Origin of the sequence: Methanohalobium sp. (assembly GCF_046546175.1) — an archaeon.
Classification (GTDB): Archaea; Halobacteriota; Methanosarcinia; order Methanosarcinales; family Methanosarcinaceae; genus Methanohalobium.
The window spans coordinates 1-46,733 of the sequence record NZ_JBKGYF010000003.1 but is presented as its reverse complement, the minus strand read 5'-3'; the positions used below and the strand labels follow the sequence as shown (position 1 = coordinate 46,733).

Annotated in this window: 52 protein-coding genes, 1 tRNA gene and 2 pseudogenes; 27 read left to right on the top strand and 28 right to left on the bottom strand. The window is 37.9% G+C overall.

The window, feature by feature from the left end; all coding sequences use genetic code 11:
- The first annotated feature begins 239 nt into the window (after nt 1–239).
- The 5 genes from ACLFMM_RS00810 to ACLFMM_RS00790 all read left to right on the top strand — a co-directional run bounded on the left by ACLFMM_RS00810 (nt 240) and on the right by ACLFMM_RS00790 (nt 3,826).
- Nucleotides 240–1,115, top strand: a complete 876-nt coding sequence (locus tag ACLFMM_RS00810; protein WP_410806818.1) for a hypothetical protein — start codon at nt 240–242, stop codon at nt 1,113–1,115.
- Nucleotides 1,116–1,201: 86 nt separating this feature from the next.
- Nucleotides 1,202–1,339 carry a hypothetical protein gene (locus ACLFMM_RS00805; RefSeq protein ID WP_410806817.1) on the top strand — a complete coding sequence of 46 codons (138 nt, stop codon included), beginning with the start codon at nt 1,202–1,204 and terminating at the stop codon, nt 1,337–1,339.
- Nucleotides 1,340–1,427: 88 nt separating this feature from the next.
- Nucleotides 1,428–1,817 carry a hypothetical protein gene (locus ACLFMM_RS00800; protein ID WP_410806816.1) on the top strand — a complete coding sequence of 130 codons (390 nt, stop codon included), beginning with the start codon at nt 1,428–1,430 and terminating at the stop codon, nt 1,815–1,817.
- A gap of 233 nt (nt 1,818–2,050) precedes the next feature.
- Nucleotides 2,051–3,472, top strand: a complete 1,422-nt coding sequence (locus ACLFMM_RS00795; protein ID WP_410806815.1) for an ammonium transporter — start codon at nt 2,051–2,053, stop codon at nt 3,470–3,472.
- A gap of 15 nt (nt 3,473–3,487) precedes the next feature.
- Nucleotides 3,488–3,826 carry a P-II family nitrogen regulator gene (locus tag ACLFMM_RS00790; protein WP_410806814.1) on the top strand — a complete coding sequence of 113 codons (339 nt, stop codon included), beginning with the start codon at nt 3,488–3,490 and terminating at the stop codon, nt 3,824–3,826.
- Nucleotides 3,827–4,075: 249 nt separating this feature from the next.
- Here ACLFMM_RS00790 and ACLFMM_RS00785 read toward each other — a convergent pair whose 3' ends face one another.
- The 3 genes and pseudogenes from ACLFMM_RS00785 to ACLFMM_RS00775 all read right to left on the bottom strand — a co-directional run bounded on the left by ACLFMM_RS00785 (nt 4,076) and on the right by ACLFMM_RS00775 (nt 7,018).
- Nucleotides 4,076–4,609 carry a metalloregulator ArsR/SmtB family transcription factor gene (locus ACLFMM_RS00785; RefSeq protein WP_410806813.1) on the bottom strand — a complete coding sequence of 178 codons (534 nt, stop codon included), beginning with the start codon at nt 4,607–4,609 and terminating at the stop codon, nt 4,076–4,078.
- A gap of 487 nt (nt 4,610–5,096) precedes the next feature.
- A pseudogene (locus ACLFMM_RS00780) lies at nt 5,097–6,161 on the bottom strand (RNA-guided endonuclease TnpB family protein).
- A gap of 173 nt (nt 6,162–6,334) precedes the next feature.
- Entirely contained in the window at nt 6,335–7,018 is a 684-nt protein-coding gene (locus ACLFMM_RS00775; RefSeq protein ID WP_410806812.1) for a DUF434 domain-containing protein, read from the bottom strand.
- A gap of 73 nt (nt 7,019–7,091) precedes the next feature.
- On the opposite strand from ACLFMM_RS00775, the gene ala reads away from it, so the two are divergent.
- Nucleotides 7,092–8,063 carry an alanine dehydrogenase gene (gene ala / locus ACLFMM_RS00770; RefSeq protein ID WP_410806811.1) on the top strand — a complete coding sequence of 324 codons (972 nt, stop codon included), beginning with the start codon at nt 7,092–7,094 and terminating at the stop codon, nt 8,061–8,063.
- 26 nt (nt 8,064–8,089) lie between these two features.
- On the opposite strand, the gene ACLFMM_RS00765 is transcribed toward ala, so the two are convergent.
- Entirely contained in the window at nt 8,090–8,305 is a 216-nt protein-coding gene (locus ACLFMM_RS00765; protein ID WP_410806810.1) for a hypothetical protein, read from the bottom strand.
- Between the two features lie 703 nt (nt 8,306–9,008).
- Between ACLFMM_RS00765 and ACLFMM_RS00760 the strand changes: the two genes are divergently transcribed.
- The 5 genes from ACLFMM_RS00760 (at nt 9,009) to truD (ending at nt 12,355) form a co-directional block, all read left to right on the top strand.
- Nucleotides 9,009–9,290: a hypothetical protein gene (locus ACLFMM_RS00760; RefSeq protein WP_410806809.1), complete on the top strand. Its 282-nt coding sequence runs from the start codon at nt 9,009–9,011 to the stop codon at nt 9,288–9,290.
- A 96-nt stretch (nt 9,291–9,386) separates the two neighbouring features.
- Complete coding sequence (locus ACLFMM_RS00755; RefSeq protein WP_410806808.1) at nt 9,387–9,656, top strand: hypothetical protein; 270 nt, start codon at nt 9,387–9,389, stop codon at nt 9,654–9,656.
- A 60-nt stretch (nt 9,657–9,716) separates the two neighbouring features.
- Nucleotides 9,717–10,631: a tetrahydromethanopterin:alpha-L-glutamate ligase gene (mptN, locus tag ACLFMM_RS00750; RefSeq protein WP_410806807.1), complete on the top strand. Its 915-nt coding sequence runs from the start codon at nt 9,717–9,719 to the stop codon at nt 10,629–10,631.
- A gap of 2 nt (nt 10,632–10,633) precedes the next feature.
- Nucleotides 10,634–10,981: a peptidyl-tRNA hydrolase Pth2 gene (pth2, locus tag ACLFMM_RS00745; RefSeq protein ID WP_410806806.1), complete on the top strand. Its 348-nt coding sequence runs from the start codon at nt 10,634–10,636 to the stop codon at nt 10,979–10,981.
- Nucleotides 10,982–11,038: 57 nt separating this feature from the next.
- A complete protein-coding gene (gene truD, locus ACLFMM_RS00740) occupies nt 11,039–12,355 on the top strand; it encodes a tRNA pseudouridine(13) synthase TruD (protein ID WP_410806805.1) in 1,317 nt (438 codons plus the stop codon).
- Nucleotides 12,356–12,370: 15 nt separating this feature from the next.
- Here the strand turns inward: truD and pyrG are convergent, their stop codons facing one another.
- The 3 genes from pyrG to ACLFMM_RS00725 are packed head-to-tail and all read right to left on the bottom strand — an operon-like array spanning nt 12,371 to nt 14,863.
- Nucleotides 12,371–13,960 (bottom strand): glutamine hydrolyzing CTP synthase, encoded by a 1,590-nt coding sequence (gene pyrG / locus ACLFMM_RS00735; protein ID WP_410806804.1) that lies wholly within the window; start codon nt 13,958–13,960, stop codon nt 12,371–12,373.
- Between the two features lie 20 nt (nt 13,961–13,980).
- Nucleotides 13,981–14,652 (bottom strand): hypothetical protein, encoded by a 672-nt coding sequence (locus ACLFMM_RS00730; RefSeq protein WP_410806803.1) that lies wholly within the window; start codon nt 14,650–14,652, stop codon nt 13,981–13,983.
- A gap of 31 nt (nt 14,653–14,683) precedes the next feature.
- Entirely contained in the window at nt 14,684–14,863 is a 180-nt protein-coding gene (locus tag ACLFMM_RS00725; protein ID WP_410806802.1) for a methytransferase partner Trm112, read from the bottom strand.
- A gap of 199 nt (nt 14,864–15,062) precedes the next feature.
- On the opposite strand from ACLFMM_RS00725, the pseudogene fbp reads away from it, so the two are divergent.
- Both fbp and ACLFMM_RS00715 read left to right on the top strand, forming a co-directional pair.
- A pseudogene (gene fbp / locus ACLFMM_RS00720) lies at nt 15,063–16,175 on the top strand (fructose-1,6-bisphosphate aldolase/phosphatase).
- A 71-nt stretch (nt 16,176–16,246) separates the two neighbouring features.
- Entirely contained in the window at nt 16,247–17,194 is a 948-nt protein-coding gene (locus ACLFMM_RS00715; RefSeq protein WP_410806801.1) for a nucleoside recognition domain-containing protein, read from the top strand.
- 43 nt (nt 17,195–17,237) lie between these two features.
- Here the strand turns inward: ACLFMM_RS00715 and ACLFMM_RS00710 are convergent, their stop codons facing one another.
- The 15 genes from ACLFMM_RS00710 to ACLFMM_RS00640 form a co-directional block, all read right to left on the bottom strand.
- Entirely contained in the window at nt 17,238–17,591 is a 354-nt protein-coding gene (locus tag ACLFMM_RS00710; RefSeq protein ID WP_410806800.1) for a F420H2 dehydrogenase subunit FpoO, read from the bottom strand.
- A gap of 13 nt (nt 17,592–17,604) precedes the next feature.
- A complete protein-coding gene (locus ACLFMM_RS00705; protein WP_410806799.1) occupies nt 17,605–19,053 on the bottom strand; it encodes an NADH-quinone oxidoreductase subunit N in 1,449 nt (482 codons plus the stop codon).
- 2 nt (nt 19,054–19,055) lie between these two features.
- The gene (gene fpoM / locus ACLFMM_RS00700; protein WP_410806798.1) at nt 19,056–20,543 is read right to left on the bottom strand and encodes a F(420)H(2) dehydrogenase subunit M; all 1,488 of its coding nucleotides are present in this window, start codon (nt 20,541–20,543) and stop codon (nt 19,056–19,058) included.
- Complete coding sequence (fpoL, locus tag ACLFMM_RS00695; RefSeq protein ID WP_410806797.1) at nt 20,543–22,543, bottom strand: F420H2 dehydrogenase subunit FpoL; 2,001 nt, start codon at nt 22,541–22,543, stop codon at nt 20,543–20,545. The genes fpoM and fpoL overlap by 1 nt, the downstream gene beginning before the upstream one ends.
- A 4-nt stretch (nt 22,544–22,547) precedes the next feature.
- On the bottom strand, nt 22,548–22,862 hold the full coding sequence (gene fpoK, locus ACLFMM_RS00690; protein ID WP_410806796.1) for a F420H2 dehydrogenase subunit FpoK: 315 nt from the start codon (nt 22,860–22,862) through the stop codon (nt 22,548–22,550).
- A complete protein-coding gene (fpoJ, locus tag ACLFMM_RS00685; RefSeq protein WP_410806795.1) occupies nt 22,859–23,119 on the bottom strand; it encodes a F420H2 dehydrogenase subunit FpoJ in 261 nt (86 codons plus the stop codon). Before fpoJ ends, fpoK begins: the two co-directional genes overlap by 4 nt.
- Nucleotides 23,109–23,426: an NADH-quinone oxidoreductase subunit J gene (locus ACLFMM_RS00680; RefSeq protein WP_410806794.1), complete on the bottom strand. Its 318-nt coding sequence runs from the start codon at nt 23,424–23,426 to the stop codon at nt 23,109–23,111. Before ACLFMM_RS00680 ends, fpoJ begins: the two co-directional genes overlap by 11 nt.
- A gap of 26 nt (nt 23,427–23,452) precedes the next feature.
- The gene (gene fpoI / locus ACLFMM_RS00675; RefSeq protein WP_410806793.1) at nt 23,453–23,881 is read right to left on the bottom strand and encodes a F420H2 dehydrogenase subunit FpoI; all 429 of its coding nucleotides are present in this window, start codon (nt 23,879–23,881) and stop codon (nt 23,453–23,455) included.
- A gap of 6 nt (nt 23,882–23,887) precedes the next feature.
- On the bottom strand, nt 23,888–24,949 hold the full coding sequence (fpoH, locus tag ACLFMM_RS00670) for a F420H2 dehydrogenase subunit FpoH (protein ID WP_410806792.1): 1,062 nt from the start codon (nt 24,947–24,949) through the stop codon (nt 23,888–23,890).
- Nucleotides 24,950–24,955: 6 nt separating this feature from the next.
- Complete coding sequence (gene fpoD, locus ACLFMM_RS00665; RefSeq protein ID WP_410806791.1) at nt 24,956–26,089, bottom strand: F420H2 dehydrogenase subunit FpoD; 1,134 nt, start codon at nt 26,087–26,089, stop codon at nt 24,956–24,958.
- Between the two features lie 9 nt (nt 26,090–26,098).
- Nucleotides 26,099–26,575: a F420H2 dehydrogenase subunit FpoC gene (fpoC, locus tag ACLFMM_RS00660; protein ID WP_410806790.1), complete on the bottom strand. Its 477-nt coding sequence runs from the start codon at nt 26,573–26,575 to the stop codon at nt 26,099–26,101.
- Between the two features lie 3 nt (nt 26,576–26,578).
- Nucleotides 26,579–27,148 carry a F(420)H(2) dehydrogenase subunit B gene (gene fpoB / locus ACLFMM_RS00655; RefSeq protein WP_410806789.1) on the bottom strand — a complete coding sequence of 190 codons (570 nt, stop codon included), beginning with the start codon at nt 27,146–27,148 and terminating at the stop codon, nt 26,579–26,581.
- Nucleotides 27,133–27,528 (bottom strand): F420H2 dehydrogenase subunit FpoA, encoded by a 396-nt coding sequence (gene fpoA / locus ACLFMM_RS00650; protein ID WP_410806788.1) that lies wholly within the window; start codon nt 27,526–27,528, stop codon nt 27,133–27,135. The genes fpoB and fpoA overlap by 16 nt, the downstream gene beginning before the upstream one ends.
- A 263-nt stretch (nt 27,529–27,791) precedes the next feature.
- Nucleotides 27,792–28,295, bottom strand: coding sequence for a hypothetical protein (locus tag ACLFMM_RS00645; protein WP_410806787.1), 504 nt, complete (start codon nt 28,293–28,295; stop codon nt 27,792–27,794).
- A 14-nt stretch (nt 28,296–28,309) separates the two neighbouring features.
- A complete protein-coding gene (locus ACLFMM_RS00640) occupies nt 28,310–28,729 on the bottom strand; it encodes a DUF22 domain-containing protein (protein WP_410806786.1) in 420 nt (139 codons plus the stop codon).
- A 215-nt stretch (nt 28,730–28,944) separates the two neighbouring features.
- Between ACLFMM_RS00640 and ACLFMM_RS00635 the strand changes: the two genes are divergently transcribed.
- From ACLFMM_RS00635 to ACLFMM_RS00605, 7 genes are all read left to right on the top strand, one after another.
- Nucleotides 28,945–29,106: an ATP-binding protein gene (locus ACLFMM_RS00635; RefSeq protein WP_410806785.1), complete on the top strand. Its 162-nt coding sequence runs from the start codon at nt 28,945–28,947 to the stop codon at nt 29,104–29,106.
- Complete coding sequence (locus tag ACLFMM_RS00630; protein ID WP_410806784.1) at nt 29,103–30,383, top strand: phytoene desaturase family protein; 1,281 nt, start codon at nt 29,103–29,105, stop codon at nt 30,381–30,383. Before ACLFMM_RS00635 ends, ACLFMM_RS00630 begins: the two co-directional genes overlap by 4 nt.
- A 49-nt stretch (nt 30,384–30,432) precedes the next feature.
- Complete coding sequence (gene cofG / locus ACLFMM_RS00625) at nt 30,433–31,425, top strand: 7,8-didemethyl-8-hydroxy-5-deazariboflavin synthase subunit CofG (protein ID WP_410806783.1); 993 nt, start codon at nt 30,433–30,435, stop codon at nt 31,423–31,425.
- Between the two features lie 57 nt (nt 31,426–31,482).
- The gene (cofH, locus tag ACLFMM_RS00620; RefSeq protein ID WP_410806782.1) at nt 31,483–32,574 is read left to right on the top strand and encodes a 7,8-didemethyl-8-hydroxy-5-deazariboflavin synthase subunit CofH; all 1,092 of its coding nucleotides are present in this window, start codon (nt 31,483–31,485) and stop codon (nt 32,572–32,574) included.
- A 38-nt stretch (nt 32,575–32,612) separates the two neighbouring features.
- Nucleotides 32,613–33,239, top strand: a complete 627-nt coding sequence (gene cofC / locus ACLFMM_RS00615; protein WP_410806781.1) for a 2-phospho-L-lactate guanylyltransferase — start codon at nt 32,613–32,615, stop codon at nt 33,237–33,239.
- Between the two features lie 189 nt (nt 33,240–33,428).
- Entirely contained in the window at nt 33,429–33,602 is a 174-nt protein-coding gene (locus tag ACLFMM_RS00610; RefSeq protein ID WP_410806780.1) for a 4Fe-4S binding protein, read from the top strand.
- Nucleotides 33,599–34,831 carry an NAD(P)/FAD-dependent oxidoreductase gene (locus tag ACLFMM_RS00605; RefSeq protein ID WP_410806779.1) on the top strand — a complete coding sequence of 411 codons (1,233 nt, stop codon included), beginning with the start codon at nt 33,599–33,601 and terminating at the stop codon, nt 34,829–34,831. Before ACLFMM_RS00610 ends, ACLFMM_RS00605 begins: the two co-directional genes overlap by 4 nt.
- Before the next feature lie 6 nt (nt 34,832–34,837).
- Here the strand turns inward: ACLFMM_RS00605 and ACLFMM_RS00600 are convergent, their stop codons facing one another.
- The 6 genes from ACLFMM_RS00600 to ACLFMM_RS00575 all read right to left on the bottom strand — a co-directional run bounded on the left by ACLFMM_RS00600 (nt 34,838) and on the right by ACLFMM_RS00575 (nt 42,210).
- The gene (locus tag ACLFMM_RS00600; RefSeq protein ID WP_410806778.1) at nt 34,838–36,274 is read right to left on the bottom strand and encodes a TrkH family potassium uptake protein; all 1,437 of its coding nucleotides are present in this window, start codon (nt 36,272–36,274) and stop codon (nt 34,838–34,840) included.
- A 21-nt stretch (nt 36,275–36,295) separates the two neighbouring features.
- On the bottom strand, nt 36,296–37,630 hold the full coding sequence (gene trkA / locus ACLFMM_RS00595; RefSeq protein ID WP_410806777.1) for a Trk system potassium transporter TrkA: 1,335 nt from the start codon (nt 37,628–37,630) through the stop codon (nt 36,296–36,298).
- A gap of 204 nt (nt 37,631–37,834) precedes the next feature.
- Entirely contained in the window at nt 37,835–38,968 is a 1,134-nt protein-coding gene (gene dnaJ, locus ACLFMM_RS00590; RefSeq protein ID WP_410806776.1) for a molecular chaperone DnaJ, read from the bottom strand.
- A 78-nt stretch (nt 38,969–39,046) separates the two neighbouring features.
- The gene (gene dnaK, locus ACLFMM_RS00585) at nt 39,047–40,903 is read right to left on the bottom strand and encodes a molecular chaperone DnaK (protein WP_410806775.1); all 1,857 of its coding nucleotides are present in this window, start codon (nt 40,901–40,903) and stop codon (nt 39,047–39,049) included.
- Between the two features lie 71 nt (nt 40,904–40,974).
- The gene (gene grpE / locus ACLFMM_RS00580; RefSeq protein ID WP_410806774.1) at nt 40,975–41,589 is read right to left on the bottom strand and encodes a nucleotide exchange factor GrpE; all 615 of its coding nucleotides are present in this window, start codon (nt 41,587–41,589) and stop codon (nt 40,975–40,977) included.
- A gap of 204 nt (nt 41,590–41,793) precedes the next feature.
- Entirely contained in the window at nt 41,794–42,210 is a 417-nt protein-coding gene (locus tag ACLFMM_RS00575; protein ID WP_410806773.1) for a heat-shock protein, read from the bottom strand.
- A gap of 115 nt (nt 42,211–42,325) precedes the next feature.
- On the opposite strand from ACLFMM_RS00575, the gene ACLFMM_RS00570 reads away from it, so the two are divergent.
- From ACLFMM_RS00570 to tnpA, 7 genes are all read left to right on the top strand, one after another.
- Nucleotides 42,326–43,243 carry an ATP-grasp domain-containing protein gene (locus ACLFMM_RS00570; protein ID WP_410806772.1) on the top strand — a complete coding sequence of 306 codons (918 nt, stop codon included), beginning with the start codon at nt 42,326–42,328 and terminating at the stop codon, nt 43,241–43,243.
- Nucleotides 43,240–44,205 carry a hydantoinase/oxoprolinase family protein gene (locus ACLFMM_RS00565; protein ID WP_410806771.1) on the top strand — a complete coding sequence of 322 codons (966 nt, stop codon included), beginning with the start codon at nt 43,240–43,242 and terminating at the stop codon, nt 44,203–44,205. The genes ACLFMM_RS00570 and ACLFMM_RS00565 overlap by 4 nt, the downstream gene beginning before the upstream one ends.
- Before the next feature lie 15 nt (nt 44,206–44,220).
- Complete coding sequence (locus ACLFMM_RS00560; protein ID WP_410806770.1) at nt 44,221–44,856, top strand: amino acid kinase; 636 nt, start codon at nt 44,221–44,223, stop codon at nt 44,854–44,856.
- A 112-nt stretch (nt 44,857–44,968) separates the two neighbouring features.
- A complete protein-coding gene (locus tag ACLFMM_RS00555; RefSeq protein WP_410806769.1) occupies nt 44,969–45,139 on the top strand; it encodes an HVO_2753 family zinc finger protein in 171 nt (56 codons plus the stop codon).
- 27 nt (nt 45,140–45,166) lie between these two features.
- Nucleotides 45,167–45,436: an elongation factor 1-beta gene (locus tag ACLFMM_RS00550; RefSeq protein WP_410806768.1), complete on the top strand. Its 270-nt coding sequence runs from the start codon at nt 45,167–45,169 to the stop codon at nt 45,434–45,436.
- 59 nt (nt 45,437–45,495) lie between these two features.
- Nucleotides 45,496–45,567, top strand: a tRNA-Ala gene (locus ACLFMM_RS00545).
- Between the two features lie 198 nt (nt 45,568–45,765).
- On the top strand, nt 45,766–46,164 hold the full coding sequence (gene tnpA, locus ACLFMM_RS00540; protein WP_410806767.1) for an IS200/IS605 family transposase: 399 nt from the start codon (nt 45,766–45,768) through the stop codon (nt 46,162–46,164).
- Nucleotides 46,165–46,733 lie beyond the last annotated feature (569 nt).

Here is a 46,733-nt window from a genome sequence, read left to right as displayed (position 1 = left end):
TGATGGATATCAACGAAGAGTGGTTGACAGGAAACAGGTATTTAAACATGGAAACATAATTATGATTGGGTACAGGAGAATTTACAGCAAAAAAGTGACACTACCCATGCACAGTATTTGGAATTGTAATATTACTAAATGCATTTTTCGTACCAGGTATAGCACTTGCAAAAGGAAATGAAACCAATAATGTAGAAAAAGTAGACATTGGTAAAGAAACTCTACGACATAATGAATACTTGAATAGTTTTGACACCGTAACAACAAACCCAAATCATGTGATAAAATCTTTTAAAGATGACAAAAAGGTAAAATTAACGCTATCCGGGAAAAAACTAAACATCAAACTTCATGAAGTTTCTATTGTAAATGATGATGCCAAACTTTTATTCAAGAATGAATCTGGAATCTATGGTAAAGAAATCCCCGATATCAATACTTATCAGGGAAAGGTCATTGATAACAAAAATAGTGACGTTACATTAACTGTATCTAATAATGTAATGGTTGGAAGTGTAGATGTGGAAAATGAAACTTACATTATAGATCAGACAAATAAAGAAAAGAATGGAAAAGTAATTTATGTATCATATAAATCAAGTGACATAAAGGAGAGTAATAAATCTACATCTATATCCATGGATGATATAGATGGCGAAACAACATCTCTGCAAACTACAGTTTCTTCAAGTGATACTTTAACAACATCTAGCACAACTTATACAATTGATTTCCTTCCAGCTTATGGTCCGGATTTCAACAATTTGTTCTCTGAACCGGAAACAGAAATTTCAAGTATGGTGAATGAAATTAATGATGATGTATATTCAACAGAAGGTGTAACATTGGAAATCACGAGCTACAAACAATTTAGTGATATTCCTCAAGGAACTACATCTGAAATATTACATTTCTTTGAAGACGAAATTCCAGAATATAGAGATATAACAAATAGTGATTTAGCATTCTTATTCTATGGCAAGAATTTTGAAGATGATACTATTGGGCGCGCCGATTCTTATAATGGGGATGATAGTCAAGCACATGGAGTAGCTCAAATGATAGCAAACCATTTGGTTGTTATTCAGCTAACTATCAAGATAGGTGTCTTTTAACTGCACATGAAACAGGTCATAACTTTGGATGCGAACATGACGAAGCTTATCAATGGACTACTCCAAACCTAAATCATTATACCACTATGTGGACCCCCTTCAATGATGGTACTGGTCAAGATATGGAACTTGAATTTTCATCTGACGGTTATCATGGAGATGAAGACCATGATAACTTAGGTATCATTATACAAAATAAAGACGTTGTTGCAAGTTTTAGATGATTTATAACTTGTAACTTTTTTTTTAGTTATACTCTATTTATAAATAAGATAATTATCTTTAATAACTGGGTGTTATTTAGGGTTGTCTATGAACGAAAAGAAAAAGAACAGTATTAAATGGATAGTCATAATGCTTGCAATTTCCATTATCTTGGTAGCTTCTATTGGTCATATATATGATTACTATGCATCTAAATCATCAGCAGACCGCTATTATGGCATAGTTGCACAAAAAGCAGAGATTACACCAGAAAATTACACCAAAATTGCAGAAGAAGAATTGGATAAATATCCACAGCTTAAGAGGGTATTAAATAATGAAAGTGATAATGAAATTGAAATAAACAAATCTGAATATAATAGATTGAATAATTTCTTTAATACTCTACCCTCTTATGAAAGTGATAAATACATAATGTATAATGGTTCTTTTTACCAGTTACATTTTGACCTGGAAGTAAGTTACCCTGTTGGTTAATAACTTGTTTTTGCTAAAAACTCAACTTTTTGATTGTTTTACATTTAGTCATACATTTTGAAAAGATTGTTAACTTTATGGTCAAATAAACCCTGATAATTGTCAACTTTATAGTCAGAAGGGGTATTTTATAGTCAGACCGACTTTATGGTCAAAGCCAATTTTTTAGTAAACTTTAAATAACATAAAATACGTAATAGGTTTCCGTATACCTTACAAAAAGAGAGGATAACATGTTTAATCAATCAAAGGAAAGGAAAATGGGAATTATATTATCAATTTTAGCTCTTATATTCTTATCAACGATTTTAACAAATACGGCATCTGCTGCATCAATTGAAGGGAACGCAGAATCAATAGCCAGTTTGGAAACTGCACTGACCTTTGTATGGCTCATCCTCGCTGGTGCAATTGTATTCCTGATGCATGCAGGATTCTCACTGGTGGAAACCGGACTTACAAGGTCCAAGAATACTGCCAACATCCTGATGAAAAATTTCATGACAATTTCAATTGGTGTACTAGTATACTGGGCAGTAGGTTGGGCAATAATGTACGGTGCCGATGCTGCAGGACTCATAGGTACGAGCCAATTCTTCCTTAGTGGTGCGGACAATTCACTCTGGAACAGCTGGTGGTTTCAGATGGTTTTTGCTGCAACTGCTGCTACCATTGTATCTGGAGCTGTAGCTGAGCGTATCGAATTTAAAGCGTATCTTATCTATGCTATACTTATGGTGGCTTTCATCTATCCGGTATACGGTCACTGGGTATGGAGTGGTTCAGACCTGGCGCTACTAACAGGTGCTGAAAGTTTTATTGTAGATGCAATAGGCGTAGGTTTGCATGACTTTGCAGGGTCAGGTGTTGTTCATGCAGTCGGTGGATATGCTGCCCTTGCTGCTGTAATCATACTTGGCCCAAGAATCGGCAAGTTCAAAGACGGTGAACCAGTTGCTATTCCAGGTCACAACCTTGCATATGCTTTTCTGGGAACTCTAATACTGGCATTTGGATGGATTGGGTTCAATGGCGGCAGTACTCTGAACGCAAATGATGCTTATATGAATCTGGTTATTGTCAATACATTCATAGCAGCTGCAGCTGGTGCAATATCAGCCATGTTTATCACATGGTTCAAGACAGGAAAACCAGACCCATCACTCACTGCCAATGGTCTTCTGGCTGGTCTGGTAGCAATAACTGCCCCATGTGGTTCAGTTGAAAACTGGGCAGCTTTGATCATCGGAATTGTGGGTGGACTTATAGTATATGCAGGCGTGATGTTCAACGAAAATGTCCTGAAAGTAGATGATCCTGTTGGTGCGATTGCTGTGCATGGGTACAGCGGTAGCTGGGGGCTCCTGTCTGTCGGAATATTTTCGGTTGGTATTGGTAACGGCATACTTTCAGATGCTGTATATGCAGCCAGTGAACCTGGACTGATTTATGGAGGTATCAGCCAGTTCCTGATTCAGCTGGTTGGTGTTATTGTGAATATAATATGGGCGTTCTGTGCTTCATTTGTCATTTTCAAGATAATAGATGTCGTCATAGGTACCAGGGTATCTGAAGAAGATGAAATCGCAGGACTTGATACAGTTGAACATGGAATTGATGCATATCCTGAACATTCAACAACTGAAAGCGAATAAGGATAAGTGATAATGATGAAGAAAATAGAAGCTATTGTAAGACCGACAAAAATCGATCATTTAAAAACTGAACTTGAGGATGCCGGATTTGAAAGCCTCACACAATATGATGTCAAGGGTCGTGGAAAACAAAAAGGTGTTGTCCAACAGTGGAGAGGTAGAAAATACTGTGTAGACATGTTACCAAAATCCAAGATTGAAATGATTGTTTCTGATGATGATGTAAATGAAGTAATCGGAATCATTCAAAAAACTGCAGTTACCGGTGAAATCGGTGATGGTAAAATCTTTGTCTCACCTATAGAAACCGTGGTCAGAATAAGAACTGGAGAAAGAGATGGAGACGCTCTTTAAGATATTCTCCTTTATTTTCACACTTTATAAAGTAAAAAACCGTACAAAGGTTTAGTGAAAAGGATATCCAAAGTCTAAAATATATGTTAGGGACTCTTTCTGTATCCCTAAAAAAACAGAATTATCTGTGATATCGGTCTTTTCAATTATTGCCATAATTCTACCTTTTGCATTCAACTCTGGCTACCTTGGATAATCCTCATTTTTTAATAAATACTACAATATATTAATATTTGCAAAACATAATGATTATTCATCTGCCTGGTCTTTAACAGTGATGTCAAGTTTTAACCTGGTAATTGGTTCCAGTTTTTTCCATTCCACTGTAGTATTTTTTTCGAATGTACATTCATGAACGGTTTTTTCTGATAATTTTCCATTCACCTCATATACAAAAAAACCTTCCTCACCATCTGTGGAAACAACAGCTTCTCGATTTCCTACTTTTTTTACCTCTACAGATGAAACTTTTTTAAGTATGTCCAGAAGGTTGGTTCCTTTTTCCACTTCAACTTCCCTGGTTGGTGCAAAGTTATCCAGGACAGTATAGATGTTTTCCGTATTGATTTTTAAAATATGTGAATTACCAAATCTCTGACGCTCAACCAATTCTGCATCTTCCAATATCCTCACGTGTTTTGCTGTTACTGGTACTGAAATATTCAGTTCATTAGCTAAACCTGTTATATGCATTTCATTATTTGCCAATAATTTAAGTATATTCAAACGGGTATTACATCCCAGTGCTTTGAATATCTTTTTATTTCTAGTGGATTCATTCATACTATTCAACCTATGGGTTTGAATATTTACTGGAACCTTCGACGTTTTTTTGTTTGTAATTCTTTTTTTATCTTTCCACTATCCATGAATATGTAGGTCAAATTATCACGAAAAATCCCAATTTAAAGATAACTGGAACACAGACAATTTAGCCAGTGAATGAACAAGTTAAGTTTATTTCTACTCAATTTTATTTTGCCATTACTCGACTAGTAAGGAATATACATTAATATATCTCTATTGATTTGAATTATAAACATAACCCAACTGGGTAAGATAGATAATAAAAATGCAACTTTTAATCATTAAAACAGTATTTCCTGTATGATAGATGGAACAGAAAATATCGAACATATATCCCATCATCATATACTCTGATTTCAAATTTGTTAATCCATTTTTATCTGTAGACAAATAATGTGAACTACCACTTGGCTTCTTGTCTCATATTTTGTTCTAATGAACACAACTCCACAGGCTCTACCCCTCATCCCAAAGGTGAAATTAGATTCTGTCTATCTAAACCAAATTTTTTAATATTTATTGATGCATTGATGTCTCTATCATGCTCAGTTTTGCAGTCAGGACATTCCCATACTCTCTCTTTAAGTTACAAATCCTGATTGTAATATCCGAATACATGAAAGATTTTGCTTGATGGGTCGAATTGTCCTATCTTGATGATGGTTTTACCATTCCATTCTGCTTTATACTCTAATTTTTGAACAAAAGAACTCCATGAAGCATCAGTTATATGCTGTGCCAAGTTATAATTTGTCAGCAATCCTTTTACATTTAAACTTTCCAGACAAACAGCTTGATTCTCGCTTATCAATCTGGAACTTAACTTATGCTGGAAGTCTTCTCTCTGATAGCTTATTTTCTCATGGTATTTGGCTATCTGGTGTTTCAGTTTTCTGTAATTGTTAGAACCTTTCTTCTTTCTACTGAAACTTTTCTGTAATACCTTCAATCTTTCAATCGAATTTTTCAGGTATCTTGGATTATCGATTTTTTCACCATTAGATGTAACAGCAAAATCTTTGATGCCTACATCAATTCCGACAGTATTGTTTTCATCGAATTCCTGTTTTTGTGGTAACTCTTTTTCATCGTCTACTAAAATACTGAAATAGTATTTTCCTGTCGGTGTTCTTTTTATAGTTGCAGTCTTTTGTTTACCTTCAAATCTTCTATGCAACTTGGTTTTTATCCAACCGATTTTAGGTATGTATATTTTATTATTTTCAAAACCAACTTTATAATACTGAGGAACAGAAAACGACTGCACTGGGTTTTTCTTGGATTTAAACTTTGGAAAACCTGATTTTTCTCTGAAAAACTTGGTGAAAGCATTTTCCAGAGTAAGAGTAGCTCCCTGCAATGATTGTGAGTTAATCTCTTTCAACCATTCATAGTCATCTTTTTATACCCTTATCTGTTTGTTCAACTCAAACCTAGATATCGCTTTACCATCCTGCTCATAAGATTTGATTTTGTTCTCCAGAGCCCAGTTATATATGAACCTACAAGCTCCTATATGTTTTGCGATTAACTATGACGGTATTCATCCCTTTGTTTCATTTCAAAGAAATGAAACTCGCATTAAATCTACGATTTGATGCAGTGCTACAAACACAATGGTTTTCTACCTTCAATCTTATAAATTATAGATTAATTGATTGCTAGACAGCCTGGTAAGCTTGGAGTAGTTCAACTACCAAATTATATGGTGAAAGCTTTGTAACATTCGCTTTCCATCAAACATCCCGGAATATCCACAATATACTCCGAGCTATCAATTACAGCTCCATCAGAGGTTGCTATAATATATTCTGAATCATTATTTTTCAAATCAAAATCCACATGTCTGGATGTTCTGGCATCACCTTTAATAGAAAAATGATTAAGCCTGTCATTTACAAACTTTGCGAGTTCACCACTTTTGCTTATTTGTCTGTCAAACAGTATAATGACTGATTTAACTTCATGTTTTAAAAGAAATGTAAGTATTTCATCTATTGCCCTATAAGTGGTACCTGTAATCCTGAACTTCCTGAAAATCCCTCTGGTATCCCTGACAAACCCGTCATCTCCTTCCCAGATATTGCAGTTGTCCAGTAAACTTTCGACCATTATAAGTACGTTATAACCATCAACAATCAGGTTTTTGTTACTGATTTGTTCACATTCTACTTTTTTTTGCTTTCGCAAATTTGAGGTTTTTGATGGTGCAAGCACTCTTGTGAGTATATGTCTTTCCTCATTGTTTAATTGGTAGTGGTCGCTGACGAACTTGATGGAACTGGTTTTTGGATAGCCACGGTTAAACAGATATCTGATATCTCTGGCAGGTTCTGATAATTTTTCTTTAAGTAGTTCAATCGAATCAGAGTTAGGATTTTTCACCATAATTATTTTTTATGTCAGCAAGGTTTATAGATGTTGCAATTGTTAACAATTTACCAAGAGGTAACAGTACATGGATGTGTTGTGGTTAAATCAGAATGATGTTAAAAGTGTTCTTGATATGAATTCCACAATAGATGTGGTTGAAAAAGCATTTGAACAGCACGGGTTGAAAAAAGTTCAGATGCCATCAAAATTATACCTGTATTTTGGCGATGGAGACCTCAGGACAATGCCTGCATATCTGGAAGATATGGACATCAGTGGAGTGAAAATAGTAAATGTCCATCCTGATAATCCTTCTAGGAATCTGCCAACAGTCATGGCTTTAGTGATCCTCAATTCAACCGAGACGGGTGCCCCTCTTTCGATGATGGACGGAACATATCTTACAGATATGAGAACCGGAGCAGGTGGAGCAGTAGCTGCAAAATATCTTGCAAGACCTGATTCAAAGGTAATCGGGATGATTGGTGCCGGAAAGCAGGCACGTTCACAGTTGCTTGCTCTTTCTCAAATATTCGATATTGAAAAAGTTAAGATTACAAGCCGGAAGAGGGAACATTGTGATGAATTTGAAAGCAGAATGAAACCTGTTGTAAATTATGAATTTGTTAAGACAGATATAGAAAATGTTTGCAATTGTGATATTCTTGTTACTACAACACCTGTCAGAAGTCCGATTGTAAAGTATGAATGGATTAATAAAGGTACACATATCAATGCCATCGGAGCAGATGCTAAAGGAAAACAAGAACTTGAACCAGTATTGCTAAAACATGCAAAAATTATAGTTGATGACTTTGAACAGGCGTCACATTCGGGTGAAATCAATGTACCCCTGTCAAAAGATATCATATCAAGAACAGATATCTATGGAGAAATAGGGGAAGTCATAGCAGGTTCTAAACAGGGGAGACTATCTGATGATGAGATAACTGTGTTCGATTCAACAGGACTCGCTATTCAGGATATTGTAACAGCGAACCTTGTGTATAAAAAAGCAGTTAATAATGATCTAGGTGAGAAACTAAAAATGTTTTAAAATGGGAACCACATCAGAAGATGTGGTCATTTCGATGCCAACAACATAGTTGTCCGTGCAGTACTGCTGAAGTCTTCACGTATCAGTTCAGTCCTGCATTTTTCATTCACGCATTTTTGTGGTTCGTCTCCTACCAGTTGATAGGTCCCACATTTTGGACATCTTTGCATTGTTTTCTTGGCTATCGATTTTGTGGAGTGCGGATCCATTCCCAGCATGCCGTACAATATTCTTTCCCTCATTTTTGACCACCTAATACTTTTTGGGCAGATATTTTAATCTGTATTGTTTCTACTCAACCACTGAATCAAATTTGTTTGATTATATATGGCTTGTATACTGTAACCGAACCACTGCAACGTCTTAATAAACTTTTTAGACATGCTGTTCTTTCCATACCACAGTATACATTTTTGTAGAAACATGTTATTGTGGGATTGGTTTTATATATAAGTTTTGGTTGTAACAGTTAAATAAAAATGATACATACCCTGTAAATAACTTATTTACATGATTATAAATTGGCCCTTTAGAAACCCTATTCTGATAAGGCTCCTTGATTCTGAAATGATTCAGATATGAAAGATTAGATTCAGTATTAAAGAGATTATTAAATATCGCATGCTTTATGTTGTATTGGGAAAAGGTTTAAACCATGTTTTGAAAAAAGTCCGTAATAAACGTGTCCTAGCTCTTTAAAAACTTCAAAACAAGGTCACAATGCCCTGGCTGATAAAATACCCGTTCATCAAAAATTTCCAGTAACTATTATGTGGATGCAAATGTAAACCCTATTAAGAATGCAATTGCCTGGGTAGTAGAAAAATTTCTGATGAGAAAAATTAGTAGTTTAACCAATTAATATATACTGCATAACTGATACAAAAATCATAAACGGTTTATAATATCAATTCTGTTAATATACTTCAGAAGGGTTTTAAAGTGGTGTATAAAATCACAAAAACAGGAATTTCTGTTCTATTTGTCATATTGCTGCTGGTCTCAATCCTTATAACACTGTATACCTCAGATACTAAATTCCAGTTTGATAATAATCCACCTGATAACAACCATTTAATTAACAACATCAAGGATATTACAAACAATAATTACAGTACCGGTATTCAAGGAGATGCTTCATCAACATTGAGACTTCTAGACCCGCTATCGATTTTACTCATTCTTGTAATGGCTTTCTTGCTTCTAAAAGCCATTGAACACATCTGATATCTGGCTTTTATACCAGTTTTTATACTTTTTTTCCAATAAAGTTTTTCCAGTTATAACTGCATATACACTGATACAAATGTTGCAGGGGATTAAATGAGCAATACCATTGTAAAAAGGATAGAGGAGTTATCTTTTGGTAAAATTCTGGGAGTTATATATGCATTTATAGGCACTTCAATAGGTCCAAGCTATCTTTTTGGTGCTGCTACCATTGTAACAATGCCAATATTATATGGTATAATGGGATTTGTATCTGGAATTATTATTGCAGTGGTCTATAACCTGGTCGCATATCAAACCAGTAGTCTGGCGCCTGATCTGGAAAACCGTTCCAGAAAGCAGATAATTCCCTCCTATTTTTAAATCTGGGACTTTAAGTATACAGGAGATAAATTATATACCAGCAGATTGATTGAAAATACAATGAAAAAAGTTGGAATAATTGTTACAAATACTGAAGATTGGACTGCCAGAGCTTTGTTTGATGCTGTAATACAAAAAAACTTCTATCCTATTTTTATAAAACTTAAAGATACAGAAGTAACCATAGATTCCACAATCAATTATACCTCAAACAGAACCGATTTATCAGAACTTGATGCAGCAATTGTAAGAGACGTAGGTTCTGGCCCCATTGAAAGTGTAAGCTTTCGTTTTGATGTATTGCGACAGATAGAAAATGATGGAACATTGGTTGTAAACACTCCTGAATCAATACAAAATGCCGCCAATAAGTATTATTCCTCATACCTTATGGCAAAAGAGAATCTTCCTATACCCAGAACACGGATAATTCAAAATACTGAAAATGCATTAAAAACACTGGATAACTTCAGAGATGCTCTTATCAAACCTGTATTCGGATTCAAAGGAATCGGTATTGTACGAATAAAAAACAACACAATAATCGAATCCGATAATTCAATGAATACTCAACAGGTTGAGAAACTAGTGCAGAATGAACTCGATAGAAAAGGAATGCTCTATATCCAGGAATACATACCAAATCAGGGAAGAGACATCCGCGCGTTTGTAGTCGATGGTGAATTGATAGGTGCCATATATCGAACCGCTCCGGATAAGAAATGGATAAGCAATTTAAGTCAGGGTGGCTCCTATCAACGATGTATACTATCCACCGAACAGAAAGAAATATCCATAAAAGCCGCCAAAACGATTGGCTCGGTGTTTGCGGGAGTGGACCTAATTGAAGGGGATCACAAAACCATGCTGCTGGAAGTCAATGGAACTCCATCTGGTGCAGGGATATATAAAGCATGGAATATTAATCCTGCTAATTATATAATGGATTACATTCAAAAACAAATGAGGATTTAAAAATGAAAGATTACAAACAATGTATAATAATCAGAGAAGACCTAAAACTATCAAAAGGAAAACTTGCAACACAAGTTGCCCATGCAGCTGTTTCTGCAGCAGAAAAAGCAGGTAAATCTGCGCTTGATGAGTGGAAAATCGGTGGTCAGAAAAAAGTTGTCCTCAAAGTACCCGAATTACATGACCTGTATGAATTAAAAGAAATATCTGAACGAAATGGGCTGCCTAATGCACTAATAAGCGACGCAGGTCACACCCAGATTCCTGCAGGTACTGTAACTGCTCTTGGAATAGGACCGGCAAAAGTTGAAGAACTGGACAAATTTACCGGTAATTTGAAACTGGTATAATACATCTTATTTCTATCTGGTGTGTTTGATAGAATAACAAAGAATATTGGAATTTTTATGAAAGTCCCAGAAATTGAAAAAAAAATTGGAACCGATCTGTACGTTACATCCACAAACGGAATCGGTGGAACATTAAGACAGAAAACCAATGATTTCATAGTAGAAGAAATCACAAACCGTACGGAAGGGAATAGCGGTAAATATCTTATTATTAAACTTAAAAAATCCAACTGGGAAACCCATCACCTGATAAGAGACCTATCCCGCAAACTTGGAATCAGCCAAAAACGTATTGGATTTGCAGGAACCAAGGACAAAAAAGCAGTTACGACCCAGAAGATCAGTATCCATGATTTAAACCCTGAATATCTGGATAATATATTTTTAAAGGATGTTGAGATGAGTGTCATAGGCAGGTCTAACAAATCTGTTGAACTCGGTGACCTCACTGGAAATAAATTCAAAATTACAATCAGGGATATTAACCTTGATGTGGGTGACACCTATACCCGGCTTGAAAACATTAAAAAGGATATACAAAAAATCGGTGGGGTTCCAAACTTTTTCGGTGTCCAGAGATTTGGTTCTACCCGTCCTGTCACTCATTTGGTAGGAGAATACCTTGTAAGAGGTGACCCTGAAGGTGCTGCACTTAAATATATAGCCGATGCATTTCCAGATGAACCTGATGATACAGCGTCAGCCAGAAATTATGTTTATGAAACAAGAGATTATGTCGAAGGGCTGAAACGCTACCCATTAAGACTTAGATATGAACGCTCAATGATGGATTATCTGATAAAAAATCCTGATGATTATACAGGTGCTTTTAATGTACTTCCAAGGAACATTCAGAGGATTTTTGTTCATGCATATCAATCCTATCTATTTAACAGAATTGTGTGTCAGCGTATAAAAGAAGAGCTGTCGCTGAATCAGTCTTATGAGGGTGATATTGTCTGCTTTAAAAATAAAGCAGGTCTTCCTGATACATCCAGATTACAGGAAGTCACGTCCACAAATATCAATGGGATGAACAATCTTATCAGGCGAAGACGTGCATTTGTAACAGCCCCGTTGATAGGATATCAAACAGATTTTTCATCCGGGAAACCCGGTGAAATCGAGAAAAAAGTCTTTGAAGAAACTGGGTTGTCGGTCAGTGATTTTAAACTTCTTACCACACCCGAACTGGCATCCAAAGGTGTAAGACGTGAAATTTTACTCCATGCAGTACCTTCATTTGAAGTTGATGTAGATGATTTGAACCCCGGCAAATCCAAAGCCGTACTTGATTTCACCCTGCCGAAGGGTAGTTACGCAACAACACTGTTAAGAGAGCATATGAAAGTAAACCCTCTTAAGATGAGCTAAAAGCAAATTTCTGGATTATTTTTTATTCATCATAGCTTCCATGAACGCCCTGAAGGGTGGTGACGGGTGGCCTGGTCTGGATTTGAACTCTGGATGGAACTGTGATGCAAAGAAGAATTTATGGGATGGTATCTCTGCAATCTCCATCCGTTTACCATTGTTTGTTGCAGAAAATATCATACCATGATTTTCAATTTCTTCAATATATTCAGGATTCACTTCATACCTGTGCCTGTGCCTTTCCACAATTTCATCAGCTGAATAGATTTGTTGTGCCAGTGTTCCCTTTTTCAGACATGCTTTATAATCACCAAGACGCATAGTCGCTCCCATGTTCACAAGGTCTTTCTGTTCAGGAAGAATATCTATGACAGGGTAAGGAGTTCCAGGGTCGAATTCGGCACTGTTAGCTCCTTCCATACCAGCTACATTCCTTGCAAATTCAATCACACTAAGCTGCATCCCTAGACATAATCCCAGAAACGATATATCATGTTCGCGTGCATACTGGATAGCTTTAATTTTCCCTTCTATGCCTCTTTCACCGAACCCGCCTGGAACAAGTATCCCATCATAATCGGAAAGGTTTTCCAGTGTTTTGGGATCTTTAGTAATTGATTCAGAATCAATCCATTCGGATTCGAAATTACACCCACATTCTATTGCAGCATGTTTTATGGCTTCACGGATACTAATATAGGAATCTCCCAGATGTGTATATTTACCGATTATGGCAAGTTTTACATCCCCTTTAGTGGCTTTCATTTTTGAAAGCATCTCATTCCAGGAATTATCTTCGGTAATTATTTTTAGGTTCAGCATCTTCATTACATAATCAGTAAGTCCTTCTCTCTCCATCATCAGTGGTACTTCATAGATATCTTCTACATCATTTGCACTTATAACTGCTTCTTCCGGGACATCACTGAAAAGTGAGATTTTTGATATTGTGCTGTCCAGTAGAGGTTCTTTACATCTGGCAACAATCACGTTTGGAGCAATACCCACTTCCCTCATATCTCGTGTAGAGTGTTGGGTTGGTTTGGTTTTTTGTTCACCCTGTGCATCCATCGGAACCAGTGTCACATGTACAAAAACAGTATTATCCTCTGGTTCTTCTCTGTGCATCTGTCTGAGAGCTTCTAAGAACGGCATGCTTTCGATGTCACCGATGGTACCACCGACTTCTATCAGACAGGCATCTGCTCCACTGCTGAACGCCACTTTCCTTATCCAGTCCTTTATCTCATTTGTCACATGCGGTATGATCTGGACGGTTTTTCCAAGATATTCACCGCGCCTCTCCTTTGATATCACAGAATTATAAATTTTACCGGTAGTGATATTGTGGTCACGGGTTAATTCTGTATCCAGAAATCGTTCATAATTTCCAAGGTCAAGGTCTACTTCACCTCCATCTTTTAAAACGTAAACTTCCCCATGCTGATAAGGGCTCATGGTTCCTGCATCTATATTTATATAGGGGTCTATTTTGATGGCTGTGACCTTATAACCCTTATTTTTTAAATTTCGTCCAATCGAAGCGGTTGTGATGCCTTTACCCAATCCGCTCATTACTCCACCGGTAACTATAATGTACTTCATATAAATTCAACTTCCTGTTTTTATTTATTAATCGGGAGTTTTAAAAACAAATACATTATCAATGCTGTAAACAATATCGACAATATTACTGCCGGATAAAAACCTATTTCAAATTCGATTCCTGTAAATTGAGTATACAGAACATATGCCATCAGGGATACAATCAATACACCTGATACAAATAGGATAAACCTAGATGATATATCCAAGTTGTATTTAACTGAACATGATCTCCTATTTGAATATCCTTTATTACGGTTTCGATTTGTCCCTGCTAACTTATTTCCAGTGTGCATGTTTTCTACTGTAATATGGTCATCAACATCCACATCTACGGGTATATTTGCGGATTTTTCATTGCCTATATTTACAGAAAAACCTGCCGTCTTTGAACCATATCCAACTATTACATAAATTTCTCCTTCAACAAAACCCTTCCCATCAACCGGAAGGTGTGCAATCACAGGTACATATTCCTCATGAGCGACATATGGATTGTCTTCAAGAAAAGTTACATAATCTTCAAGGTTATCACTGATAGAAAAATAAACATTTGTAGGTGCACCATAATTAATCACGGCTATTTCAAATGAATGCTCCCCGCCAGGTGATAAGGGTATCTCAACAATATCATCTTCAAATTCAATCGAATTGATTTCCAGCCTGTTGATGTGTACCTGTTGCAATAACATATCTATTCTTACATTCTAAAATTAATAATCATTATCTAATATCTGGCGGAAGTAGATTCGGTATTCCATCTTCTATAGGATAATACTCATCACATAGAGAACAATACAGTGTTCCTGACTCTATTTCATGTTCGTATTCTCTGGTAACTTTTAAAACCAGTTCCCCTTTACAGAAAGGGCACGCAAGTATATCCATCAGTTTTCTTTTCAACTGTTCACCTAATTCTGGAATACACCATCAACCATATCAAGCTTTTGGTGATTTTTAAAAGAATTGACAAATATAAAACTGGAATATTTTTAAGTAGTTCCGAGGATTTCAAATAACATTCTGACCCTAACCATGATAAATATCCTAATCAACACCAATAGTACGAATGGTTCTGCTATATTAGCTGGAGGTGAATTTTATGAATACAACGTTTAGTGCTATTAAAGCTGATGTAGGTAGTATAGCTGGACACCATGTTGTCCCTGAAGAACTTGAAGAAGTGGCAATGTCAGTCCTGGAAGAATAAAAAGGAAAAGAGATATACGATTATTTTGTCACCCATTGTGGTGACGACCTTGAACTTATTATAACCCATGACAAGGGAGAAGAAAGCGAAGAAGTTTATTAAATTGCGTGGAACGCTTTTTTAAAGGCAACCGAAAAGGCCAAAGAAATGGGTTTTTACGGAGCTGGCCAGGACCTCTTAAGTGATGCATTTTCCGGAAACATCAAAGGCATGGGTCCAGGAATTGCTGAAATGGAATTTAAAGAGCGAAAAAGTAATCCTATGTTTACTTTCATGATAAACAAAACTGAACCTGGCGCGTTTAACCTGCCAATGTATAAAATATTTGCAGACCCATTCAATACCGCCGGGCTGGTGCTTGACCCTAATATGAACTCAGGTTTTGTATTTGAAGTCTGGGACATTAAAGAGAGTAAAAAAATCAAATTCTATTGTCCTAAAGACCTCTATGATATACTTGCACTGATTGGTGCTAAAAGCAGGTACGTTATAAAACGGATTTACCCTAAAGAAAATAATCCAAAAGCCTCTTCTGAAGACTCTGCAGCTGTAATATCAACCGAAAAACTGTCACATATAGCAGGGGAATATGTGGGTAAAGACGATCCTGTTGCGGTTGTCAGAGGACAGTCTGGACTACCTGCTGCAGGAGAAATTCTTGAACCATTTACCCATCCAGAACTTGTCAGTGGATGGATGAAAGGGTCACATAACGGACCTTTGATGCCTGTACCGGTAGAAGACGCAGCACCCACCCGATTTGATGGACCCCCAAGAGTTATAGGTCTCGGATTCCAAGTTAAATACGGTATGCTGTACGGCCCTGTTGATTCGTTTGCAGATCCGGCATTTGATAAGGCAAGAGAAAAAGCTCATAAGGTTTCTGATTATATGCGAGCCCATGGTCCATTTGAACCTCATCGTTTGCCCGAGGAAGAAATGGAATATACTACACTGCCTGATGTCATGGAAAAAATCCAGAACCGATTTGAAGATATGGATTAATCTTGAATCCATATCCAATCTATTTTCTAAACCGGTTAATTTAATCTACTGTCCCGTCAATTGATACGTATATGAATTATTATCTGGACCTTTTAGTCCGAGTACTTGATTTTGCAGTTCCTGTACTGGTTATGATTTTTATAGGTATCTTTGGTAGTGGTGTACTCATTGAAAAAGGACTGATGCATAAATTATCACATTTTGCACGCCCGGTATTTAAATACACATATCTCCCAGAAACCTGTGCATCAGCATTCCTGATATCTCTTGGTTCATCGGTAGCCGCAAATACCATGATTGTCAAACATCGGGATGACGGATGTTTGAATAGAAGAGAAGTGATACTCTGTACACTCATGAATACCACTCCCGCATACATTAGGTCTATTTTCACCTACCAGATACCCATAATGCTGCCTGCACTCGGGATTGTAGTAGGTAGTTTTTACGCTTTTGTATTTATCATAACAGCAGTGGTTAAAATAGCAGTTGTTGTGGTCGCAAGCAGGTTCTTTCTAACTGAAAATTCCTGTAACGTTTCTGATACACCTGAATCTGAAAAGATTTCCCTGAAAACTGCATTATACAGGTCTTTGCAAAGAGAGAAGAAGTTGTTTCTGAAAATAGCAGTTATCTACCTGATTATGACTACTTTTGTTTTTATCCTTAGAGACCAAGGTACATTTGAAGTTTTAAGTGTTATACCTCTTGCTGATGTTTTCGGACTGCCGCCTGAAAGTATTGTTCCTCTGACATCCTATATAGCTAGTCCAATTCTCGGAGCATCCATTCTTGGACCCATGATACACAGCGGCAGCGTATCATATCTGCAGGCTATGATTATACTCATGGTTGGAAGTATGTTCATGCTGCCGTTACTTGGTATAAAAAACATCGCTCCAAGATATGTATCAATTTTTGGATTACGTCTTGGATTGGGAATTGTTACCCTGTCAACTTCAATCAGTATAATAATAAGGCTGGTAATTCTTCTTATATTACTTGCTATTGCAAGATGAAAAGTAGTTCAAAAATATTGTCAGGGATGTCATCATCCCTGACTTAATGGTAGGCTTCCTCGAATTTTTCATGATATTTGTCATGGGTTTCATGACAGGCTTCAAGACAGGTTCTGCAAAGATTCATTTTTTCTTTATCAATACCTTCTCTAAAAGAAGGAATCTGTATCTCTACTGGATACAATCTCGACGTCTTACCACATAGATTGCATTTTCCACTGGATACAGTTAAAATGGACTGGTCCAGTTTAGAATATGTATCCTCTGCCGACTTGACACAGGTTGGACACAATCCCTTCCATACTCCTTCTGGAAACGTGATTATTAATTTTGGAGCAAGGACTTTAACTGGACACAGTGTTGGAATGCTCTTTCCGCATAGGTCACAATCTGCCATTTATTTACCTCCATTATGTTACAATTAGCACTTTTGCAGCTTCCATTGCCCACTGTAAAAAGGGCTCAGGCCAGAATCCCAGTACAAGCACAGCTGCAACTGCGATTACAAGTGTCAGTGCATATGGCAGGGGTTCTGAAACTCTTTCACCTTCAGCAGGGTAGAAATACATGTACTTCACAACCCTTGCATAGTAGTACAGGGAGATGGCACTGTTGAGAATTGCTATTACAGCAAGCCATACAAGCCCTGCTTCAATGGTCGATGAAAAGAGTACGAACTTACTCATATAACCAGCTGTTAATGGAATACCTGCAAGTGCCAATACAAAGATCATCATGGAAAATGCTGAAACTGGCATCCTCTTAGCAAGTCCTTTGAAATTCTCCAGATGGTCCACATTTTCTGCTTCCCTGTTCTCAGAAAAGACCATATAACCTACTACTGCTGTTACAAGGAATGCTCCTGCTTTCATGAAGCCATGAGAGAGGATATAGAACAAACCACCTGTTATTGCCATTGGGCTCATGACAACAAATGCCATTGAAATGTATCCTGCCTGTGCTACCGATGAATAGGCAAGCATTCGTTTAACACTGTTTTGTGACAGTGCTATTATGTTACCAAGTGTCATGGTGATTACAGAAAGTATAGCAAAAGCCATTGTCCATTCTGCTTTAAGAGCCAGAAGTGCAACCATGAACACCTTGAAAGCTGCCACAAATCCCATTTTCTTGGAACCTGCTGCCAGAAGTGAGGACACAACCGATGGTGAACCCTCATAAGTATCTGGTGCCCACATATGGAATGGAACAAGTGCTATCTTGAATCCAAAACCGGCAATCAGAAGTACAACTGCTACAATTCCAAGTGGTGTTGTTGCCAGCATCGCACTGTTCTGAGCGATTTCCGGAATGTTAGTGGTACCTGTTGCACCGTATACAAATGAAATACCAAAAAGCATCAGTGCGGATGACAAAGCACCTATTATGAAGTATTTCATAGCAGCTTCAAGTGATTTAAGATTCTTTCTCTCAAAACCTGCGAGTGCATAGGTAGAGATACTTGCAAGTTCAAAGGAAACAAAAAGCACCAGTAAGTCATTGGATGATGCTACCATCATCATACCAACAACTGCCAGTAGAACCAGTGTATAAAATTCCTCTACATGGCCATTGTTTTCAGTATACTTGATAGAAGCGATTGAAACAAGTAATCCTACCATCAGGAACACTACTTTGAAAAACTGGGATAACGCATCAACTGTCAATGTACCTGAAAACATGACTGCATTTGCATCCAGGTTCATCAGTGTTAAAAATAAAGCTACAATAACCCCTGCCGAGGCGATGTATCCCAGCACCTTCTTTGAGTCGGTATTGAGGAATACCCCAATTAGTAATACAACAAACGCTGTTGCAACTACTGTTAATTCGGGTGCAAATAATGTTATTCCATTCAAGATTACACCCCCGCAACAGATAAAAGACTGACAATATGTTCCGAGTTCGTTATCATCATATCAAGCACCGGGTTAGGGTTCAATCCAAAGTATATCACAAGCAATGATATCACTGCCATTGACAAACTTTGGTGATTGGTAATGTCCTTGACATCACCAAGTTTTTCGTTATATACTCCAAACATCGACCTCTGCATAGCCCATAAATGATAGGCTGCTGTTATAACAATTCCTACAAGAACTGCCAGTACATAGGCCGGAAGGTTCACGTAACTGGAGGTTAATACCAGAAATTCTGCAACGAATCCTGTAAGACCTGGTAATCCAAGCGATGCCATGAATACCACCATCATAATTACTGCAAGTTTTGGCATCTTCTTTGAAAGGCCTCCCAATTCATTGATAATTCTGGTTCCTGCATTTGTCTGAATCACTCCCACCGACATAAACATCACACTCAGAATTAGTCCGTGTGAAAACTGCTGGAACATTGCACCTGAAACCGAAAGTGAAACAAGACCTGCAGCACCAAGCACCACAAATCCCATGTGGCTCACACTGGCAAAAGCAATCATACGTTTGAAATCCTTCTGTGCGAGCGCTACAAACGCTCCATAGAGGATGCTTGCTGTACCAAGAACCGCCATGATGGTTATCATCAGGTTAGGTGTTCCTGTAAACGGAAGTATAGGAAGCATTACCCTGAACAATCCGTATCCTCCAATTTTCAGGAGAATAAACAATACGTTACCTGCAATCGGAGATTCGGTGTAAGCATCCGGCAGCCATGAATGGAAAGGGAATGACGGTATCTTTACAATGAATCCAAACAGCAGTGCAATAAAAATTGCATCCTTCACCAGCGGAACTTCAAACGACTGGAACTGGCTGAGTAATTCCTGTATATTAAATGTCGGAGTTCCGGTCTGAGCCCATGCAGTAAAATACAGGGCAAAGATGCCAAGCAGCATTACCAGTGATGCTACATGTGTATAGATGAAGAATTTGATAGCTGCAAAATTCCTGTTCGGACCTCCCCAGAGACTTACCATGAAATAGAGGGGTATCAGGGTCAGTTCCCAGAATACATAGAACAGGAAGAAATCAAGGGCTGCGAATACGCCTATAACAGCTCCCTGCATTGCAAGGATTAGACCAAAGAATCTGTTTGGATAGGATTTTTCTTCATTCCATGAATAGATAATCAGGAACGGTATAACCAGTGCATTGAGAAGTATCAAAGGTAAGGATATACCATCAACACCTACGGAATAGGTAATTCCCAATGATGGCACCCATTTTGACACTTCTGTAAACTGTAGACTGGCTATGCTGCTGTCAAAATTCATGTACATATACAGAGCAAGAATCAGGGCTATAACTGAACCAGTAAGTGCAGTTGTTCTTGCCTGTTCTTTTGTTTTTGTGAAAAATGTTATTACTGCAAATATTAACGGTATTATTATCAACAGTGTTAAAACAGGCAACATCAGATTACCTCCATGATTATTTTAACCAGTATTGCCAGAAGGCTTACTCCTGCTATTATCGCTGTTGCATAGTTCTGGACAACTCCGGTCTGGACATGCCTAAACATATGTCCTGCTTCGATAAATGCTGAACCTATTGCATTTACAATCCAGTTTATACCTCTGTCTATATGATACAATGCAAGAGAGACACCTTCATAAACAAATTTGATTGCAAATGCTTCGGTAAGAATCTCATTCTGATAATATCTATTGTATACCAGTTTATAAACCGGGTTATTTCTGGAAACACTGACATCCAGCAATCTGCGGTGATATATCAGATATGTAATCAAAAGACCTGCCACTGCCACTATGAGAGGTAACCACAGGATTATCAGAGGTTCATGACCTGCTCCATGGACCAATTCGTAATTTCCAAGACTTGCAGCAAGTTCATTCAGGTTCATATTCAGGAAATTGAATGTACCATCCAGGAACCTGGAGAAGATACCAGTTGTAAACATACCAAAAAATAGCGAAAATGCTGCAAGAATTATTAGTGGTACAGTCATGGATAACGGTGATTCATGGCCTCCATAATCTGTTCTTGGCTTGCCTGTAAAGGTCATAAACAGTAATCTGAAAATATAGGCTGATGTCAGGAAAGCTCCAAGGATTGCAAATACATAGGGCAACCAGTTATGGCTATGTTCACCAAAAAGGAATGCCGCCTCTATTATGGCATCTTTACTCAGAAAACCACTGGTACCAATAATTGTACCAGGTATACCAAATCCTGCAAGCGAAAGACCGGCAAAAAGCATCGTTATCGCAGTGATTGGCATTACTTTTCCTACTCCGCCAAGTTCTCTCATATCATGTGTACCTACTGCATGAATCACACTTCCTGCACACAGGAAAAGCAGTGCCTTGAAGAATGCATGATTAATGAGATGGAATATTGAAAGGCCCACTGCTTCCATTCCGATAACTGCACCCATTCCAAGTCCGAGCATCATATAACCGAGCTGACTGATAGTGGAATAGGCAAGTACACGCTTCAGGTCATTCATAACTATTGCCATGGTTGCTGCAAATAGTGCTGTAAACCCACCAAGATAAGCAATGACTATCAGGGTATCAGGTGCAGATATAAACATCGGGAAGGTTCTTGCAACAAGATAAACACCTGCTGTTACCATGGTTGCTGCATGAATCAATGCAGAAACAGTGGTAGGACCTTCCATGGCATCCGGAAGCCACACATGGAGCGGGAACTGACCGGATTTACCAACAGCACCACCGAAAAACAGCAATGTTATCAGTGTAAGATGACTTACTTCAAATCCAAAGATTTGAGCATTTATTCCTGCTATTTCTGGAATATGGCTGAAGATTTCAGTGAACTGGAGCATATAAGCATTTTCCGGGAATCCATTGTATATGGTGAAAATATCTGAGAACAGAATAATTATTCCAGCCAGAAACATTACATCTCCAATCCTTGTCGTCAGGAAAGCTTTCTTTGCCGCTGATGCTGCAGAGGGTTTACCATACCAGAACCCGATTAGCAGGTATGAACTCAGACCTACAAGTTCCCAGAAAACAAACATCTGCAGAATGTTGTCAGATAGAATCAAACCAAGCATGGCACATGTAAAGAGTGCTGTTTCTGCAAAATATCTGGATTGAGATTTGTCATGTGCCATATATCCCACTGAATAAATATGAATCAGTAAACTTACTAACGAAACCATTGTAAGCATTACTGCTGCTAGTGGATCAATTAGAATTCCCAAATTAAAGGCACCAAACCAGTGTGTGGATTGGGCTATTACCTCATCCGGATTTTGAAGCAGATTCAATGTTATTAACAGTGATATTACAAACGATAACGATATTGCACCTATCGGAACCAGTGCACCACCTACATACATCCTCTTTCCAAAAAAGAATGTAATCACAAACGCAAGTGCAGGTAATAGTGGTATCAAAAAAGCAAAATCCCCTATAGGCATATTATTACCACCTCAATACATTAAAGTCATTAAGTTCTGTTCGATTTTTCATTCTGTAAACTGCCATAAAGATGGCAAATCCTATTGCTGCTTCAGCAGCCGCCAGTGCTATAGTAAATAGTACAAACACCTGTCCTGTAATGTCATTGTTATAACTGGAAAATGCTACAAGGTTGATGTTCGCCGAGTTTAGCATGAGTTCTATACACATAAGGAGGCGTACACCGTTTTGTTTGGTCATAACTCCTAGTAAACCGATAGAAAACACAGTTGCTGACAGGAGTAGGTAAAAAGGCAATGGGATTTCAGGGATTATCATTCGCTATCATCTCCTTTGCCCATATAAAACGAACCTATAAGTGCAGATAACAATACTATAGCAATAATTTCAAAGGGTACCACATACTTGGTAAAAACCGATACACCGATTTGCTCTATATTACTCTGGTCTTCTGGGTTTTGGGGGAGTTCTTCCACAGTGTCCCAGCCAGTACCAACTACTGATACACTGATGACACCCAGAAACAATAAAGCCACCATAAGTGCCACGATTATATTAATTATTTTACCTAACATATGGACCCCTTCCTGTCTCTGCTTTTGTCAACATAACAGCAAACATTATCAATACTCCAACTGCTCCTACATACACAAGTATCTGAACTACTCCAAGGAACTGGGCATTGAGCAGTATATACAATCCAGCTACACTAAACAATGATACAATCAATGCAATTGAAGCCCTTACTGCATCTCTTGATATTACCACCAGAAGGGAGAAGACAATTATTACAAGAGATATTAAAGCAAAGGCGCCAAACCTTGCAAGACTAGTTAAATCATCGAAAGTGAAAGATGCCAAATAATCTAAAATTGCAACCATTTTTTTTCACCGCCCTTTGGTCTTAATCATTTTTTGGATTCTTCCTCATCGTACTCTTCACCAACATCTACTTCCCGTGCCAGTTGATCGGGTGTGAACAATAAATCTTCATGATTCCACCGTACTACACCTGATGTGTAAACTTTAGAACTTGATAGTGCATCCTGTGGACATTGATCAATACAAAGTCCGCAGAACATGCAGTGTCCTATATCAATCTCAGGAAACCATCTCTGTTTATTACTGGTTTTACTTACCCTGGACCTTACAATTTTGATTGCATTATTGGGACACGTGTTGGCACAAATACCACAGCCTATACATTTGCTTTTATCAAGTACTTGAAGTCCTCTGAACCTTTTAGCAATGCCCCTCGATTTTTCTTCAGGGCACATTATGGTTACAGGAGGGTGGTATATGCTTTTAATCGCCTTTACAATATTTTCTAATACCATTTGATCTCACGCTCCAAGGAATAGACCGAGTGCTATTGCCCAGATAAGATTTACAACTGATAACGGAATTATTCTCTTCCATCCCAAATCAACTACCTGATCAATTCTGAATCTTGGAACTGCCCATCTTAACAATATGATAAATGCCAGCACAATGGCGCTCTTTGCCAGAAATACCACTGTCGGCATAATAAATCCTATCACTGGAATGGATGCCAGTAATCCAAGACCTGGAAGGTTCCATCCTCCAAGGAAGAGCAACACAACCAAAAACGATCCAAGTATCATATGAATATATTCAGCAAAGAAACCAAGGCCAAACCTCATCCCACTATACTCGGTTATCCATCCTGCAACAACTTCCTGCTCTGCTTCTGTCTGATCAAACGGAAGTCGACCCAAATCACCCAGTAGAGCTACGAAGAACACGAAAAATCCAATGGGTTGCAGGAACACATTCCAAATGGTTTGATTTTCCACAATTTCTATAATGTTTAATGAACCGGTAGTAATCGCAATAGCAATTATACTGAGTCCAAGCGGTATTTCATAACCAACCATCCTTGCAAAATTACGGAATGCTCCAAGCAATGCGTATTTATTGTTAGAACTATATGCAACCATGAATACTCCGATGATTGATATAGAAGACACAGCTTCAACATAAAGAATACTGATATCCATATCAGTTACTACAAGTGGATGTGCTACACCGTTTATAAATACAGCTCCGATTGGAATTGCCACAAGCATCAGAAATACAGAAACCATAAGGAATATAGGTGCTGACCTGAACATTATACTGTCTGCTTTATTAGGAACAATATCTTCTTTAGTAAACAGTTTAATAGCATCTGCTATAAGCTGAAAAATTCCTATAGGACCTACTCTAGATGGACCTATCCTAAACTGGATGTCAGCCGATAGTTTTCTCTCAAGCCATACAGCAGCCATCGCACTGATGAATATAAATCCTATTAAAAAAAGTCCTAAATAGCCCCGTATCCATGGATTGGTCAAATATTCCAGCAGTAGGTTATGCGAATTTGCTATAATATCCATTACCATAGTTTTTCACCTGTCCACTTCACTTGTACATCCGTCCATACTTCCAGCGATAGTATTTACATCAGCCACATATACTCCTCTCAATACCGGTGGAAGCGCCTGTAATGTGGGATACGCTGGACCTCTAACTTTTACACGATAGGGTTTATCGGAACCATCTGACACCATGTAAATGCCCATTTCACCACGTGGGTTTTCCACTCTGTTGAAGACTTCACCTTCTGGAACTCTCATTGTAGGGGTTCTCCGTCCGTAAAAAGTATTTTCCGGGAATATTGGACCGTCAGGAATCTGGTCCAGTGCCTGCTCTATTATATAGATACTTTCACGTATTTCATTAAGACGTACCATTATACGGGCATAGGAATCGCCATCTTTGTGTGTACATACCTTGAAATCAAGGTCATCATATACAAGGTAAGGTTCATTTTTTCGGATATCAAAAGGAACACCTGTTGCACGAAGTACAGGTCCTGCCACTCCAACTTCCTTGGCAACTTCTGGACTTAAAGTACCTACTCCGACTGTACGGTCTCTGTAAATGGTATCAGAATCCAGAAGACTTTCATATTCATCAAGAACAGTTGTTTTGATTTGTTCCATTGTACTGGTAAATTTTTCTCTGAATCCGTGTGGCAGGTCTTCACGTACACCTCCAAACTTCAGGAATGTATGAGTTATCCTTGCCCCTGTTATACTATCAAGCAATGAAAGAACATTTTCTCTTTCCTTGATGGTATACATGAACATGGATGTGTATCCTATAAATTCAGAAAATTCTCCAAATCCCAGCAAATGACTCTGGATTCGTGATAATTCTTCTGTTATTACTCTGATGTATTGTGCACGTTCCGGAACATCAATTCCTGCAAGCTGCTCAACACATCCACAAAACGCTTCTTCATTGGACAACGCAGCAAGATAACACAGTCTGTCTACAATTGGTATGCCCTGAAGATAGGTTTTGCTTTCCAGGATTTTTTCAATCCCTTTATGGATAAAACCCAATTCTACCTGGGCATCTGTCACAGTTTCACCTTTAACCTTCAGATTCAATCTGAAAGGGCCAGGCTGTGCCGGATGCTGAGGACCTATATGCATTAACATTTCTGTAGGTTCAACTTCTTCTAATTCGTCCATATTAATCCCTTACACCAGATTTTTGGCTGTTTTCTGTGGAAATCCTTCATAATCCTTTCTCAAAGGCCAGTCTCCGAGCAATTCTTCTGGTAGAACAAGTGGTTTCAGATTAGGATGATACTTGAACATGATTCCAAATAATTCGTAGGTTTCTCTTTCATACCAGTTGGCATTCCAGTAGACATCAACAATGGATTCTATTACAGGGTCATCCCTGTTTAATCTTGCTTTAAGTGCCAGTACTACCGGATGTTCATAGGAAGCTATGTGATACACCACTTCGAATTCATTTCGCAGTATGTAATCCACTCCTGATTCACAACAGAGGTGGTTAAAATCCAGGCTATCTTTGAGATATTCACAAACCTCTTTTACATGGTCTTTATCAACATATGCTGTTACCCGGATATCTGAATTAACAGTAGCATCAGATATAGCTTCAGGAAATGTACTGGATAATGATTCAACTATTGTTTTAGCATCCATTGTTCAAGCCTCCCCGTATTCAGTACCTATATCTTTTTTGGCAGATATCTTCTTCTGCAATTCAACAAATCCCTGAATCAGTGCTTCTGGTCTGGGTGGGCATCCCGGTATAAAAACATCGATTGGGAAAATTTCATCAACGTTTTGTACAGTGCTGTAGGATTCAAAAAAAGGTCCACCACTGATTGCACAATCACCCATGGCAATTATCCATTTTGGAGATGGCATCTGTTCATACACTTTTTTAAGAGCTGGCAGATATTTTCTTGTCACATAACCACTGATAATCATAACATCCGCATGCCTTGGTGAATTACGGGGTATAATCCCGAATCTATCAGTGTCATAATGCGCACAGCCTGTAGCAATCATTTCCACACCACAGCAACCCATTGGCTGGGTCATAAACCAGAGTGAATTTTTGCGCCCCCAGTTAATGATATCCTGCACTTTTGTATTTTTCAGGAAATCACTGATTGCATTACTGGTGGTCGTTATAACCCCTGGTATTTCGATTTTATCCGAAGGTTTACCGGTGTCTTCATTTGTATTGGTAGTTATTTCGTTGACCATTGCAAGGCCCCCTTCTTCCATTCATAAACAAATCCAAGAACCATGATTACTATGAATGCCAAAATTGCCATCGTTGCCATTGATGTTATTCCATGACCCCTGTAAACCGTTGCCCAGGGATATAAAAACAGTATTTCCACATCAAAAAGAACGAATGCAATCGCATAAATATAGTACTCAACATTGAATTGTATTCGTGCATCTCCAGTTGGATCAGAACCAGATTCGTAGGTCGTAAACTTCTGTTTTGATTTACTTCTGGGGCTTATAAATTTAACGATAAGCATCGTTATCGGTGGCATTACGATACCCACGAAGAGAAATATTGCAACTGGGATGTAACTATTGATTATGCTACTCATATCTATTATTTCTGGCATAGTAACTCACCTGATGATATTCATTCTAGACAAGTTATTTGTATATAATTATTTCCAATATTGACATCTATCATCTTAAAAATTCACCTAAATTAAATTATAATAGAGTTATATAAGGCTTTTAAATCTGTTTTGAATAAATTTTGAAGACTAGCACATAAGCTATTCTTAATTATCCAAAGGAAAACTAGTTTAAAGTTTTTTCTATATTAGAAATAGATTATAGACTGGTTTATAATAACTATGAAAAAAATAATAAATAGTTACACCATTTTTGGAGAGTAGTATTTTTTAATATGTGTTTTACAGTTTGAACAGGAAACAACAAACCAGTCCCCTATTGAACTTGTTGTAAACTTCTCAAACAACGATGCATTGCAACTTGGACAGACATAATAGTCTTTAAAATACTGATGATAGAATTCTGGGTTATTTTTGAGCCATTCAAGAACAACGTGCATATGTTCAAAATAACGTTGCTTGGATGCATATTCTGAAAATTTCATTTCAGTTGCGACCCGGTTTGATTTTCTCTGGGTATAACTTGATGATTCCTTAACTATTTTTTTATAATCGGATGTGTATTTGCTTGTTCGGTGCACGTAATTAATAAAACCATTAAATGCTTTCGGTTTATTGTCATTAAGTGTTTTAATGAAGTATTCTGTCATAATATCTTCAATTATGTCAACACATGCAGTACATATATTGTAGCCTTCATATTGTTTCGAATCCTGTATATCCCCACATATTGTACATGTTTCCATTTCATCTCCTCCAATTATTCAACCTGTCGTGGCTTTGTTGCTTCTCTTATAAACATTATAGGAAAGAGGTTCAGAATACCAAGAAGGTCACCTTTTCTTATATGTCCAGTTTCTTGACCTAGTATATAGGCTGTATTTATCAATCTCTCATCTTCCACAGGTTTACATCCACCTTTTGTACCTATTCTAAGAACTGAAGCAACTGCATGCTGTGAAAAAACACATGGCATTGCAACCATATCAGGTTCTATACGAATTTCTTTTACTGGTACTCTTTTATACTCCCCCGCTCTAATATCAACGTCCTCATTTGCTACGATCATTTCCCATTTTGCACGGGTAGCCATGGTAAATTCATATGGTGATGCCTCCACCTTTGTAGATTTCAGCTCACCATTTTGACGCGATACTACATGGACGATTTCTGTTGACATTCAATCACCAAATAAATATGAGGATTCTCACATATAAATAGTTTTCTGGAATTTATCATGAATAATCATTATATCCATGGACAGAGTTGCAAATACTAAAAACCTGAAAGATTAGGCAATATACCAATAAATAATTATCCTTTATGCTAAATTCATATCAGATATAGGTAAATCAAACCAAATAATTCAGGTTAGTTAAAATTGGTGAGTTTGTCATGAAGATAAATAAAAACTGTGTTGGATGTGGTCAATGTGTCGCATTTTGTCAAAGAGATGCAATCTATGTATGGGGCAGAGCAAATATCACAAAGAATTGTGTAAACTGCAAAATCTGTGCATATTACTGTCCAATGAAAGCTATCGAGGTGACGGAATGAAGATTATTGTTGTAGGTTCAGGTCTTGGTGGATTGCTTAGTGCTGCATATCTTGCAAAAAACGGACATGAAGTAGAGGTTTTTGAAGCTTTACCCATTATAGGCGGACGTTTCACAAACATCGATTATAAAGGGTTCAAACTTTCAACCGGGGCACTGCATATGGTTCCGCATGGTAATTCTGGACCACTTGCACAGATGTTAAAAGAATTGGATGCTGATGTTAATATTGTACCCTCAAATCCATCTACAGTTATACGCATGCCTGCAAACAAAAATGATACCGACTATAAAAACGGATACATGGACATGTCGTTCCATGACTTTAAAATACCGTTTTCATTTATAAACAGATTGAAAATCGCAGTCCTAGCATTCACCACCAGATATTTCCCTCCGAAAAAAGGAACATTTGAGGACTGGATCAAAAACCACATAAATGAAAGATGGGCTACAAGAATTGCCAATTCCTTTTGTGGATGGTCAATAAGCCTTAAAAGCTCAGATGTATCAGCAAAGGAAGTTTTTGCGATTATTTCCAATTTATATCTTCATTCAGGACCCGGAGTTCCGATAGGTGGATGTAAAGGGGTCACAGATGCTCTTTTAGAGATTACCCATAAGAATGGCGGCAGGGTTTATACCAGCAAAGAAGTTAGTGAAATTATTATCAACAATAATCATGCAAAAGGAGTTATTGCTAACGGGGATAGATACTATTCAGATATTGTCATAAGTGATATCGGACATATCGAAACAAAACAGCTATGTAAAAATGCTGCAAAAACCAACGAATACATACAGTATATAAATCAATTACAGGATGTAAGACCATCTGCAGGAATAAAAATATCACTTGCTTGCGATGAACCATTGATAGGACATGGAGGAGTGGTTCTTACACCCTTTGCAAGACGAATAGATGGTATAAATGAAGTAACCAATGTAGACCCAAAACTTGCACCTGAAGGGAAACATCTTGTCATGACTCACCAGTGTCTACATTGGAACAGGATTGATGATATAGAGAAAGAAATCGAGCTTGGAATACAGGATATAAAGGATATTTTTCCTGATAAGAAATTTGATGTTCTGATGGTGCAGTCCTACCATGACGGATGGCCTGTCAACAGGTCAGCATCCAGTCAGGATATTCCCAACAAAACACCTATATCCGGACTCTACATCGTAGGCGATGGTGCCAAAGGTGAAGGTGGTATAGAGGTTGAAGGAATTACACTTGGTGTTTCAAACACTTTGGACATGATTTTGTCCTGAATCCTATTTGATTAAACTTATGTACCTGTTATTCAATCATCCTATAACTATGTCAATACCTGAATTTGTTACCTATAGCAGGAATGTGTTTGTTCCAGTAACCAATATCTGTAGAAACAAATGTGGATATTGTGGATTTAGGCGCAACTCTGATGATCCGCAGGCACAACTTATGTCAGTGGACGAAATCATTCCAATTCTTAAAAAAGGAAAAGTTGCAGGATGCACCGAAGCACTTTTTACTTTCGGTGAATCTGCAGAAGATGTTCCCGAATACAAAAACTGGCTCAATGAAATGGGTTACAGAACTACCGTGGATTATGTGATTGAGCTATGCAAGATTGCAATTGATATCGGTCTTCTTCCGCATACCAACGCTGGTGTTCTTGACAAAGAACAGATTAAAATACTGAAACCCTACAATGCCAGTATGGGTCTCATGCTTGAAACAACCTCGAGACTTACTGCCCATGATAACAGCCCTGGAAAATTACCAGAAACAAGAATTGAAACCATTAGATCAGCAGGAGAATTAAAAATACCTTTTACTACCGGCATTTTGGTAGGTATTGGAGAAACTGAAGATGATAGGATAAAATCATTAAATAAAATTAAAAAGCTCCATGAGAAATATGGCCATATACAGGAAGTCATTATCCAGAATTTTACACCAAAACCTGGTACATCAATGGAAAACCACCCCCCACCATCAACATCCACAATGTTAAAAACCGTGTCCCAAGCACGAAAAATATTACCTGATGATGTAACAGTACAGATACCTCCAAATCTAACAGACCCATATCTTTTAATACAGCATGGTGCAACTGACCTTGGTGGTATATCACCTACAACTATTGACTGGATAAACCCGGAATCTGAATGGCCGGATATTGTAGAACTTGAAAAAATGATACATTGCATACCACTAAAAGAGCGTCTTCCCATATATCCGGTATATATTGAAAAGGGCTGGCACAGTGAACAATTAAGTGGAATTATAAACTCTCTTGCCGATGATAATGGATATCGCAAAACTTAAATTCAAGTGGCTTTTTGTCCTTCAAAATAATAAAAACCGAAAAACAAAGATGGTTAGATGAAAATCGAATATTCCAGCATTCCAGATGAGATTGTGCATAGGACCATACAGGGTGAATGTACAAAAGATGATGGAATTTATCTATTTAATGCAGACCCGTTTGAACTTTTTGCACTGGCTGATAGTTTACGTTATGAATCTGTTGGTGATGATGTCACCTATATAATCAACAGGAATATCAATTATACCAACCAGTGTATGGGTACCTGTGGATTCTGTGCTTTTAGAAACAGCAATGAAACAGGATATATGTATACAATTAATGAAATCGTGGAAAAAGTAAAAGAAAATACCGATTTAAATCTAACAGAAATATGTATCCAGGGAGGATTGGTTCCGGATATCAGTCTTGATTTTTGCAAGGAAATGATTGAATCCATTAGGTCAGAGGTCCCGGATATTCACATACACGCTTTTTCACCGATGGAAATATATCACATATCCAAAATAAATAATATTTCCATAAAGAATACCCTCAAAGAATTGAAAAATAGCGGCCTGGATTCAATGCCCGGTACTGCTGCCGAAATACTTTCTGATAGAGTGCGAGAAAAAGTATGTCCCGATAAACTAACAACTGATGAATGGGTAGACGTTGTTAAACTCGCACACGGAACAGGGATTCCTACTACATCAACCATGATGTATGGACACCTCGAAACAATAGAAGAGCGTGTAGACCATATACTGACTATCAGGGATATACAGAAAGAAACAAATGGTATTACCGAATTTGTACCACTTCCCTTCATGCTCTCAAACAATCCTGTAGGTGAACAGGTTAAAAAAGAAGGAAGATTTGGTACAACCGGAATAGAGGATTTAAAAACCCATGCGCTGGCACGGGTACTTCTTCATGGATACATTAATAACATACAGGCAAGCTGGGTAAAACTTGGAAAAAAACTCGCACAGATTGCCCTGTATTATGGTGCCAATGACCTTGGTGGTACTCTTATAGAAGAAAATATATCAAAATCTGCAGGTGCCAGTGAAGGTGAATACCTATCTGCTGACGAATTCAAGTGGTTGATAAAAAGTGCGGGTAAAACTCCAAAGCAGAGAGATACCCTATATAAGATTATATAATGCTAACACCAGTACAAATCACAATATTTGGATCATAAATGAGAGCCGTTATACCATACAAAAAAACGAAGGCAAAATCTAGGCTTTCATCTGTATTAACACGTGAGGAACGTGAAGATTTTGTTGAGACAATGTTAATGGATGTTGTCAGCACAATATCCAGTGCAGGTATTGAAAACATCAATATTCTGACCACCCCATCAAATGGAATTCCTGATGAGCTTGATGTTAATGTTGCTATAAGTGAACATGGTTTAAATGAAGCAATCAATTCTTACCTGGAAAAAATATCAGAACCAGTACTTATTATTATGGCGGATTTGCCACTTGTAAAACCTCAGCATATAACAGAAATTATCAATTCAAAACAGGATGTAGTCATTGTTCCAGGAAAAGGAGGCGGAACCAATATACTCTACATAAAAAATCCCGAACAATTTACTGTTAAATACCACGGTTCAAGTTTTCTAACTCATTGTAATACTGCGAACAAAAATTTACTCACAGTAAAAATTTATGACTCTTTTCTGGCAAGTACTGATATTGATGAACCCCAAGACATGGTAGAAATACTATTGCATGGGCAGGGATTAGCCAGAATTTATATCGAGAAAAAATTTGAAATAGATGAATCCAGAGGCAGACTAAAACTTAAGTATCAATAATATAAATACCAGATGACAAAAATATTTATTTTTATAAATCTTAAGCATCAATTAATTTATATGTAAAAACTGTATACAAGGTACTAAACTTTGACAAAATTATTTTGTGCGTATTGGAAAGCATCAAAAAATATAACATAATTTGGATTATTAAGTATTATAAAATTTGGTTAAACAGGTGAATTATCATTGAGTATCAACGTTAACAGATACAAATGCGGTTATTGTGGTGCATGTGTAGGTGTATGTCCTGAGGGTGCGCTTGAGCTTGTGGAAACGTTTATCGAAGTAGATAACAGGTGTACTGGATGTGGTATCTGTGCCAAGATATGTCCTGTTGGAGCTATTGAGGTGATTAGATGAAAGACTATTATGACGTTATTGTGGTGGGTGCAGGTCCTGGAGGGTCTATTGCAGCCAAAACCGCTGCAAAAAATGGTCTGGATGTCCTTTTAATAGAAAAGCGCCAAGAAATCGGTGACCCTGTAAGATGTGCAGAGGGAATTGGTAAAGAAAGATTAAAACACCACATTGAACCAGACCCCAGATGGATATGCGCTGATGTTAAAGGTTCAAGGATATATTCACCGGATGAAACTGTTGTAGAAATGTCTGAAGAGCTGTCTGGTGGGGAAGTTGGGTACGTACTTGAGAGAAAAATCTTTGACAGAGAACTTGCCAACCAAGCCGCATCCTATGGTGTAGACGTGATGGTCAAAACAAGGGCAACCGATCTTATAATTGAAAACGGTTCTGTATGTGGAATAAATGCCATGCATCTTGGAAACGAACATGCCATCCGTTCCAGGATTGTAATCGGCGCAGATGGTGTTGAATCAAAAATCGGAAGGTGGGGAGGTATTGACACTTCACTAAAACCTGCTGATATAGAGGTCTGTGCCCAGTATCTGGTAAGTAATACAGATATCGATTTTAATTACTGTTACTTCTATCTTGGTAATGAAATCGCACCATCAGGATACATATGGGTATTCCCAAAAGGAGAAAATCTGGCAAATGTGGGAATCGGAATCCTTGGGAGCCGTTCCGGTAAACATCGAGCTATTAATCTGCTGTCTGATTTTGTTAAACAAAAATTCCCGGAAGGTAAAATCCTCGAACTGGATATAGGAGGAGTTCCTGTAAGCGGTACCATAGACCGCACCATTGCAAATGGTCTCATGTTGGTAGGTGACGCTGCACGTCAATCAGACCCTATTACAGGTGGTGGACTGGTTAATGCAATGGATGCCGGAGAAATTGCAGGTAACGTAGCCTATGAAGCGATTTCTGCAAATGACGTATCCACAAAAATGTTGCAGAGATATGAAACCAGATGGCGTAAAACAATAGGTCAGGATATTGATAATGACCTGATTGTGAAAGATAAATTCATAGAGTTTACAGACCAGCAAATAAATACGTTTGCTCATTCACTTCAGGGTGTTAACTTCAAAAGTATGAACCTGAAAGACCTTCTATATGTACTGTTCAAGGCAAACAAAAGACTCCTGTGGGACCTGAGAGTGCTGTTTAAAGGATATACAAAACAAAACAGGAAATGTGAATGGGAATCAGAGATTAAATCATAATTTTAATCACCATTTTTTCCAGAATTCAGGGGTAAGCATCACAATAACAGTAAATACTTCAAGTCTGCCCATCCACATGTTTCCAATTAATACAATTTTTCCAATTGCAGGAACAATATCAAAGTTGTCCATTGGACCTACTGCGCCCAGTCCCGGACCGATATTACCAAGTGTTGCTATTGATGCAGTTATAGAACTCAATAAATCCATTCCAAGTAAAGCCAAAACCCCCGAACTCGCGGTGAATATTAAAAAATAGATAGCAATAAATGAAATAATCGATTGCATCACATCTTCCGGAACACTTACTTTATTGAATTTTATTCTTTTGACTGCTTTTCTGTGGACCACATTGAACAACTCTCTGCGGCTATATTTTAGTAGCAACAACCATCGTACCATCTTAGGTCCACCCGCAGTTGAACCAGCACATCCTCCAGCAAACATCAATATTAATAGTACCATCTGCGCAGGGCTTGACCAAACAACAAAATCTGTTGTCGCATAACCTGTTGTGGTCAGGATTGTAAGAACCTGAAAAGCTGCATATCGAAGCGAGTCTAAAAATGGTGCGTTGATATCCCTCCAGAGGATGGTTGTTAACAACACAGTTGCCAGCAACACTATAATTGAATAAAATTTAAATTCATTATCTTTTAACAAACTTCCTTTATCAACATATAATGTTTTGTAATGGAGTGCAAAGTTTGCACCGGAGATAAACATGAAAACAATGATAATTGTTTCCACCAATGGACTACCAAATGCTTCAATACTCCTTGCGTAGGGAGAAAATCCACCACATGAAACCGTGGTAAATGTATGAGTTACAGCATCATAAACCGAAAGGCCTGCAAGTTTTAAGGCTGCTGACTCTGCTATCGACAACACTATGTAAACCATCCACAATATTTTTGCAGTTTCTCTTATTCTGGGTTTGAGTTTGTCCTCCTGGGGTCCTGGGACTTCTGCCCTGAACATCTGCCTGCCCGCCACTCCCAGTTTTGGGAGTACAGCAATGAACAATACAATAATTCCCATGCCACCAAGCCATTCTGTCATATTACGCCAGAAAAGAATACCCTTGGGATGGCTTTCAATATCTACAAAAACAGTGGACCCAGTAGTTGTAAATCCCGACATGGATTCAAAAAGAGCATTCAATGGAGTTACCCCATCGAATATATAAGGTAATGACCCAAAAAACGCAGCAAACAACCACCCAAGTGCTACGATTGCAAAAGCTTCTCTGTGCTGTAAGTCGTCATTTGACCTAAATAAAAACAGAAAAATCGTTCCAACAAGAATAGTCATTGTTATAGTAACTACAAAAGGCTCTATGGATTCTCCATAATACAAAGCCACAAATAAAGGGGTAACCATGATAAACCCAAGAAAGAGAAGTAGACGTCCTATAATATTGAAAATTATATGAACATTCATGGTACTCCTGACCCAACATATTTATTTAAACAATTTTTCTACATTAGGTACAGCAGACGGTAACGAGAATATAAGAACACGATCACCATCTTCAATTACATGGTCACCACGTGGTATTAAAGGTTCGTTATTATGTATAACCATGCTCACAATCGCACCGGATGGGAACTTAATATCCTTTAAAGGTTTTCCTGTGATTTTTGAGTTCCTGTATGCGATATATTCTATGATTTCGGCTTTTTCACCTTCTATGGTTGTAAGTGCTTCTATTCCTGTACCCATTAATAATTTCATAACTTCATTGATTGTTGACTGTTTAGGGCTTGCAGCGATGTCCACACCTACCATTTCAAACAAAGGTCCATATTCAGGACGTTCTACCCTTGTAATGACCTTCCCCACTCCAAACTGTTTTGCAAGAAGCGCTGATAACAGATTCTTTTCATCACTGTTCATCACTGAAAAAACTGCATCCATATTACCCACTTCTTCTTCTTTTAGTAGGTTTACATCAGTTCCATCACCATTAATTACCAGGACTTCAGGTAACTTATCTGCCACGTATTCACATCTCTGTCTGTCATGTTCGATGATTTTAAGATTAACATTACTTTTTTGTGCAAGCTGTGCAAGGTAAAATCCAACTTTACCCCCACCGATAATCATAACTTTATTGACATTCTGGCCGATTTCACCAAACAGACCGCGTATATTTTTCATTTCATCGGTTTTTCCAATAACAACCACATGGTCACCGGAATTTATGGCACTGTCACCATGAGGAATTATAACATCCCCACCTCTAAAAAGAGCACTTATAATACATGACTCACTGAGCTGCAAATTTTTAATCTGCTTTCCAATGATTTCACCGTTATCCTTTGCAACAAATTCTATCATTTCCACTTTTCCATCTGCGAAAAATTCAGCATCTATTGCAGACGGGATAGATAGCACTTCTGCTACTTCTGAAGCCATTGCAAGTTCAGGACAAATCATTGTGTCTATACCAATCTGCGTACGCCTTGCAACTGGTTTATCTATATAATCCGGGTTACTTACCCTTGCCATGGTTTTTAACGGTTTTTCACTTTTGACAACCAGCTTTGCAGCCATACATGAAACAATATTAACTTCATCAGAACCTGTTACTGCCACCAATAAATCTGCACCGGTGAGCACTTGAGTAAGTATCTTTACGTTGGCACCATTACCCTGTATCACCTGTAAATCCAGTTCATCAGCTCGTTCACATGCATCATCATCCCTTTCGATAATGATGACATCGTTGTTTGGATAAAGATATTTTGCAATATGATAGCCGACTTCACCTGCTCCAATTATTACAATTTTCATGGATAGACCCTCAAATAAGCAGGAAGTTAAAATATTTAAAAATTGAGGTCATATTGATTTTTTAGGCTATATCATGGAATATATTCTATAACCAATATGGTCACTAAAATTTATCATCATCAGTAACAAATTAAGTAAAAGTTAAAAAAAGAGAAAGTAAATAAAAAAAGAGAAAGTAAAATTTTCCAGGTAATCAGGGAAAAATTATACCTCAAATGCACCTTTTACCTTATCAAATATGCTTTTGTCACCTTTTCTTGCTTTTGACTCATTTTCACCGGCAAGTGTTTCGTCCAGTTCCTGTAGAATACGTTTCTGCTCGGATGTAAGATTGGTTGGTGTTTTTACAATGACTTTTACATGCTGGTCGCCATAACCGCGACCATTAAGGTGTGGCATACCTTTACCTTTTAACCGGAATATGGTATTTGTTTGAGTTTCGGGTGGTACCTTCATCTTGACATTGCCATACAAGGTTGGAACTGTTATTGTTGTGCCAAGAGCTGCCTGAGTTATAGTAATTGGGACTTCACACGCTATATCATCACCAACACGCTCAAACGTTTCATGTGGTTTTACATGAAGAACTATATAAAGGTCACCCGGTGGTGCACCTGGTGAACCCTGTTCACCTTCACCGCTTACCTTTAAACGCAGTCCATCATATGCTCCCGGGGGTACTTTTACAGTTACCTTTGCGGTTCTTTTCACTTTACCAGTACCATTACATGACGGACACGGAGTTTCAGCGATCTGTCCCTGTCCATAACAGGTACTGCAGATGGATGTGGTCATGAAGCGTCCCAATGGTGTACTGCGGGTTTGTGTCATCTGTCCCCGTCCATGGCAGGTTGGACAGGTTTTTACCTTACCGCTTTTAGCACCGGTTCCTTCACAATCATCACATTTTTCAGCCCTCGGAACATCAATTTTAGTATCAAGTCCAAATGCTGCATCTTCTAGTGAGATTGTTAAATCGTAGCGAAGGTCTGAGCCCCTGGAAGGTCCATGTCTGCGTCTGCCACCACCGCCGAAGAACATGTCAAATATGTCACCGAATCCGAAGTCACCAAAATCTGCTGACCTGAATATATCTTCTTCACTGTATCTGCTATCAATTCCTGAATGACCGAATCTGTCATATTGCGCTCTTTTATCAGGGTCAGATAACACACCATAAGCTTCAGAAATTTCTTTAAATCTTTCTTCCGCATCAGGCTCGTCACTCTTGTCAGGATGATACTTCATCGCAAGTTTTCTGTAAGCTTTTTTTATTTCATCCTGTGAAGCATCTTTGGAAACACCAAGTATATCATAATAGTCGCGCGTGGTGGTCATGCTGCATCCCTCAAATTATGTTATAAAATAAATTAACAACTGTCAAGATAATGACAGCTGTTTAGTACATTAATTATTTTACTGTTTGTTCTCACTATAGTCTTCATATTCTGCATCGACAACATCTTCTTCAGATGAACCATCAGTAGAGGACGAACTTTCCGATTCAGCACCCTGTTGTTGCTGTTGAGCCTGTTGAGCCTGTTGATACATCTTCTGAGAAACTTCGTAGATGGCGTTTTGCAGTGTTTCTGTCTTGGATTTTATATCCTCGATGTCATCACCCTTGAGTGCTTCCTGGAGTTCAGACTTGGCATTTTCAATCTTGGATTTCTCGTCTTCAGTTATGACTTCTTTTGCATCCTCAAGTGTCTTGTCTGCAGAGTGTACTAGGGTGTCTGCTCTGTTTCTAACCTCGACTTCTTCTTTGCGTTTCTTATCTTCTTCTGCATGTTCTTCTGCTTCCTTTACCATCTGGTCAATTTCTTCCTCAGAGAGTGCACCTGGTTTTTCAATGGTAATGGACTGCTCTTTGTTGGTTCCAAGGTCTTTAGCACTTACATGCAGAATACCATTGGCATCGATGTCAAAGGTAACTTCAATCTGTGGAACTCCTCTTGGTGCTGCCGGAATTCCTTCAAGCCTGAATCGACCCAGTGACTTGTTGTCTTTAGCCATTGGACGCTCACCCTGTAGTACATGAACGTCAACTGCAGTTTGATTATCCTCTGCTGTTGAGAATATCTGGGTCTTCTTGGTCGGTATCGTGGTATTTCTTTCGATAAGCGGAGTCATTACTCCACCTTCTGTTTCAATACCAAGAGTCAGAGGTGTGACATCAAGTAGCAGAAGTTCCTCTGCTTCTCCACTGAGGACTCCTCCCTGGATTGCTGCACCTACTGCTACTGCTTCATCAGGGTTGATGTTCTTGTATGGGTCCTTACCAACAACCTTCTTTATGGCATCGGTTACTGCAGGCATTCTGGTGGATCCACCAACAAGGAGAACCTTATCAATATCCTTGGCTGTGAGGTTGCCATCCTTTAATGCCTTCTGCATCAGGTCTACGGTTTCCTCTACCAGGTCTTCGGTTAACTGCTGGAACTGTGATCTTGAAACATCAATATCGAGGTGTTTTGGTTGACCGTTTGCATCTGCTGTTATAAACGGCAGGTTTACATTTGTGGTTGTGACACTTGATAGTTCAACCTTTGCCTTTTCAGCTGCGTCTGTTAAACGCTGGAGCGCTGACCTGTCATTGGAAAGGTCAATACCTTCCTGTTCCTTGAACATTTTAACAAGGTGGCTTACAAGCCTCTGATCGAAATCATCTCCTCCAAGGTGTGAGTCTCCTGTTGTTGAAACTACCTCATATACACCTTCTCCAATGTCAAGAATAGATACATCAAATGTTCCTCCACCAAGGTCGTATACAAGGATTTTCTGTTCTTCCTCTTTATCGATTCCATAGGCAAGAGCTGCTGCTGTTGGTTCGTTGATGATTCGCTTTACATTAAACCCTGCGATTCTACCTGCATCTTTTGTTGCCTGTCTCTGGGCATCATTAAAGTATGCAGGAACAGTGATTACTGCATCCTGGAGTTCCTGACCCAGATACTCTTCGGCATCATCCTTCATTTTACGAAGGATTTTGGCAGAAATCTCCTGTGGTGTATACTCTTTATCCTGGAGAGTTACCTTATAATCCTGTTCTCCCATATGTCTCTTGATTGAGTATACAGTATTGTCAGGATTTGCAATTAACTGTCTCTTTGCAACCTGTCCAACAAGCAGTTCTTCCTTTTTGGAAAAGCCTACTACCGACGGTGTAATACGTGAACCTTCAGCGTTGGGTATTACAGTGGGTTCACCACCTTCCATTATTGCCATGCATGAGTTTGTAGTTCCAAGGTCAATACCTAATATTTTTCCCATAATTCATTTCCTCCGATTTTACTATTATCTATATAGATGAGTGATTATTCTGCATCAAATTGATATTTCAATCATTTATGATTGTTTTCATTATCGTTGCTTTGATTTTCTGTGTTCGATTCACTTTTTTTTGATACTGTGACCATTGCAGGCCTTATGACCTTTGAGTTTAGCGCATAACCGGATTTGCATACATCAACGATTGTATCTTCAGGATGCTCACTTTTATCAGTGTGTGAAAGTGCTTCATGTTTGTAGGGATCAAATTCCTCACCTTCACATGCAAGCTTTTCAAGTCCGTAATTGTTAAGTGTTGAATAGAACTGGTTATAGACCATTTCAATTCCTTCAACTATTGAATTGGTATCATTTGTATTCCTGGCAGACTCTATTGCACGCTCAAAATTGTCTAGGACTTCAAGTAAATCGATTATGACATTTTCAATGGCATATTTACGGGTTTCTTCTTTTTCACGTGATGCGCGTTTTCTGAAGTTATCATATTCTGCTGCAAGTCGCCTATATTTCTGATTTAAATCCTCAAGCTGTTGGTTTAATTTTTCAATTTCTTCATCCTTTGACGACATCTCAGCTTCTTTATTCAAATTCTGAGTTTCAGATTGACCTGTATTATTTTCTGCTACTTCAGAATTCTCTGCTTCATATTTATCTGATTCCTCTGCCATTTTTTTATCTCCAAAAAAGTTAATGCGCTACATAGGTCACTATGAATCCGATTGTTTAAGGTTCTATATAAAGGTTCCCCTTGAACAGATGTAATTGTATATAAGAATACCACCTACCCACTAATCTATTAAAACTAATGTGTTTTTCCTGTTGTTAGATGTTCTATATGAAAATAATGGATGAAAAACTAAAAAATATAATCATTAAAAAGTCTGAGACTGTAATTTATGAGATAGCAATTTTATGAGCAGCATACTAATTATCATACAGACAGCAAGCGCCGATATCACAGATTCAATACCTAGGGATTCGATACCTCCGTTAAATGCATAAACCATACCACCAAAAAAAGATACACTTGCAAAAGTCGTACTAACTGCCACAATACTTCCACCAATTAATGAACCCACCTGGTCAGCTCCACGTTGTTCAAAAAAGACCGATCCTATAATAAATATTACTGCAAATATCAGCAGGATAGTCCATAATGGCATTGGTATTACACCTTCAGATAACATGTATTTTAAACCGAGCGCTACTCCTACTATAAATACTGCCATTGTAGTGGATATCGTTATTGCCTTGAGAAAAGGATTCTCTGATATAAATTCAGTATTCATGTCTCTCATCACCAGAAGAATATTATCAGACTTATATATATCTATTTTTATGAAATTGTAAAATTTAATAAAAGACGCAATAAACCATATATCAAATAACAAAGTTGTACTCATCATGAAAATATTACTGGCAGAATACGCAATCGGTGCTGGACTTGGTGGGACCTATCTCCTTGAAGGAAAATGTATGCTGGAAACTATTGCTTGTAGTTTTACCAGACTGGGACATGTAGTGGTTTATCCCTCATCAGGTGTAACTATATCATCAGGACTGCCGGTCGAATCCAGTGAAAACAATTTTGAATACATCTTAGAAAAACTGGCGAAAGAATGCGATGCCGGTCTTATTATAGCCCCAGATGAAATACTCTCAGGATTTACTGCGATTGTAGAAGAGAATACCACCAACCTTGGATGTTCTCCTGAAGCTATCAATAATTGCGTGGACAAAATCAAATGTGGTGAAATTCTTTCAAAATCAGATATACCTACACCTGAGATAACCGGAGAATTGAAAAACGGCTGGTGGGTAGTGAAACCAAGGTATGGGTCTGCATCTGAAAACACATTCATAACTTCTGAAAAGGGATATAAACCTGAAAGCGGTTATATGGCTACAGAGTACATAAACGGTGATCATCTAAGTGTAAGTATTATATGTGGTGATAATCCATTACCATTAACTGTAAATAAACAGATAATAGACATATCACATGAGAGCGGTTCAGAAATTAGATACAACGGAAACCTCACCCCCTATAATACCAGTTGGAAACAAGAACTGTACAATACAGCTATCTCAACATCAAAGTTACTTAAATGTCGTGGATACATAGGTATCGATTTTATACTCAATGGTAGTACAACGTATGTGGTTGATGTAAATCCCAGACCCACTACATCCCTTGTCAGTATATGTAATGTGATGAAAGAAGAGATTGCAGAACTGCTTATCAAAAATCAATTTGGAGGATTACCCGAATCTGTAGAAATTCATGGTGAACATTCATTTTCAAAAGAGGATTTAAAATGAAAACTATCGGTATTGACATTGGTGGTGCAAACACAAAAATCGCTTCTGATGATGGCAACATAACTGAACTCCATTATGTACCATTATGGAAGAATACCCAGTTACCCAGTATCTTAGAACAAGTTGCCAGACGTATAGACCCTGACAGAATAGCTGTTGTCATGACCGGTGAACTTGCTGACTGTTTTGATGATAAATATACCGGTATAAAGTTCATAATGGACACCGTTAATAATGCATTCAGATGTGATAAAAATTTCATAAACAGCAATGGACAGTTTATTAAAAATTCGGATGATATAAACGATCTGGCTGCTGCCAACTGGGCGGCTTCTGCCCGAATTATTGGTAATGATGTTGGAGACTGTATATTTGTGGACATGGGAAGTACTACAACTGATATCATACCAATCGTTGATGGAAAACACAGAGCTCAGCATACTGATTTTAAAAGACTACTAAATAATGAACTTTTATATACAGGTGTCCTGAGAACCAATGTCGCTACTCTGGTGGATAAACTGAAACTGAGCATTGGTTCATGCAGACCATCATCTGAACTTTTTGCCACCACTGCTGATGCTTACCTTATTTTGGGAGACATTAACAAAGAACTGTACACTTGCGAACCTGCTGATAATGGTGGTATGGAAAAAATTGATGCGTTACGTCGGATGTCACGAGTGGTTTGTACAGATTTTACAGAAATTTCCTCAGTTGATATTGAAAATATCGCAAAGGATGTCAAGGAAAAAGAGATATCACTGATGTGTGAAGCTATATCTTCAATATCGGAACAATACAATCTGGACAAAATTGTTTCTGCAGGAATAGGTGAATTTTTAATCAAAAATGCTGCAAAACGCCTAGGTTTTGAGTATATGTCAGTAACTGAAAAATGGGGACAGGAAATATCCAAAGTGTTCCCTGCATATGCTGCAGCAAATCTGTATAATTTATAATCGGCGGATTAAGAGATGAGAATCGTTTTAAAAATCGGCGGCAGTTTGATGGACAACATCAATACAATCACCAACCATATTCTGGATTATATTAACAATACCGCACCAGAGGAGACATCTATTATAATCGTGCCTGGTGGAGGACTGTTTGCAGATTGTATACGGAGTGTGAGTAAAAAATATAGCATAAGCAATGAATCATCACACTGGATGGCAATTGCAGGTATGGAACAATACGCCTACTACATCATCGATAAAACCGGACTGCGAAATATAAATTCGTTATCCAATGTGAAACCAGGTGTATCGGTATTAAAACCGTATCAGTTTTTAAGGATCAATGATGAACTTCCCCATGGATGGAATGTCACATCAGATTCCATTGGTGCATGGATTGCAAAAAAACTCGATTCCTTATTCATCAAGGTTACAGATGTTGACGGCATATTCCAAAACCATTCCCTTGTGCCAGAAATCGATGCATCCGATATTTCTAAACTGGATCAATCCTGTACAGATGAATATATGCCAGGATTTTTAAAAGAAAAACAGATGAATTGCTATATTGTGAATGGACATTATCCTGAACGTATTGTTGCTGTTATCAAGGATGAACCAGTTGTTGGAACATACATCAAGGGGAATATTTAAATTATATACCGCTTATGTACTGGAAACTGAATAGAGATAAAAAATAATTCAGATTGATTTACATAATATCATGTTAATTTTTAACTAAAATCCAATACAGAGGAGATATCCAATGGCAAGACCAAAAGTTAAATACTGTACAACATGCGGAGTTCACTTGGCAGAACGTGGTTTTGTGCGTTTTCCATGTCCTTCGTGTTTTACAGAACTCGGCAGATGTATAAACTGCAGACAGCAAAGTAATTCATACACATGTTCCAAATGTGGATTCGAGGGACCATGAATTTTTTTGATAAGAGAGGTGTAGATAATGGGACAAGTTGCCGCAAAAATTAAAATCATGCCAGAAAGTGTAGATACTGACCTGGAAGAGCTCAAAAAGAAACTTGAAGAAGTGTTACCTGAAGGCACTGAGCTTTATGGTTCTACAGAAGAGCCTATAGCTTTTGGATTGAAAGCACTAATGCTCGATATTTCGGTAAGCGACAAAGAAGGCGGGACTGAAGAAGTTGAAGAAGCCTTCATGAATGTACCCGGTGTAGATAATGTACAGGTAGTTGGACTAGGCAGGGGTCTTTAAACCCTGTCAATATTAATATCACTTTTAAACATATTATTTTTTACTTTTTTAATATCGGTGGGCTCGTAGATCAGCGGAAGATCGTTACGTTCGCAACGTAAAGGCCGCGGGTTCGAATCCCGCCGAGTCCATGAAGAATTTTCAGAGAGACCTACAGAAATTTAGGTTTGATAAAATAATTGTCATTTGTATATAACACATTTTTGCGAAGATGAGTTAACAGGGGTACGTGAAAGCCAACGGATTCTAACCGTTGGATAAAACGACCCCGTTGCTTGGTGTTTTCAGACCCAAAACATTATCTATTTGTCAATCGTATAATAAATCCAATGGTAAACAGGTGGACATATAGCAATACTACAGTCTTCAATATAGGGTACCATTTAATCTGGTGTTCGAAATACAGTAAAAACGTTCTTGTGGATGATGTAGAAAAAAGATTGAGAGGGATTTTGTCTGAAAAAGCAGATGAAATCGATGTAGATATAGAACATCTGGAAATCATGCCTGACAATATACACCTTTTCGTAAAAACACCACCTACTGCAAGTCCACATTGGGTGGTTCAGCAGTTGAAGGGGTATAGTTCCAGTGTATTGAGAGAAGAGTTTCCACACTTGAAAAGTAGACTTCCTACATTGTGGACAAGGAGTTATTATTGCGAATCTGTCGGTCACATATCCGAAGAAGCGGTTAAAAAATATACCGAGGAGCAGAAGAATCAATGATACTGACGTATAAAATCAAACACAATCAGGATTTTTCTGATGAACTTGTGAAAGCAAAGCAAGTAGCTTAATATGGTATCAAGTACCGTACTCGCTCCACCAAAGATGTAAATCATATCGGGTTGGAATCGGCAATCTCAAACCAGATTCTCAAGAAATACGCTAAAGACAAATCAGCCAAAAAAGTAACCAACGTTAAACTGACGATACCAAACCAGAGTGTAAAGTTAAATAGGGAAGAAAGAAAAATATAAGGATTACTCCTCTTAAACTTGATTCGAGGTATCATTTTCCTGATGATTTTGAAAAAATCAACCAGATTGAAACCGAAGATGATTTCCCTTATGTTTCAGTAACAATACCTGAAAACTATATAGTCGTAGATGTCAATACAACGAGACATATAGCAGTGGTGTCAAATCCGAAAACTAGTAAGGTCCGGAAATTCGGTAAAAAGGCAGAACATATACATAAAAAATACAATAAAACCCTCAGGAAAATACAGGTTAAGGGTAAATACAAAAAAGTCAAACAGATTAAAAACAGAGAAAACAGGATAGTCAGGGATT

Excerpts from the sequence above, each read along its gene's own strand:
- ACLFMM_RS00805 (WP_410806817.1), top strand. The coding sequence starts at position 1,202 with ATGTGGACCCCCTTCAATGATGGTACTGGTCAAGATATGGAACTTGAA.
- ACLFMM_RS00800 (WP_410806816.1), top strand. The coding sequence starts at position 1,428 with ATGAACGAAAAGAAAAAGAACAGTATTAAATGGATAGTCATAATGCTT.
- ACLFMM_RS00795 (WP_410806815.1), top strand. The coding sequence starts at position 2,051 with ATGTTTAATCAATCAAAGGAAAGGAAAATGGGAATTATATTATCAATT.
- ACLFMM_RS00790 (WP_410806814.1), top strand. The coding sequence starts at position 3,488 with ATGAAGAAAATAGAAGCTATTGTAAGACCGACAAAAATCGATCATTTA.
- ACLFMM_RS00785 (WP_410806813.1), bottom strand. The coding sequence starts at position 4,609 with ATGAATGAATCCACTAGAAATAAAAAGATATTCAAAGCACTGGGATGT.
- ala (WP_410806811.1), top strand. The coding sequence starts at position 7,092 with ATGGATGTGTTGTGGTTAAATCAGAATGATGTTAAAAGTGTTCTTGAT.
- ACLFMM_RS00765 (WP_410806810.1), bottom strand. The coding sequence starts at position 8,305 with ATGAGGGAAAGAATATTGTACGGCATGCTGGGAATGGATCCGCACTCC.
- ACLFMM_RS00755 (WP_410806808.1), top strand. The coding sequence starts at position 9,387 with ATGAGCAATACCATTGTAAAAAGGATAGAGGAGTTATCTTTTGGTAAA.
- mptN (WP_410806807.1), top strand. The coding sequence starts at position 9,717 with ATGAAAAAAGTTGGAATAATTGTTACAAATACTGAAGATTGGACTGCC.
- pth2 (WP_410806806.1), top strand. The coding sequence starts at position 10,634 with ATGAAAGATTACAAACAATGTATAATAATCAGAGAAGACCTAAAACTA.
- truD (WP_410806805.1), top strand. The coding sequence starts at position 11,039 with ATGAAAGTCCCAGAAATTGAAAAAAAAATTGGAACCGATCTGTACGTT.
- pyrG (WP_410806804.1), bottom strand. The coding sequence starts at position 13,960 with ATGAAGTACATTATAGTTACCGGTGGAGTAATGAGCGGATTGGGTAAA.
- ACLFMM_RS00730 (WP_410806803.1), bottom strand. The coding sequence starts at position 14,652 with ATGTTATTGCAACAGGTACACATCAACAGGCTGGAAATCAATTCGATT.
- ACLFMM_RS00715 (WP_410806801.1), top strand. The coding sequence starts at position 16,247 with ATGAATTATTATCTGGACCTTTTAGTCCGAGTACTTGATTTTGCAGTT.
- ACLFMM_RS00710 (WP_410806800.1), bottom strand. The coding sequence starts at position 17,591 with ATGGCAGATTGTGACCTATGCGGAAAGAGCATTCCAACACTGTGTCCA.
- fpoM (WP_410806798.1), bottom strand. The coding sequence starts at position 20,543 with ATGTTGCCTGTTTTAACACTGTTGATAATAATACCGTTAATATTTGCA.
- fpoL (WP_410806797.1), bottom strand. The coding sequence starts at position 22,543 with ATGCCTATAGGGGATTTTGCTTTTTTGATACCACTATTACCTGCACTT.
- fpoK (WP_410806796.1), bottom strand. The coding sequence starts at position 22,862 with ATGATAATCCCTGAAATCCCATTGCCTTTTTACCTACTCCTGTCAGCA.
- fpoJ (WP_410806795.1), bottom strand. The coding sequence starts at position 23,119 with ATGTTAGGTAAAATAATTAATATAATCGTGGCACTTATGGTGGCTTTA.
- ACLFMM_RS00680 (WP_410806794.1), bottom strand. The coding sequence starts at position 23,426 with ATGGTTGCAATTTTAGATTATTTGGCATCTTTCACTTTCGATGATTTA.
- fpoI (WP_410806793.1), bottom strand. The coding sequence starts at position 23,881 with ATGGTATTAGAAAATATTGTAAAGGCGATTAAAAGCATATACCACCCT.
- fpoH (WP_410806792.1), bottom strand. The coding sequence starts at position 24,949 with ATGGTAATGGATATTATAGCAAATTCGCATAACCTACTGCTGGAATAT.
- fpoD (WP_410806791.1), bottom strand. The coding sequence starts at position 26,089 with ATGGACGAATTAGAAGAAGTTGAACCTACAGAAATGTTAATGCATATA.
- fpoC (WP_410806790.1), bottom strand. The coding sequence starts at position 26,575 with ATGGATGCTAAAACAATAGTTGAATCATTATCCAGTACATTTCCTGAA.
- fpoB (WP_410806789.1), bottom strand. The coding sequence starts at position 27,148 with ATGGTCAACGAAATAACTACCAATACAAATGAAGACACCGGTAAACCT.
- fpoA (WP_410806788.1), bottom strand. The coding sequence starts at position 27,528 with ATGCCAGAAATAATAGATATGAGTAGCATAATCAATAGTTACATCCCA.
- ACLFMM_RS00645 (WP_410806787.1), bottom strand. The coding sequence starts at position 28,295 with ATGGAAACATGTACAATATGTGGGGATATACAGGATTCGAAACAATAT.
- ACLFMM_RS00640 (WP_410806786.1), bottom strand. The coding sequence starts at position 28,729 with ATGTCAACAGAAATCGTCCATGTAGTATCGCGTCAAAATGGTGAGCTG.
- ACLFMM_RS00635 (WP_410806785.1), top strand. The coding sequence starts at position 28,945 with ATGAAGATAAATAAAAACTGTGTTGGATGTGGTCAATGTGTCGCATTT.
- ACLFMM_RS00630 (WP_410806784.1), top strand. The coding sequence starts at position 29,103 with ATGAAGATTATTGTTGTAGGTTCAGGTCTTGGTGGATTGCTTAGTGCT.
- cofG (WP_410806783.1), top strand. The coding sequence starts at position 30,433 with ATGTCAATACCTGAATTTGTTACCTATAGCAGGAATGTGTTTGTTCCA.
- cofH (WP_410806782.1), top strand. The coding sequence starts at position 31,483 with ATGAAAATCGAATATTCCAGCATTCCAGATGAGATTGTGCATAGGACC.
- cofC (WP_410806781.1), top strand. The coding sequence starts at position 32,613 with ATGAGAGCCGTTATACCATACAAAAAAACGAAGGCAAAATCTAGGCTT.
- ACLFMM_RS00605 (WP_410806779.1), top strand. The coding sequence starts at position 33,599 with ATGAAAGACTATTATGACGTTATTGTGGTGGGTGCAGGTCCTGGAGGG.
- ACLFMM_RS00600 (WP_410806778.1), bottom strand. The coding sequence starts at position 36,274 with ATGAATGTTCATATAATTTTCAATATTATAGGACGTCTACTTCTCTTT.
- trkA (WP_410806777.1), bottom strand. The coding sequence starts at position 37,630 with ATGAAAATTGTAATAATTGGAGCAGGTGAAGTCGGCTATCATATTGCA.
- dnaJ (WP_410806776.1), bottom strand. The coding sequence starts at position 38,968 with ATGACCACCACGCGCGACTATTATGATATACTTGGTGTTTCCAAAGAT.
- dnaK (WP_410806775.1), bottom strand. The coding sequence starts at position 40,903 with ATGGGAAAAATATTAGGTATTGACCTTGGAACTACAAACTCATGCATG.
- grpE (WP_410806774.1), bottom strand. The coding sequence starts at position 41,589 with ATGGCAGAGGAATCAGATAAATATGAAGCAGAGAATTCTGAAGTAGCA.
- ACLFMM_RS00575 (WP_410806773.1), bottom strand. The coding sequence starts at position 42,210 with ATGAATACTGAATTTATATCAGAGAATCCTTTTCTCAAGGCAATAACG.
- ACLFMM_RS00570 (WP_410806772.1), top strand. The coding sequence starts at position 42,326 with ATGAAAATATTACTGGCAGAATACGCAATCGGTGCTGGACTTGGTGGG.
- ACLFMM_RS00565 (WP_410806771.1), top strand. The coding sequence starts at position 43,240 with ATGAAAACTATCGGTATTGACATTGGTGGTGCAAACACAAAAATCGCT.
- ACLFMM_RS00560 (WP_410806770.1), top strand. The coding sequence starts at position 44,221 with ATGAGAATCGTTTTAAAAATCGGCGGCAGTTTGATGGACAACATCAAT.
- ACLFMM_RS00555 (WP_410806769.1), top strand. The coding sequence starts at position 44,969 with ATGGCAAGACCAAAAGTTAAATACTGTACAACATGCGGAGTTCACTTG.
- ACLFMM_RS00550 (WP_410806768.1), top strand. The coding sequence starts at position 45,167 with ATGGGACAAGTTGCCGCAAAAATTAAAATCATGCCAGAAAGTGTAGAT.
- tnpA (WP_410806767.1), top strand. The coding sequence starts at position 45,766 with ATGGTAAACAGGTGGACATATAGCAATACTACAGTCTTCAATATAGGG.